The sequence below is a fragment of the Streptomyces sp. NEAU-W12 genome, from assembly GCF_026242095.1.
Lineage (GTDB): Bacteria > Actinomycetota > Actinomycetes > Streptomycetales > Streptomycetaceae > Streptomyces.
In genome coordinates this window covers 43,770-91,243 of record NZ_JAPJDM010000009.1, presented here as the reverse complement: position 1 = coordinate 91,243, position 47,474 = coordinate 43,770, and the positions used below count along the sequence as shown (strand labels likewise).

Genomic DNA, 47,474 nt, shown 5'->3' with positions numbered 1-47,474 from the left:
CGCCCCCCGGGGGGGCCCCCCCCCCCGGGGGGGGGGGCGGGGGGGGCGGGGGGGGGGGGGGGGGGGGGGGGGGGCGCCCCCCCCCAACGCCCCCTGGCAATCACCTGAGGGGTACTCAGGACATCAAGTGGCGGCGATCACATCAGTGGTCGCGGCGGTCTTCGTGCTGCGGACGAGCCCGGACATCGGTCTCCTCATCGGTCGCCGGTGGGGATCGCGCGGGGTGGGGGTCCACACGAGGACCGGGCTGCCGGCCCGGTGCGCCCGGCGGGCGGCACACCACTACGCTACGAGCCGGAGCGCGCTCCCCCAATGAGGGAACCCCCTACGGGAGTTGCACAGGGAAAACCCTCGGTCCCCAGGGTCACTCCGTGCGGCGCCCCGCCGCCAGACGGACGATGTCCACCCTCGACCGGATGCCCAGTTTCCGGTACACCCGGGTGAGCGTCGCCTCGACCGTCTTGACGCTGACGAACAGACGGGCGGCGATCTCCCGGTTGGTGGCGCCCTCCATCACCAGCGAGGCGACCTGCCGTTCCATCGAGGCGAGGCCGTCCAGCGCCGCCGAGGTGGCCGCGGGCACCGCCTCCGGCTCCACCGGGCCGGCGGCCACGGCCGCGTCCACCTGCCGCAGCCAGGGCAGCGCGCGGCAACGCCTGAACAGCCGGGCGGCCTCGTCGTACGGGACACGGCCCGGGGCGGCCCCCGGGCGCCGGGCGCGCAGCCGGGCCAGCACGAACGCGGCCCGCGCCTCCTCCAGCCCGTGCCCCAGCCGCCCCAGCCGATCCTGCGCCGACGCCAACTGCTCCTGCGCGGCCTCGTGTTCCCCGCGGGCCGCCCTCACCAGCGCCTCCGCGCGGTCCAGTACGGCGAGGACGCCCGCGCGGTCCAGCCGCAGCGCGTGCACCCGGGTGAGGTTGATGAGTTCCTGCGCCTCGCCCGGTTCACCGATCCGGACCAGCGCCTCGGCGAGATCGCCGTGCCAGCGGCCCCGCGCGGGGTCGGTGATGCCCATACCCTGCTCCAGCTCCCGCACCCGGCGCAGAGAGCGGACGGCACCCGCCGCGTCCCCGGCGACCAACTGGGCGTAGCCGAAGGCGGCCAGGGCGCGCGAGAGGTACATCTGGTCGCCGTCCACCTCGGCGTGGTCCGCGGCCTCCCGCGCCAGCACCAGCGCCCGCTCCACGTCCCCGCCACAGGCCTCCGCGAGCGAGGCCAGCATCGCCGAGGCACCCTCCCCGATCCCGGAGTCCCGGGCCAGCCGCAGACTCTCCCGGGCCAGGTCCAGGGCACGGCCGCAGTGCCCGGAGCGCAGTTCCGTGTCGGCCAGGAAGCGCAGGAAGTGCACCTCGCTCTCGACCATGCCGCGCCGCCGCGCCTCACGCAGCAGCCCGGTGATGCTCTTGCGGGCCTCGGGCAGCTGGTCGCTCATGAGCAGCCAGCGGAACCTGGCCATGCCCGCGCCGTTGTGGTGGCAGGCCACATACGGGTCCTGGGGTTCCCTCAGGGCCCGCTTGATGGTGGCCGGGGCGTCAGGATGGCCCATCAGCGTCTCGGTGGACGACTGGAAGGACAGCGCCATCAGCTCGGTGCGCCGGTCCTTGCCCCGCGCCGCCAGGTCCGCCGCGTGCGCGGCCTCCCGCCGGGCCTTGTCGAAGTGGCCGTCGACCACCAGTTCCCGCCAGGCCAGCTGGTAGTGGACCAGGGCGAGCAGCCGCGGGTCGTCGCCCGCGTCGGCCAGCACCTGCGGGAAGACCGCGTCGACCTCGCCGAGCGCCTGCCCGGCCGCCTCGATGACCACCATCCACGCACGTACCCGCTCCGCGGGCGCCGTGGCCCGGGTCAGCACCTCGCGCGCGATGTCCCGGGCGAGATCCGCCTCTCCCGCGATGATGGCGTCCTCGGCGGCCTGCAGCCGCCGTTCGTCCGGGCCCGGCGTGCCGTCGGCCGCGTCGGCCGGGGTGCGGCGGGCGGCCAGCAGCCCCAGCGAGGCGGCGATCGAGGGTGCCCCGCGGTCCCGGGCCAGCGTGGCGGCCTCGGCGAGCCGGGCCGCCACCTCCGGGTCGGTGCCGGTCGTGGCGAGCGCCAGATGCCGGGCCCGCTCGATGGGGTCGGACGCCGCCGTGGACAGCGCCGCGTGAGCGGCCCGCCGCTCGTGCGCGGGGGCCTCCGCGTACAGCGCGGCCGAGATCAGCGGATGCGCGAACCGCAGCGCCGGCTCCTCCGGGTCCGTCGCCAGCAGCCCCAGCGCGGCGGCCTGGGCCGTCTCCTCCTCGGCGTGGTCCCGGCCGGCCGCGTGCAGCAGCGCCGCCGTGGGGCGGGCACCGGCGCTGGCCACCAGCAGGGTGCGGCGCGCGTCGTCCGACAGCATCTCCAGCCGGCTGAGGACCAGGGCACGCAGCGAGGTCGGCACCGGCAGCGGCTCGCCGGGGCGCGGCCGGGCCGGGCTCTCGGCCAGGGCACGGCCCAGTTCGAGGGCGAACAGCGGGTTGCCGTCACTGGTGCGGTGGATGTCACGGACCGTGGTGCGGGACAGGCCCGTGTAGCCGCGGTGGTCGAGCAGCGCGGACACCTGGGCACGGGAGAACGGGCCCAGCCGCACCACGTGGGTGTCCGGCGGGCAGGCCCGCAGATGACGGTCGTACTCCTGCCCCTCGGTGCCCTCGGCCCGCACCGCGCACAGCATCTGCACGGGCGCGTCGCCCAGGCGCCGGGCGGCGAAGCCCAGCAGCTCCGTGCTGGCCGGGTCCAGCCACTGCAGATCGTCCGCGACGACCAGGACCGGCCCCTCGGCGGCCAGCGCCCGCAGCGTGGACAGCACTGCCAGGCGCAGCGCGAGCCCGTCCCGCTGGAGCGTGGACTCGCCGCGGCCGGTGAGCGCCGACTCCAGGGCGGTGCGCTGCGCGGCGGGCAGCGCACCGGACACCCTCTCGAGGACCAGACCGAACAGATCCGCCAGCGCCAGGAACGGAAGGTGGGATTCGGACTCCGTGGAGGAGCAGCGCACCACCGTGTGCGCCCCGCCCGCGTTTTCCGCCGCAAGTGCCCGCAGCACGGTCGATTTACCTATTCCGGCGGGCCCGTGCAGCAGCACGCTGCCCCCGCGGGCCAGCTGCTCGCGCGCTTCGGCGAACGGTTCCTCCCTGCCGATGACCAGGTCGGAGCGGCACCTGGCAGGATCCCTGAAGTCCCGGCGCACGGTCACCGCTCCCTCCTGTGTCGTGTCCTGGCCAATATTAGGCAAGGGGCCGGTTAAATCCCGAGGCGCGACGTCGTGAGGGAAATAACAGCGGACGCGCGGATGAAATCCGAAGTCCCGGCGCACCGGCCGAAAACCCCGGCCCGCCGGTATTGCCGATCCCACGAGAACACCGCAAACCTACGGCAACCACCCCGCCCCGCGTGTGGAGACCGCCGCCTCCCCACGCGGCCCCGGTGGCCGGCCCCCGACGGCCGGACCGCCGTATGCGCGGCCGATCCGCCGCGACGTGGAGCAGCCCGTCGGGTCGGCTGTCACCGGTCCGCCCTTCGTCGCGGCTCCCGAGTGAGCCCCCGCCCCCTTTCGGGGTAGTGAGACCTGCGTCACGGATTGGACGATGGGAGAGAGCGGTCCGGCAAGGTCCGGGACCGAGGAGGACGGAGCACCCATGACGACGGCGACGGAAGAGGTCACATGACGACGGCGACGGCAACGGAGGAGTTCCGCAGGGCCCGGGACTTCCTGCTGGAACACCGCGACGACTACACCACGGCCTACGAGGGCTTCCGCTGGCCGCGCCCCGACCGCTTCAACTGGGCACTCGACTGGTTCGACGTGATCGCGGACGGCAACGACCGCACCGCCCTGCACCTCGTCGAGGAGGACGGCGGGCAGACCAGACTCTCCTTCGCCGAGCTGGCCCGACGCTCGGACCAGGCAGCCAACTGGCTGAGGCAGCAGGGCGTACGCGCCCAGGACCGGGTGCTCGTCATGCTCGGCAACCAGGCCGAACTCTGGGAGACCGCGCTCGCAGCGATGAAACTGCGCGCCGTGGTCGTCCCCGCCACCCCACTGCTCGGCCCCGCCGACCTGCGCGACCGCGTCGACCGGGGCCGCGTCCGGCACGTGATCGCACGCGCCGCCGACACCGCGAAGTTCGACGAGGTGCCCGGCGACTACACCCGCGTCGCCGTCGGCGCGGGCGCCGGCGACGCCTGGCTGCCCTACGAGGACGTCCGCGGCGCCGCCGAGCACTACGCGCCCGACGGCCCCACCCTCGCCGACGACCCCCTGATGCTGTACTTCACCTCGGGCACCACCGCGCAGCCCAAGCTCGTCGAGCACACCCACACCTCGTATCCCGTCGGGCATCTGGCGACCATGTACTGGATCGGGCTGAAACCCGGCGACGTGCACCTGAACATCTCCTCACCCGGCTGGGCCAAGCACGCCTGGTCCAACCTGTTCGCCCCGTGGAACGCCGAGGCGACCGTCTTCCTGCCCACCTACACGCGCTTCGACGCCGCCCGGCTGATGACCGAGATGGACCGCGCGGGCGTCACCACCTTCTGCGCCCCGCCGACCGTGTGGCGCATGCTCATCCAGTCCGACCTGACCGGGCTGCGTACCCCGCCGCGCGAGGCGGTCGCCGCCGGTGAACCGCTCAACCCCGAGGTCGTCGAACAGGTCCGGCGCGCGTGGGGTGTCACCGTCCGCGACGGATTCGGCCAGACCGAGACCGCCGTCCAGATCTCCAACAGCCCCGGTCAGCCCCTGCGGAGCGGCTCCATGGGCCGGCCGGGGCCCGGCTACCGCGTCGAACTCCTCGACCCGGTCTCCGGCACGCCCGGCGCCACCGAGGGCGAGATCGCGCTCGACCTGTCGGACCGGCCGGTGGGCCTGATGACCGGCTACCACGGCGACCCCGACCGCACCGCCGAGGCGATGGCCGGCGGCTACTACCGCACCGGTGACATCGGCTCCCGTGACGCCGACGGCTACCTCACCTACGTGGGCCGCGCCGACGACGTGTTCAAGGCCTCCGACTACAAGATCTCCCCCTTCGAGCTGGAGAGCGCCCTGCTGGAGCACGAGGCGGTGGCCGAGGCCGCCGTCGTGCCCGCCCCGGACGAGCTGCGCCTGGCCGTGCCCAAGGCGTACGTCGTGCTCGCTCGGGGCCACCGGCCCGGCCCGGACACCGCGAGGGAGCTCTTCGAACACTCCCGCAAGGTGCTCGCCCCCTACCAGCGGATCCGCCGGCTGGAGTTCGGCGAGCTGCCCAAGACCGTTTCCGGCAAGATCCGCCGCATCGAGCTGCGCGAGGCCACGGCGGCGGGATCCGACACCGAGTACCGCGAGGAGGACTTCCGGTGACTCCCTCACTCCCGAGGACCACGCCGGGCCCGGCTCCGTCTCCTGCGCCGGCCCCGCCGCAGCCTCCGCCGCCCTCCCCGTCGTACAGCCACGGCACGAGCACCACCCCGCTGCTCGGCGACACCGTCGGCGCCGCCCTCGACCGCGCGATCGCCGCGTACCCGGACCGCGAGGCCCTCGTCGACATGCCCTCGGGACGGCGCTGGACCTACGCCGAGTTCGGTGCCGCGGTCGACGAGGTGGCGCGCGGGCTGCTGGCGAAGGGCATCACGACGGGCGACCGCGTCGGCATCTGGGCGGTCAACTGCCCCGAGTGGGTCCTCACGCAGTACGCCACCGCCCGCATCGGCGCGATCATGGTGAACATCAACCCGGCCTACCGCGCCCACGAGCTGGAGTACGTCCTGCGGCAGGCCGGCATCGCCCTGGTGATCGCCTCCCTCGCCCACAAGGGCAGCGACTACCGGGCCCTGGTCGACGAGGTGCGCGGGACGTGCCCCGAACTGCGGGAGGCCGTGTACATCGGCGACCCGTCCTGGGACGCGCTGACCGAGGCCGCCGCCACCGTGCCGCACGAGCGGCTCCTTGCCGTCACCGCCGGACTGAGCTGCGACGACCCGGTCAACATCCAGTACACCTCGGGCACCACCGGCTTCCCCAAGGGGGCCACCCTCTCCCACCACAACATCCTCAACAACGGCTACTGGGTGGGCCGCACCATCGGCTACACCGAGCAGGACCGGGTCTGCCTGCCGGTGCCCTTCTACCACTGCTTCGGCATGGTCATGGGCAACCTGGGAGCCACCTCGCACGGCGCCTGCATCGTCATTCCCGCCCCCTCCTTCGACCCGGAACTCACCCTGGACGCCGTCCAGCAGGAGCGCTGCACCTCCCTCTACGGCGTTCCCACGATGTTCATCGCCGAGCTGAACGTCCCCGGCTTCGCCTCCTACGACCTCCGCTCCCTGCGGACCGGGATCATGGCGGGGTCGCCGTGCCCGGTGGAGGTCATGAAGCGGGTGGTCGCCGAGATGCACATGGAACAGGTCTCCATCTGCTACGGCATGACCGAGACGTCCCCCGTCTCCCTCCAGACCCGCATGGACGACGATGTGGAGCACCGTACCGGCACCGTCGGCCACGTCCTGCCGCACATCGAGGTCAAGGTCGTCGACCCCGCCACCGGCGTGACCCGGCCCCGCGGCACCCCCGGTGAGCTGTGCACCCGCGGCTACAGCGTGATGCTCGGCTACTGGAACGAACCCGAGCGCACCGCCGAGGCCGTCGACGCGGGCCGCTGGATGCACACCGGGGACCTCGCGATGATGCGCGAGGACGGATACGTCGAGATCGTCGGCCGCATCAAGGACATGATCATCAGGGGCGGGGAGAACATCTACCCGCGCGAGGTCGAGGAGTTCCTCCACACCCACCCGAAGATCGCGGACGTCCAGGTCGTCGGCGTCCCGCACGAGCGGTACGGCGAGGAGGTCCTCGCCTGCGTCGTCCCGCGCAACCCCCGCGACCCGGTCACCCTGGAGGACCTGCGCGCCTTCTGCACCGACCGGCTGGCCCACTACAAGATCCCGAGCCGGCTCCAGATCCTGGACTCCTTCCCGATGACGGTCTCGGGAAAGGTGCGCAAGGTGGAACTGCGGGAGTGGTACGCCGGGGAGGGCGGGGACGGCTGAGGGGCCGGGGTTCGGAGGGCCGGGCGGGGAGTCAGGGCGGTCCGACGGGTGCGCGCATGCACACGCGCGGCCACCGGTCGAGCCCGCGGGCGCCCTCCTCGGCGCGGATCCGGCGCAGGCCGGGTGGGAGGTCGGCCTCGGCCAGCGTCCGGAAGCCGAGGCGGGCGTAGTACGGGGCGTTCCACGGGACGTCGGCGAAGGTGGTCAGGGTCAGGGCGGGCAGGTCCTGTGCGCGGGCCTGCCCGGCGGCGTGGGCGATCAGGGAGCGGCCCACGCCCCGACGGGCGGCGCGCGGGTGCACCGAGACCTGCTCGACGTGCAGCGCGTCGTCCACCGGCTCGGCGATCAGATACGCGGCGGGCCGGTCCCGCTCGTCGGCGGCGACCCAGCAGCGGCCCGCCCGCCGGTAGTGGTCCAGTGCGGCGGGGGCGGGCGGCTCGTCGTCGGCGATCTCCGGCATGCCCAGGGTGCGGAAGGGGGCGCCGGCGGCCCGCTCGATCTCCTGGAGGGCGGACAACTCGTCGGGAGCGGCGAGCCGGATGTGCGTACGCATACGCCGAGTATCGGGCGCCGGGGGCGGGGACGTCCCCGGGTTTTCGGGCTTCCCCGGAGCGACCGGCCTCCAGTGCGTCGGCCGGGGCGTTCACCGGCTGCGGGGTGCCGGTGAGGCCGAGCAGGAACAACGGGACCCCCGGGCCGTCGGCGGGGCCCCGGTCACCGGACTTCGGACCGTCCTCTCTCTTCCTCCTCTGCCTCCCCCTCCTGCCACGGGACGTGCGCCGTCAGCCGGAACACGCCTCCGGGGCGCCGTTCCGCGGTCAGCGTGCCCCTCAGTCCCGACAGACGCTCCCGCAGTCCCGACAGGCCGGTGCCCGCACCGCCTTCGGCAGCGGGCGCGCCGTCGTTCTCCATCGTCAGCCGTACCGCGTTCGGGCCCGCCGTGCGGAGCGACACGGTGCAGCGCGACGCGTCCGGTGCGTGGCGGAGCACGTTCGTCGTCCCCTCGCGCACCACCCAGCCGAGTGCGGCCTGGACATCGGCGGGAAGCCGGTGCGCCGGCCCGTCCTCGATGCGGCAGGCGATGTCGGCCGCCTCCAGTACGGAGCGGGCTCCGGCGAGTTCGGTGTGCAGGTCGGCGGTCCGGTAGCCGCGCACCACCGAGCGGATCTCCCGCTGCGACTCCTGCGCGATGCGCTGCACCTCCACCATGTGGTCCACCGCCTCCGGCCGCCCCCGGCGCGCCAGCTGGACCGCGAGCTCGCTCTTCAGCGCCACCACCGCGAGGTTGCGTCCCAGCACGTCGTGCAGGTCGCGGCCGAACCGCAGCCGTTCCTCGGCGACGGCGAGCCGTGCCTGCGTCTGCCGTGCCGCGGCCAGTTCCTCGACCAGGCGCACGCCCCAGCCGGTGGCCCGGACCGCCGCGGCCATGGAGGGCGCCATGATCAGGGTGCCGCCGAGCACGACCGCCAGCCACGTCCCAAAGAGCCCCACGGCCACGCCGCCCGCCGCCATGGACAGGGAGACCGCCGTCACCAGTACCGCTCCCGTCCGACGGGGCAGCGCCAGCGCGGAGGGGCCGGAGTGGAACATCAACAGCCAGAGCAGACAGGTCGCCAGGCCCCGTTCGTCGATGCGACCGGTGGCGTACAGCGCGCATCCCAGGGCGGCCAGGGCGACGGTCGCGGCCGTGTACAGCGCGATCAGCGGAGCGGGCCGGGGAGCGGTGCCGAGATAGTGGCGGAGAGCGGCGCGGGAGAGCAGCGTCTGGAGCACGACGTGGACCGAGGCCAACGCGGCCACGGGCACCACCGTGGACGTGCCGGCACCCGACTGCGCCACCCAGAGTGCCCACAGCCCGATCTCGAAGACGGCGAAGTAGCCGAGACTGAGCAGGGCGTACCGGCGATAACGACCGGGGCCGTCCGGCCCGCCGAGTCGTTCCACCCAGTCGTCCATGGTCATGGTCATCGTCACGGTCCCAGCCCCCGGATCCCTCGTCCCGGGTTCCGTTGTACTCAACCTCGGGGTCCCGTGGCGGCACCGCTGCCGCACCCGGCGTGTACGGCGGTGGATTCCCGGCAGCTCCGCCGCGGACCGGCGTCCTCCATGACGGTGTTCACGCCCTCCACACTCCCTGTGGTCCGAGGGCAGCGGAGGTGCGGTCTGTCACGGCTTCCCATGACGTCTGTCATACGGACCCGTGGCACGCCGCACGGCTCGCCGACGCCGCAGGGGGCTCGAAGTCTCCGGGGCACGGTGCAGAGGTGGGTTTGAGGGTGCCGTAGACCCGTGGGGGTCAGGCCTCGTGGTGCTCCTCGGACAGGCCCGGCCAGTCCTCGGGACCGCCGCCCTGCCACTCGATGAGGTCGGTTCCCTCGACGTCGGTGACATAGAGGTCGGCGAGCCGCAGGATCTCGCTCACGTCGTCGAGGTGCGAGGCGACGCCCAGCGTCTCGTCACCCGAGGTGACCCGGCGCGAGCCGTCCAGCGCAGGGGAGTGGACCACGATGTGCGGATGCTCCGTGGGGCCTGCCGCAGCTGCCGCGCGTGCTGGATCTGCCATGCCTCCAGGCTGCTGCCCGCCGGGCGGATCCGCACCCCGGACGGGGCCACCCCCCCCCGGGCGGGGCCGGAGGACCGGACCCGGGGCCGCGGCGGGTGCGACGGCACAGGGCGCGGCTCCTCTCCGGCCGAAGGAGAAGCGCCGACGGCCTTCCCCCTCCGCACTGGCTCGCACGCCGCCGCGGCGCCCCTGCCGCGCGCGCGGACGAGAGGGGCGTGCGGAGGCACCCGGCGTTTCGCCGTCCGGCCGCACTGCCCGGCCTCCGACGGGCGGCCGAGGAGCGGGCCGGCGTCCGATGAACGTCATATGTGACGTGTTTGACTTCCCCGTTCTGGGAAGGCGAACGCCCATCACTGGTCACGGGAGTGGGGGACACGATGATCAGATCCCGGGCGGTGCCCACGAACGGGCTCTCGCCGGTCTACGACGAGACCGGCGCCGCGTCCGCGAGATTCCTGCTGTGGCTGACGGAGGAGAGCGGCGGCGCGCTCGGGAACCGGGTTGCCAGTTCCGCCTACGCAGCTCATGAGCGCTGCACCCTGGATCTCGTCGAAGCGATCGTGGAACGCCTCGCCGCGCTCGGCTGGATCACCGTGCACAACGACTCCGGCGCCGTGCCCCCGGTGGTCGGCCCGACCGCCGCCGGCCTCGCCGAGGCGCGGGCCTGGGACGAGGCGTACGACGACCGGGACACCCGGCGCCGGTACGCGAAGGCGGCCCTGTTCGCCTGGTGGGACCGGGCCGGACAGCAGCACCACCTGGGCGGGTCCACCGCCGAGGACTTCCTCTGGGCGCCGGAAGCCTTCTACTGCGGCCGTCAACTCGCCTTCGAGGACCTTGAGTACGCCAAGGACCACCTGGAGCTGCCCACCCCGGTGCACATAGGCGTCGGCGACCGGGGCCCCGGGGTGTTCCTGTCCTTCGAGCAGTTGGCCACGCTGGTGCAGGCGGCCCGCCCCGACCTGTCGGAGAGCGACAGCGAGGTGCGGCAGGTGCGCGAACTCGCGAGTGCCCTGACCGATGCCTCGCGCACCGGGGCCGCACCCGACGCGACCACCCTGGAACGCTTCCTGCGGCACAGCCGGGACCTCGTGCAGAGCGGCTCCCGGTCGGTCGGCTCGATGGGCCGGGACCTGGCCTCCGGCATCGTGACGGACATCGTCAACTCGATGCTGAGGCTGGGATGAACGGCTCCAGCGCTCCGCCGGCACCCGCACCGGCGACGGACCCCCCGATCCCCGAGGTGTACGCACGCGAGCCCCTGCTCGGGCAGCTGGTGCCGCGCCTGGTCGGCCTCGACCGCGACCACCACCGCAGACGACCGCATCACGAGTTCGCCGAGGACCTGCCCGTGGTCCTGCTCAGCGGCCGGCACGGCACCGGAAAGAGCGCCCTGCTGGACGACCTCCAGCAGGCCTACGCGCCGGGTACGGGCCCCTGGCCGGGACCACGTGTGCCGTTCGCGCGGATCAACTGCACGGAACTCCAGGAGCGGGCCCGGGTCGGCCCGGAGATCTCCAACAACTCCTACGCGGTGGAGGTCCTGGTCGAACTCGTCACCCAACTGTCGAAGCCCGTCGCCGGGTTCGGCCGCTTGTGCTTCCCCCGCACCACGGCGGGCCTGCTCGCCGTGGTGTCCGCGCGGCGCCCCGGCAACGACGAGGAACTGCGGGTGGCCGACCGGCACGCCGCCACCCTGATGACGGACCCACCGGACACCGACCCGCCGGCGGGGGACCCGCCCCCCACCTGGGACACGCTCTTCCGCGCGGCGCTGCCCGTTTCCCCCGACGGGGGCTCCCCGGACCCCGCGGCCTTTCCCGAGGCGGCCGTGCGCACCTTCCTCACCGGTCAGCGTCGCCGGCGCTCGCGACGGCTCGCCTCCCGTCATCTGGTGCGCTGGTACGAGAGTTACCGCAGCGAGGCCGACAACCGGCTGCGCGGCCTGCCTCCCGGCGCCGCCGCCGTACCGCCGAGGCCGGTGCCGGCCGTGCTGCGCGCACCGACCGTGGCCCGGCTGTGCCAGGAGTTCCACCAGGGCCGCGGCTTCCGGCGCGGGGTCGAACGCATGCTGACGGCAGCCTTCCTCGCGGACGTACGCTACGGGCCCCTGCGCCGTGCGAACCGCGCCCCCCGCCCGCTGGTCCTCCTCGACAACGTGCACACCGACGCCGGCCGGGACTTCCTCGAGCTCCTCCTCGAACAGCGCGCGCGGCCCGGCCGGGGCTCCCGCGACCAGCTCGTCGTGATCGCGACCGAACTGCGCGGCGACGACAGCCCCGCCACCCGGGACGACACCCCCGACGGCGAACACGACCCCTACCCGGCGGCCGTCCGCCGCGCCCTGCACGACGTCGGCACCGACTCCCGGTGGACCCGCGCCGGCACCGGCCCCTCGGCCGGCGTGCTGCTCCTGCCCCTCCCCCCGCTCGAGACCGAGCACCTGGAGCGGATGCTCAGACGCGACGACCGGGCCTCCTTCGACCCGTACATCGCGACCGCCGTGCACGACCTGACGCGGGGGCACCCCATGGGCGTCCGCAGACTGTGCGACGCCGTGGTGCACCGGGCGGGCACCGAGGGGTGGGTGGCGGCCGAGGAACTCCTCGACCTGACCCATCCCGGCGGTGCCGGCGAATCCGTCATCTGGCGGCTGCTCGACACCCTGGTCGGCAGCGAGAACCACGACGAACTGTGCCTGTTCTCGCTGGCCTGGGACCGCGAGGCGGCCGAACAGCTGGCCGAGCGGTGGGTGCCCCGCCGGATCGACGGGCTGCCCGCGGCCGACGGTGCCGCCGTCCAGCTGGAACGGGAACGCTGGTCACGGGGACCGGGCAGCCGCCCGTTCATCACGGACCGGTTCCTGCGGGCGCTGCTGGTGCACCAGATGCGCAGCGGCCGCGGCGGGCGGGGCGTCGACTGGTTCGGCGCGCACGCCCTGCTCGCCGCGCACCACCGGCAGCGGGCCGAGGGCCGCACGGGGCGGGCGGAGCGCGACGAGAGGTCCCGCTCCCTGTGGCACCGGCTCGCCGCGGGCGGGGCGCAGGAGGTCGTCGACCGGCTGCACGCCGAGTTCCTCCGGGCCGACGGCGACGCGTGCGACTGGCTGTACATCCTGCGCACGGTGGCCCACGCGCCGCGTCCGCCGGGCGACGCCTGGTTCGAGCAGTGCCAGGAGGTCGCCCGCGGGCGCCGGGACCGGTTGCAGCTCCGCGCCGACCCCGGCGCGGGACTGGAGAAGCAGGCCGTCAACCGGCTCCTGCACGCCCTGTGGTACGCGGCGGACGAACTGGCGGAGGCGGACAGGGCCCTGGTCGACCGGATCGGCCAGGACCTGTCCTTCCTGTCCGCCCAGCATCTGACCGGGCGCGCGGTGCTGGCCCAGGCCGCCGTCCGCTGGCCGCGCGCGGTGCGGGACGGCGAGGACTGGCCCCTGGACCGTCGCTGGCAGGGCGACCGGCCCCGCAGGGGGCGGACAGGCACGGGAGGGGCGGGATGAGGCTGCGGGACCGGAGGACCTGGGGCTGGCTGCCGGGGCGGCTGCGCTTCCGCGTCCTCGGGGTGGTCGACGCGGTGGCGCTGTGGACGCTGGTCGCCGTCCTGACGGGGGCCGGCGCGTGGTGGGGCCTGGACAGCTACCGGGAGCACCGCGACTTCTGCACCGGGGACCGGGAACTGCGGCGCACGGCCCCCGGAGGGGAGTGCGTCGGCGTCACGGCCGAGGCCTACCCCTTCGCCCCGGACCTCACCGACGTACTGGGCCGGATCGCGGAAGAGAACGAGGCGGCACGGGAGGCTGCCCGCACGTCGGGCAAGCCGTTGGTGAGCGTCGCCGTCGTCATGCCGTACACGTCCAGGACCCCCGGCGCCGCCATGTCGAAGGAACTGATCCGGCACTCCCTCCAGGGCGCCTACGTGGCCCAGCGCAGCCACAACCACGGTCCCGCCACCGGCGACACCGCCGTCCAGTTGCTCTTCGCCAACGTCGGCGAGGACCTGAGCCACTGGCGGACCGTGACCGAGGACCTGACCGCCCGGCGCGGCGGCGAGGCCCCGGTCGTCGCCGCCATCGGCTTCCCCAACAGCGACACGGCCACGCTCGCCGCCGTGCGTGAGGGACTCGGACCGGCCAGGATCCCGTCGGTCAGCGCCGTGCTCAGCTCCCGAGACATGGAGCACCCCTACCTGTTCAAGGCCTCGCCCTCCACCGACCAGTTCGTCGACGCGCTCAAGCGCTACGTGAGCGCGAACAAGGTGGACCGGAAGAACACGTTCATGATCGCCGATGACCGCAACGACAACTACGTCGCCAACCTCCGCCGGGTCTTCCGCCGGGAGTTCGGAGCCGAGTACGGCATCACCACCGACGAGGTCCAGCGGCGCACCGAGACCTACCAGGGCATCAAGGGGCCGGTCCGGGGCACCCCGCAGATCTTCCGGCGGGCGGTGTCCGCGATGTGCGCGGTCGGCGCCAGAACGGTGTTCCTGGCCGGCCGGGACGCGGATCTGCCGCCCTTCCTGGAGACCGTCGACCGCACCAGCTCCTGCGTCCCGGGCCCCGACGACGAGCCGATGCGCGTGCTGCGCGTCAGCACCGGCCGCGACCCGGTCACCGAGACGGCCGGAATGCGCCGGATCGCCGAGCGCAACAACATCGAGATCGTGACCGCCGCCGCCGTGGACGCACCGCGCTGGCGCGCCGCCGCCGACGGCGACGAGCAGGTCCCCAGGGCCTTCGCCCGCTTCGACGAGTCCTACCACCGGTACTTCGGCCAGGAGGAACCCGACGCCCTCAACGACGGCTACGCCGTGATGCACCACGACGCCCTCACCGCAGTGGGCTCCGCCGTGGCCGCGGCCCGCGACAGCGACATCAGCGTCGTGAACCACAACGACGTCCATGACGAACTGCGCCGGGGCAGCCCTCTGGAACACTGCGCCGCCGGGTGCGTACCGGGCGCGAGCGGCGTCTTCACGTTCGCGGACGAGAGCGTGGGGGCGGGCCGGGGGGCGGAACGGGAGAAGGCGGCGTCCGGCCTGTGGCCGGTGTGCAAGCCGGTCCCCGTGGTGACCTTCCCCGGAGAACGCCGGGACCGGTCATCGCTCTACCGCACCTACCAGGACCCGGGAGAATCCACCTGCCCACGGCCCTGACCGACTCACCGGTCCCCGCCCGTTCACCTCCTTCCGGCGCCCGGCGCCCGGGGCGCGGCTCCCGGTCCCCCGGGGGGCACGGGACGCGGGGCTCCCGCCCGCTGCGGGCGAACGACCGGGACGACCGGCTCAGGCGCTGTCCAGCGCCGAGGGTGCGGTCGTCCCGGTGAGGGCAGTGGTGCGCGCCGGGGCAGGCTGCGAACGCCCGGACCGCAAAGCTTGCGAAGCACCGGGAGGCCGCGGCCTGGGTGGTGGCCGTGAAGGCTGCCGCAGGTCAGCCACTGGTCGACTTCGGTACGGGGACGACAGCGGCGTTCCCCAAGCCGATGTCCTTTACGCCTTCTTGCGCACGGTGACGCCACCGTGCGTCCACGAGCTGATCTGCCGGGCGCGGACGGCGTTCCCGTGGTGCGGGGAACGGACCGGCCGGAGTGCCGTCGTGCGGGCGCATTCGGTTGCCGGAGTTCGACGGCGAGGCTGCCGGGGACGGCTTCGTCGACGTACTGTGCGAGGGTGGTTCGGCCACCGTGACCGCGGTGGTTGTCGTAGCCGCGTCCGGCGACCCAGCCGCGGGCGCCGCAGCGCCGGCGAACGAGGCGGCGGCCCCGGACGCCGAGTGCGTGCCTGCTCGCTCCCGGTCACGGCCTCGGTGCGGGTGTACTGGTCGGCCGACGCACCTCGGGACCACTGCGGAGGTGTCGCGCCACCACCCCGACCGGCTGTTCACTCCCCGGTGAGTCGCAGAGTGCGGCACAGACGCCAGCGCCCGCCGTGGGTGAGACGCACCCCGGGCGTGCCGGAGAAGATCGCGTGCCCCTCGTCGTGGTCACCGGCCTCGGCGGCCTCCTGGTGCGCCTCGACGCTGGTCCACTCCGTGTACAGCAGCACACGGCTGCCGTCGGTGCTGTGCAGGAAGTGGGCTGAGATCGCACCGGGGTGTCCGCCCTCCTCCGGTTGGGCGGCGAGTACCGCGTCGGTGAAGGAGCGCTGCCGCTCGGGTCCGTCGACGTCGAAAGCGGCGGTGACCAGGCAGCCCGGGACACGGGCCTCGTCCCGCTCGGCAAGGCTGTGGTACAGCCGGTAGCCGGGCGGGCCGGCCAAGGGTGCGGCGTAGCCACCGTCACGCACGAAGGCGTCATACGTCGCGGTGCTCTCCCACTGCGCGAGCGACAGCACGGTCCCGCCGTCCGTGCTCGCGAACCAGCTCACGGCATCGAGACCGGGTGGTGGGGGAGCGCAGTCCACTGCCTGCACTTCGGCGTCGATGGCCGGCTGCCGGCGATCGGCTCCTTTGACATACCGTGTGCCGATCACGGCGGTGCCGGCGCGGGCGAGGTCCGGGAAGCGGTCGGTCGTCAACGCGGTCTCCTCGAGAGGTGATGAGCGGTCGGTTCCCGACGATGGTGCGGGGGCGGGGGTCCGGGTGAACAACTGCTTTACCGGGCCCGCATGTTGTCCTCACCCCGTCCCTCGGCGCCGGATCGGTCGGGGACGCGCCCCCCGGGGCACCTCCTGGCCGCCTCCGTGCACCTCGTCGGCCCTCTGCCGGCCACCGCCTCGCGCCGGACACCGCCTCGCGCCGGACACCGCTTCGCGCCGGACACCGCTTCGCGCCGGACACCGCTTCGCGCCGGACACCGCTTCGCGCCGGACACCGCTTCGCGCCGGACACCGCTTCGCGCCGGACACCGCTTCGCGCCGGACACCGCTTCGCGCCGGACACCGCTTCGCGCCGGACACCGCTTCGCGCCGGACACCGCTTCGCGCCGGACACCGCTTCGCGCCGGACACCGCCCCGAGCCGGACACCGCCCCGAGCCGGGACGACGTCGAGGGGCGCGGCCCATGGAGGACCGCGCCCCTCGACCCGGACCAGGACCGAAGCGGGTCAGGCGCCCGAGTGGGCATCCGTCTGCAGGCGGCGGCGCAGGGTGGAGGCGAAGTCCTCGGCCATCTCCAGCCGGGCCCGCAGGGTCTCGCAGCGTGCGTCGGCCACCTTGCGGTAGGAGTCCAGCCGCTTCCGCAGGTGCTCGAGCTCTCCGTCCGCGGGCGGGTCGTCGGTGGCGGCGAGCCGGTCGGTGATCTCCAGCAGGTCCCGCATCTCCTCCAGGGAGAAGTCCAGCGGCTTCATCCGGCGGATCACCATCAGCCGCGCCACGTCGGCCTCCGCGTACAGCCGGAAGCCGCCCTTGCTGCGCGCCGAGGGAATGACCAGGCCCACTTCCTCGTAGTGCCGGATGGTGCGCAGCGACAGACCGGTCCGCTCGGCCACCTCGCCGATCTGCATGTGCCGCTCGCTCATCGCCGCACCTTCTCCTTCACATCTCCGCCTGTTTGAGAAATCGTCAAGTTCTTGAGTCTACGTGAGAACAATCACAGGATCTTGGGGGCCGGTTACCTGCTTTTCGCAAGTCGACGAACCGAACTCTCCCCTTACGTCGGGGTACAGTTTCCTCTGTGCTCGTCCCCGCCGTCCAGCGCGTGGCAGGGGCGCAACCGCCGTGGCGAGGCCCCGACCGGGCCCGGACGGCACCCGAAGACTTCCGGGCAATGATGCCCGACCGGCAGCCGTGGGGTTGCCGCCCTGTCCGGCACGGCTCCCGCCGAGGCGGCCGGACCGCCGGAGAGTCCGCACCTTGCGGGATCGGTACGACGCGCGTGTGCGTCCAGCGGTATGGACGTGTGCGCCCGAACAGAAACGGTTGCATGTCCTCACCGCTGTCCGCGGCCCTCAGGCCGCGCATGTCCAAGCCCGACTGGCTCGCCTCCCCGAAGACCCTCCGTACCGAGGTACTGGCCGGGCTGGTCGTGGCCCTGGCCCTGATCCCGGAGGCCATCTCCTTCTCGATCATCGCCGGTGTCGACCCCAGCGTCGGCCTGTTCGCCTCCTTCACCATGGCGGTCGTCATCTCCGTGGTGGGTGGCCGCAAGGCGATGATCTCCGCCGCGACCGGCGCGATCGCCCTGGTCATCGCGCCGCTCAACCAGGAGTACGGCCTCGGCTACATGATCGCCGCCGTCATTCTGGCAGGCGTCTTCCAGGTGGTCCTGGGAGCGCTCGGGGTGGCCAAGCTGATGCGCTTCGTGCCCCGCTCGGTGATGGTCGGCTTCGTCAACGCGCTCGCCGTTCTGATCTTCATGGCCCAGGTGCCGGAGATGCGCGACGTCCCCTGGGCGGTCTACCCGCTCATCGTCGCGGGTCTGGCCCTGATGGTGTTCTTCCCGAAGGTCACCAAGGTGATCCCGGCGCCGCTGGTGTCCATCGTCGTGCTGACCGTCATCACGGTGGCCGCCGGCATCGCGGTCCCCTCGGTCGGCGACAAGGGTGAACTGCCGTCCTCCCTGCCCGTGCCGGGCCTGCCGGACGTCCCCCTCACCATGGACACCCTCACCACCATCGCCCCCTACGCCTTCGCCATGGCGCTGGTGGGCCTGATGGAGTCGCTGATGACGGCCAAGCTGGTCGACGACATCACCGACACCCGCTCGGGCAAGACCCGCGAGTCCGTCGGCCAGGGCGTCGCCAACATCGTCACCGGCTTCTTCGGCGGCATGGGCGGCTGCGCCATGATCGGCCAGACGATGATCAACGTACGGGTCTCCGGCGCCCGCACCCGCCTGTCCACCTTCCTCGCGGGCGCGTTCCTGATGGTGCTGTGCATCGTCTTCGGTCCGGTCGTCTCCGACATCCCCATGGCCGCCCTCGTGGCCGTCATGATCATGGTGTCGGTCGCCACCTTCGACTGGCACTCCATCCAGCCCAGGACACTCAAGCGCATGCCGTTGGGCGAGACCGTCGTCATGGCGACCACGGTGGTCGTCGTGGTCACCACCCACAACCTCGCCATCGGCGTCGTCGTCGGCACCATCGCCGCGATGATCATCTTCGCCAAGCGGGTGGCGCACCTGGCCAACGTCTCCGGGGTGGTCGACCCCGACGGCAAGCAGGTCGTCTACGCGGTCACCGGCGAACTGTTCTTCGCCTCCTCCAACGACCTCGTCTACCAGTTCGACTACAAGAACGACCCGGACGACGTCGTGATCGACCTGTCCGGCACCCACATCTGGGACGCCTCCTCCGTCGCTGCCCTGGACGCCATCGAGACCAAGTACGCCCAGCGCGGCAAGAAGGTCACCATCGTCGGCCTCAACGAACCCAGCGCCGACATGCACCAGCGCCTCGCCGGACAACTCACCGGCGGCCACTGACGGGCAAGGGGGACCGGCCGCCCTGTCCGCCGCTGATCACGGAGTGGCGGGCGAGGGCGGCCTTCGGCGTGCGGACCGGGGCGTCTGCCCACACCGGCCCGACGAGCTCGCGGGCGGCCCGCCGTCTGCGGACGGAAGGGCCGCCCGAGGGGGAAAGCGGCCCGGGCGGCCCGTGGATCCTCTTACCGCGTGCCTCTGTCGCTACGTGCCTGTCACTACATGCCTGTTCTCGTGCCGGCCACGTAGACGGTGTTGGCCGACGTACCACCCTGCAGGGGGTTGGTGAACTCGACGACGTGGGCCGCCGGCTCCGCGAAGACCTCGGTGAGCGCGGAGACGAACTGCTCGTCGGGCGGATCGTTCGACCACAGGGCGAACACGCCGCCGGGACGGAGGTGTCCGGCGAGAGCGCGGAGCCCGGGCGGCCGGTAGAGCGCGGCGTGGCGCGGGTGGAGCACCTCGCGCGGCGAGTGGTCCACGTCCAGCAGGATGGCGTGGAACCGGAGGCCCGGTTCCGCCGGGTCCAGTCCGCCGGCCCCGGCGGCCATCGCGAAGAAGTCGCCGTGGACCAGGCGGCAGCGGGAATCCGACGCCAGCCCGGCCCCCAGGGGGACCAGGCCCCGCTGGTGCCAGCCGATGACTTCCGCGAGCGCGTCGATCACCGTGAGCCTGCGCACACGGGGGTCGTCCAATGCCGCCCGGGCGGTGTACCCGAGCCCCAGTCCGCCGACGGCGACGTCCAGTGCGGTGTCCGGCAGCCCGGCCAGACCCAGCTCCGCCAGCGCGATCTCGCCGGCGGTGAAGAGGCTGGACATCAAGAACTCGTCGCCGAGCTTGACCTCGTACACGTCCTCGCCCGAGGCCGGATGGCGGCGCCGGCGCAGACTGATCTCACCGATCGGTGTCTCCCGCCAGTCGAGTTCCTCGAAGCGCGGACTCATCCGTCCACCTTTCCGATGTCCGTCGGGCACAGGGGCAGTGCTGCCGAGATGGCGCCTGGTGGCCCCCGCCGGTCGCGAGGCGGGGGCGTGCCTTTCGGTCAGGCGTCGATGATGACGGGGATGATCAGCGGCCTGCGGCGGTGGGTGCGGAAGGCCCAGTTGGCCACGGCGCGGGCGACGAGCTGTTCGAGCTGGTGGGCGTCGCCGACGCCTTCCTGGGCGGCGGTGGCCAGCGTCTTCTCGATGACGGGGATCACGGGTTCGAACGTGGTGTCGTCGTGGACGAAGCCGCGGGCCAGGAAGTCGGGCGCCTCGGCCAGCGCGCCGGTGTCGGCGTCGACGATGGCCACGACGGTGACGACGCCCTCCTCGGCCAGGGTGAGGCGGTCCTTGAGGGATGCCTCGGTGGCGCCGCCGACCTCCATGCCGTCCACGTAGACGTTGCCCGCGGGCACCTTGCCGGTGATGGAGGCGCGTCCGTCGACGAGGTCGACGACGACGCCGTCCTCGGCGATGACGACCCGGTCGGGGGCGACCCCGGTGCGGATGGCGAGGTCGGCGTTGGCCCGCAGGTGGCGGAACTCGCCGTGCACGGGCATGACGTTGCGGGGTTTGACGATGTTGTAGCAGTAGACGAGTTCGCCGGCGCTGGCGTGTCCGGAGACGTGCACCTTGGCGTTGCCCTTGTGGACGACGTGGGCGCCCCACCGGGTGAGTCCGTTGATCACCCGGTAGATGGCGTTCTCGTTGCCGGGGATCAGGGAGCTGGCGAGCAGGACGGTGTCGCCCTCGCCGACGCGGATCTGGTGGTCGCGGTTGGCCATCCGCGACAGTGCGGCCATCGGTTCGCCCTGCGATCCCGTGCACACCAGGGTGATCTTGTGGTCGGGGAGCTTCTCCAGTTCCTTGGTGCTCACGACCAGGCCGGAGGGGACCTTCAGGTAGCCCAGCTCGCGGGCGATGCCCATGTTGCGGACCATGGAGCGGCCCACGAAGGCGACCTTGCGGCCGTGCTGGTGGGCGGCGTCCAGGACCTGCTGGATGCGGTGCACGTGGCTGGCGAAGCTGGAGACGATGACCCGCCGGGGCGCGGTACGCATCACCTGCTCGATCGCGGGGTTCAGCTCCCGCTCGGAGGTGGTGAAGCCGGGCACTTCGGCGTTGGTGGAGTCGGTGAGGAACAGGTCCACGCCCTCCTCGCCCAGGCGGGCGAAGGCGCGCAGGTCGGTGATGCGGTCGTCGAGGGGGAACTGGTCCATCTTGAAGTCGCCGGTGTGCAGCACCATGCCGGCTCCGGTGCGGATCGCCACGGCGAGCCCGTCCGGGATGGAGTGGTTGACCGCGACGAACTCGCAGTCGAAGGGGCCGAAGCCGCGCCGGTCGCCCTCCTTGACCCGTACCGTGCGCGGCCGGATGCCGTGCTCCTTGAGTTTGGCCTCGATGAAGGCGAGGGTGAGCTTCGAGCCGACGACCGGGATGTCCCTCCGTTCGCGCAGCAGATAGGGCACGCCGCCGATGTGGTCCTCGTGGCCGTGGGTCAGCACGACGGCCACGATGTCGTCGAGGCGGTCCCTGATCGAGGTGAAGTCGGGAAGGATCACGTCCACCCCGGGCTGGTTCTCCTCCGGGAACAACACACCGCAGTCCACGATCAGCAGCTTGCCGGCGTGCTCGAATACGGTCATGTTGCGGCCGATTTCGCCCAGGCCGCCCAGGGCGGTGACCCGCAGCCCTCCCTGGGGCAGGGGAGGGGCGGCTTTGAGTTCGGGGTGCGGATGGCTCATATTCTGACGTTAGCCGAGCGTCTGCCGAGGCGGTTCCCCGCCTGCCCCGTGGAGCGCGAAACCAGGCGCGCGGAACACGCCCGGGGAGGGCGATGACCGGGGGTGTCGTCTGCGCCTGGTCCGAAGTGTACGGCGTCGCCCCTCGGGGCTGCCCTCGTGCAGCGATTAGTGATCTAACCTAACGTTAGAGTAGGTTACTGGTTCAGTGAGAGAGTGGGTACGCGAGGCGCGGCGGTGCGGCGTATGCGGCCGCCGGGCTTCTGCCTGGAGGACGTACGGACTGTTCTGGAACTGCCGGAGGGTTTCCCGCCGGCGGTTCGCCCTTGCCGGGCAGTGACAGCGAAGCACACGAGGAACTGGTGACACGGTTGCGCACGTACTGGGTCGAAGCCGATGCGCGGTGTGAGGACCCGCGTCGGCAGTCGGGGCAGGCGGAGGATTCCGCCCCCTTCCCGCACGGGTCCCCGGACCGGCCTGCGGAGGCCGCGGCGGACGCGGAGGCGGTGCGATGAGTTCCCCCCAGGGCTCGGCGGCCTCCGAGGCGGCCCGGCGGCGGACGTTCGCGGTGATCAGCCACCCGGACGCGGGCAAGTCCACGCTGACCGAGGCCCTCGCCCTGCACGCGCAGGCCATCACCGAGGCGGGCGCGGTGCACGGCAAGGCCGGGCGGCGCGGGGTCGCCTCGGACTGGATGGAGATCGAGAAGGCCCGCGGGATCTCGGTGACCTCGGCGGTGCTGCAGTTCGCGCACCGCGGGTGTGTGCTGAACCTGCTGGACACCCCCGGTCACGCGGACTTCTCCGAGGACACCTACCGGGTGCTGGCGGCGGTGGACTGCGCGGTGATGCTCGTGGACGCGGCCAAGGGCCTGGAGGAGCAGACCCGCAAGCTCTTCGACGTCTGCCGGCACCGTGGCATTCCGGTGATCACGTTCATCAACAAGTGGGACCGCCCCGGACGCGACGCCCTGGAGCTTCTCGACGAGATCGAGCGGGAGTTCCGCCTCAGGCCCACCCCCGTCACCTGGCCGGTCGGGGAGGCCGGACACCTGCGCGGGCTGGTCGACGTACGCGAGCCGGGGCGGATGCTGCGCTACACCCGTACGCCCGGCGGCGCGCACGAGGCGACCGAGGAAGCCGTCCCGGCCCGTCAGGCCGCGCTGGAAGAGGGCGCGGACTGGGGAGGGGCGCTCGAGGAACTGGACCTGCTGCAGGCCGACGGTGCCGTCCACGACCAGGAGGAGTTCCTGGCGGGCCGGACCACGCCGGTGTTCTTCGGCGCGGCGGTCTCCAACATCGGGGTGCGGCTGCTGCTGGATGCCGTCGTCGACCTCGCCCCGCCGCCCGGCCCGCGCGAGCTGGAGGGCGGGGGGATCCGGCCGGTGGACGCGCCGTTCTCGGGGCTGGTGTTCAAGGTGCAGGCCAACATGGACCCCGCCCACCGCGACCGGACCGCGTTCATGCGGGTCTGCTCGGGCATCTTCGAGCGGGGCATGACCGTCACTCGCGCAGCCTCCGGCAAGCCGTTCGCCACCAAGTACGCGCACAGCGTCTTCGGCCAGGACCGCTCCATGGTCGACGTCGCCTACCCCGGCGACGTGGTCGGCCTGGGCAACGCCGCCGTCCTGCGCGTCGGCGACACCCTCCACACCGGCCGGCCGGCCGTGTTCCCGCCGATGCCGACCTTCGCGCCCGAGCACTTCGCGGTGGTCCGGCCGGTCGACCTGTCCCGCTCCAAGCAGTTCCGGCGCGGCATCGCCCAGCTGGACGAGGAGGGTGTGGTCCAGGTCCTGGCCTCCGACCTGCGCGGAGACCAGGCGCCCGTGCTCGCGGCCGTGGGGCCCATGCAGTTCGACGTCGTCACCACACGCATGGCCGGCGAGTTCTCCGCCGCCGTGAGACTGGAGATGCTGCCGTACCACCTGGCCCGGGCCACCGACGCCGCCGGCGCCGAGGCGCTCAACCGCTCCCGCATCGTCAAGGGCGAAGCCCTCACCCGCGTCCGGGACAAGGCCCAGCTCGCCCTCTTCCCCGACCGCTGGCAGGCCAACTCCTTCCAGCGGGAGTTCCCCGACGCACGGCTGGAGCACCTCGTGGCAGCCCACGACTGACCGGCGGGTCGCGGCGGCGTCCACGCCGTCACGAGCGCCGCCGGCGCCCCGGTCCGCTCACCGTCTCCCCCGGCCACGACCTGACCGGGCCCTGCCGCCCGGCCTCCGTCGTTCCCGTCGCCCTGCCCCGGTTGCCGCCGTGCTCGCTGCCTCGTTGCCTCGAGGCGGGCATGCAGCCGGATCCGGCCTTCGAGGGCGGGCAGCGCGGCGAGCGGGCAGCGCGGCGAGCGGGCAGCGCGGCGAGCGGGCCGGGCAGGCGGGTCGCACGTTCGGCTCCGGCGGGGCAGCCGGGCCGGGAACGTTCACGCGGCGGAAGGGTCTCCAGGCAGGTGGTCCACCAGCCGGTCCCGACGGTCTCGGCGAAGATCCCGGGGAGCCCGGCCGCACGCGTCGAGGCAGCCTGCGCCCGCCAGCCGTCCGCGAGCGTGACCAGCAGGAGGATTCCGCCGTTCGTGAGGTGTTTCGGGGAAGGCCGCCGGTGACGTCCGGCCGCGGGTGACCGCCGTCGCGCCGCCGTGGCCGGCGCTCGGCGGCCACCCGCTGAGTGACCGGCACGCTTCAGGCGGCACTCCCCGCGACGGGGCGGCGCGCGTGCTCGCCCGGAATCATCCCTGGTCCTCCGACGAGGGATAGATCCGCCACAGCTGGGAAAGGTTCGGCCCGCCCCACATGCGGGTCAGGCCTACCAGCCGGTCGTTGCCCTGGAGGTGGTCCGCGATGGCCAGGGCGTAGCGCGGGTGCACGACCGAGACCATGTAGAAGTCATTGCCCCGCTCCGCGTGGGAGACCAGCCGCCAGTGCTGGCTGAGGCTGTCCGTGCGTTCTCGGAGGGTCACGGTGTCGGGCGGGTTGGCCCCCGCGGTGAGGCAGCGGTGGTTGGCGTACGACTCGATGCGCACGGTGCCGTCGGCGTTCTGCCGCAGGAACCACCGGTGCGAGGTGTTGTCCTTGGCGAACGGGTCCTGTGCCCAGGTCTGGGTGTGGTTGCCGACACCGTCGTGCCAGTCGTTGCACATGAAGTAGGTGCCGGTGACGTGGTGCGTCATCGTCACCGATCCGCCCGCGAGCAGTACGAGATCCGTCAAGTCGGTGCTCCTCAGCCTCGAGAGTTCCTCACAGGAGCTGGCGCCCCTGGAACTCAGCGTAGGCAGCCGGCAGCTGCTCCACAGCGTGGCGAACCGGTCGTTCGGCCAGGTCAGGGCCTGTCTGGAAGGTCTCGAACGGGTGGACGGCGCTGCTCGAACCAGCGGACCGCGCGTCACCCACATGCCGCACACGCGGCGCAACGGTGCGGCAGCGCGCTGCTGGATTCGAACGGTCGGGGTGAACGCCACACGGCAGGCGGGAGCGGCAAGAACGGGAAACCGGCAGCCGTCCCGACGAGGCAGCTGTCTCATTACTGTTGTTCACGGGGGAGGGTCGGCGCCGCCCGCCGCCCGCCGCCCGCCGCCCGCCGCCCGCCGCCGGCCCGTAGCCGGCGCTTCTGTCCTCGGCCACCGGGACACCGGCGGCGACGCAGACGGCGGAGCGCTTCCCCGGCGGCTCGGTATACCCCGCCGCCGAAGCGCCCTCCGAAGCGTGGGGACGCCGCTCCTCGACACGTACGGAGCGACTGGGGGCACCGTGGAGCTCGTCACGCGATTCTGTTGAAGTGCCCTGGTCCGGCGTGGTCATGGGACGATCCGGCCGTTCGGGAGGGTGCGAGCACTCGGCCAGCGACACGGGCCGGCACCTCCTGCCCCCGGAACTGAGGTGCGGCTCCGGACGGACCTGCCGGTGACGCCTCGAGGAAGCCGCCGATGATCCTGCTGCGGGTTCCGAGGGCCGGGGGGAGGGGGCCTGGGGACGTCCTGAACCGGCTGCCGACGGCGTCCCCCGCCGGGTGCCGTGTCCGGTCCGGGGTCCCGCTCGTGCCGAGGAGCAGGCGCTCCGACTCCCACCGGTCACGCGAGGGTCCTTCCGGCGGGCGGAATGCCCGGCTCGGGGCGCTCGGAGCCGGCGGGCCGGTGCGCTCGGCGGGGCGGCCGGAGGCGAGGCGACCGGCTGTGGGGCCATGGCGCCGCGCGGGTGGTCCGGCCACGTGCGGGGCGGAGGGGTGCGTTGGTCGGTTAGGGTCGCGTCGTGGCGGACGAAGCGGCTCCGTCCCGGGGAAAACGATCGGCCCGGGGTGCCTCCCGGCTGTGAAGCAGTCGACTGGTACGTCCCCGGTGTGCCCTCGCGAGGGGCGATCCGGGTGAAAATGCAGGTCAGTGGCGTGTTCTGGGGGGCGCGATGCGAGTGAGAGTGGAGTTCACGACCGAGCCCTTCGACCTGGAGGAGACGCCCGCGCATGCGGTGGTGGCCCGGGAGGTCGTGGAGGGGGCCGCGCTGGACTCGGTGGACGTCGGGCCGTTCGGGAACACCGCGGAAGGCGGCGTCGACGTGGTCCTCGCCGCTGTGGACGCGCTGCTGCGCCGCAGCCTGGAGGCCGGCGCGACCCGGGTCTCGCTCCAGGTCAACGTGATCGCGGAGGGCGAGGGATGAGCGGCGTGGCGGACGAGCCGTTCGTCGCCGCCGTCAAGCCGCTCGTCGACGCCATGGGCGGGCGGCTGCTCCCGCCCGACGAGGCCGGTCCCGACGACGTCGTCCTCGCCTGGGAGGGCGCCGATGCCGTCGCCGTGCGCCTGCCCCAGCTGGCCGACTCCCTCGATCACCTCCTCGCCGCGCTGGAACGCCGGCACGGCCGGCCCCTCGCCGGCCTGGACCGCAGGACCAAACAGGAGATCGTCCGGAGCCTGGAGGCGCGCGGCGCCTTCGCCGTCCGGCACGGTGTCGAGACGGTGGCGGGCGCGCTCGGCGTCAGCCGCTTCACCGTCTACAACTACCTCAACCGGGAGAAGGGCTCCCGAGGGTCTCCTGAAGGCCCCTGAAGGACTTCGGCCGGTTCCCGGGGAGGGGCCGGCTGTCGCGTTCTTCAACAAACCGTTGACGTAGGGGCCCGGAGCGGCGTTAGCTGTTCGCAGGCCCGTTCCACCGGATGGCCGTTCCCGGCCGGGGGAGGCTTCCGTGACGTCCACTTCCACGCCGCAGGGCCTGGCCCGCTTCAACGCCCTGGAGGAGAGTGCGGCCCTTGCCGCACTCCACGAGGTGTGCGCCTCCGCGGCGTGGGCCCGCAGACTGCTCGCCGCCCGCCCCTACGCGACCGCCGACGACCTGTACGCCACCGCCGACGCCGCCATGAGCGGGCTGACGGCGGCGGACCTCGACGAGGCGATGGCCGGACACCCGCCGATCGGCACACCCCGGCCCGGCGACCCGGCCTCCGCGCGGGAGCAGCGCGGCATGACCTCCGCGCCGGACCGGCTCAAGGCGGAGATGCTCGAGCTGAACCTCGCCCACCAGGAGAAGTTCGGCCATGTGTTCCTCATCTGCGCCACCGGCCGGACCGGCGAGCAGATGCGCGACGCGGCCAGGGAGCGTCTCGGCAACACGCCGGAGCGGGAACGCGAGACCGTCCGCGCCGAGCTGGGGAGGATCAACCGCGTCCGCCTGGCCCGGCTCGTCGAAGCGGACCGACAGCCCTGACGTCTCTGCATCCCCAGGAGCAGCGCCCGCATGAGTACCGAGACCACCGCTTCCGTGTCCACGCACATCCTGGACACCAGCGTCGGCCGCCCCGCCCGGGGCGTCGCCGTCCAGCTCTCCGCCCGCCCGGGCCGGACGGCGCACTGGCAGACCCTCGGCGGCTCCGCAACCGACGCGGACGGGCGGTGCGAGGACCTCCCCGCGCTGCCGGAGGGCACCACCCACGTACGGCTGCACTTCGACGTCGAACCGTACTTCGAGCGGAAGCCCGGCCCCCACCTCGCCGACGGGCGGGCCGAGGCGCGGCAGGACGCCCCCGCGCACCGGGACGGCGGCACCGGAGCGTTCTTCCCGGAGGTGGCGATCACGTTCGCCGTCGTGCCGGGCGAGCACTACCACGTACCGCTGCTGCTCAACCCGTTCGGCTACTCCGTATACCGAGGGAGCTAGCAGACATGCCCACGATTCTCGGCCACAACCAGTACGGCAAAGCGGAGAACCGCGTCGTCAGGGTCACGCGGGACGGCGCCACCCACCACATCAAGGACCTCAACGTCTCCGTCGCCCTGTCCGGTGACATGGAGGAGGCCCACTCCTCCGGCTCCAACGCCAACGTCCTGCCGACGGACACCACCAAGAACACCGTGTTCGCCTTCGCCCGGAAGCACGGCATCGAGTCCGCCGAGCAGTTCGGCATCCACCTCGCCCGGCACTTCGTCACCTCCCGGGAACCCGTCCACCGGGCCCGCATCCGCGTCGAGGAGTACGCCTGGGAGCGGATCGCGACCTCCGAGGCCCACGCCGGCGAGCGCGGGGAGCACTCCTTCGTCCGCAAGGGCCAGGAGACCCGGCTGACGCAGGTCACCTACGACGGCGAGCGCTGGGAGATCGTCTCGGGCCTGAAGGACCTGACGGTGCTGAACTCCACCGACTCCGAGTTCCACGGCTTCGTCAAGGACCGGTACACGACGCTGCAGGAGACCCGGGACCGCGTCCTCGCCACCTCGGTCGCCGCCCGCTGGCGGTTCAACTGGACCGACGACGAGCGGCCGGTGCCCGACTGGGAGACGTCGTACGAGCGGACGAGGCAGCACCTGCTCCAGGCCTTCGCGGAGACGTACTCCCTGTCCCTGCAGCAGACGGTGTACCAGATGGGCACCCGGGTCATCGAGCAGCGCGACGAGGTGGACGAGGTGCGCCTCTCCCTGCCCAACCACCACCACTTCCAGGTGGACCTGGAACCCTTCGGACTCGACAACGACACCGCGGGCGGCGCCGTGTACTTCGCCGCCGACCGTCCCTACGGCCTGATCGAGGCCACGATCCTGCGCGAGGGCTGCGAGGCGCTCATACCCCCGGACCTCACCAACCTCTGAGAACGAGAACGACGCAGGGACCCGAGAACAAGAACCGGAACACGTCGGAGGGACGCACCCATGGAAGCAGTCCGGCGCACCGTCATCGAGAACTGCGCGATCGCGACCGTCGACGCGAAGGACACCGAGTACGCCTCCGGGCACCTCGTCCTCGCAGGCCACCGCATCGAGTCGCTCGGCGCGGGCCGGGCCCCCGAGGACCTGGAGAACGTCGTCCGCCGCATCGACGCCACCGGGCATCTGGCGACGCCCGGTCTGGTCAACACCCACCACCACTTCTACCAGTGGATCACCCGGGGCCTGGCCACCGACCACAACCTGTTCGACTGGCTCGTCGCCCTCTACCCCACCTGGGCGCGCATCGACGAGCCGATGGTGCACGCCGCCGCCCAGGGCTCCCTCGCGATGATGGCCCGCGGCGGTGTCACCACCGCCATGGACCACCACTACGTGTTCCCCCGCGGCTCCGGCGACCTCTCCGGCGCCGTCATCCGGGCCGCCCGCGACATGGGCGTGCGCTTCACGCTCGCCCGCGGTTCGATGGACCGCGGAGAGAAGGACGGCGGACTGCCCCCGGACTTCGCCGTCGAGACGCTCGACGACGCCCTCGCCGCGACCGAGGAGACCGTCCGGGAGCACCACGACACCTCCCGCGACGCCATGACCCGGATCGCCGTGGCCCCCTGCTCCCCGTTCTCCGTCTCCACCGAACTGATGCGGCAGGGTGCGGAGCTGGCGCGCGGTCTCGGCATACGGCTGCACACGCACGGGTCGGAGACGCTGGAGGAGGAGACGTTCTGCCACCAGCTGTTCGGCATGGGACCGACCGACTACTTCGAGTCCACCGGCTGGCTCGGCGAGGACGTGTGGATGGCGCACTGCGTCCACATGAACGACTCCGACATCGCCGCCTTCGCCCGTACGGGCACGGGTGTCGCCCACTGTCCCTCCTCCAACGCCCGGCTCGCCGCCGGGATCGCCCGCGTCCCCGACCTGCTGGCGGCCGGAGTCCCGGTCGGCCTCGGCGTGGACGGCACCGCCTCCAACGAGTCCGGCGAACTGCACACCGAACTGCGCAACGCCCTCCTCGTGAACCGCCTCGGCCCGCACCGCGAAGCCGCCCTGACGGCACGCCAGGCACTGCGCCTGGGCACCCACGGGGGCGCCCGGGTCCTGGGCCGGGCGGCGGAGATCGGCTCGCTGGAGCCGGGCAAGCTCGCCGACCTGGTGCTGTGGCGGATGGACACCCTCGCCCACGCCTCCATCGCCGACCCGGTGGCCGCGCTGGTCCTGGGCGCGGCGGCGCCGGTCACCGCGTCGTTCGTGAACGGCCGCCAGATCGTGGAGGAGGGACGGCTGCGCACGGCAGACGAGGACGGGATCGCCCGCGCCACCCGCGCACAGGCCCGGCGGCTGGCCGCCCTCGCGGCGCAGGGCTGAGCGAGCGCCCGGTGGGGCCGGCCAGGTGGCACCGGCTGGGCGCATACCGCGCCGAGGGCTCCGAGTGCCGTGGCGGTCCGGACGGCCCGGGGCGTTGCCGTTCCGGCGGCGGAACGTCCACCGGCTGAAAGCGGAAGCGGAGCGACCCTTGCCCCGAGCCGTCCACCGGTCTCCCTGCCGGTCTTCCCCTCCGCCGCCGCGGCCGGTCCTACAGGCCGAACACACCCGGGTTCTCGGCCAGCTCCCGGAAGACGTCCTGCGGGCTCGGCAGCAGCTTGCGCAGCCCCAGGTCCAGCACCCCGCCGACCGCCGTGATCTCGGCCGAGACCGTGCCGTCCGCCCTGGTGACGACCTGCTCGATACGGAACGTCTTGCCGGTGCTCCAGACGAAGACGCAGCTCACGTCGACCTCGTCGCCGGCGAGCAGCTCACGCCGGTAGCGGATGGTCGTCTCCAGGGCGACCGGTCCCACGCCCCGCGCCGCGAGCACGGACTGCGTGATCCCCGCTTCGTGGAGCAGCGCCCAGCGCGCGTGCTCCGCGTAGTTGAGGTACACGGCCTGGTTGAGGTGGCCCTGCACGTCGGTCTCGTATCCGCGCACGGTCACCCGGACGGAAAACGGCTCGCTCACTGCGTCCCCTTCGCACCTGCTCGACTCGCTGTACTCGCCACCGATCCTGGCACGCGCCCTCATACGCGGCGCGGGGAGGCCAGCAGGTACCGGGTCCGCGTCCTCGGTTCCGTGTACGCGCCGACCTGCCAGCCGGCCCCCTCCAGGGCGGCCGCGCAGGCCCGCAGCGCCTCGCCGTCCGCCTCGTACACGGCGACTGCCTCCGGCTGCGGCGTCTCCCGCACCCGGTAACCGCCCGCGGTGTCCTGCCCGGCCGGGGGACGCCCGGCGGCCTCCAGCGCGAGTGCGGCAGCCTGCACGAGATGCGAGCGCTCCCAGCCGCAGGGCCGGTCCGTGGCGCCGTCGGGGTTGGTCATCCGACGCAGCTCCAGCATGCCCTGCCAGGCACTGTGCACCTCCCGCCGCCGGGCGGGACCGGGCTGGTGCGCCGCGCCCTCGCCACCGACGCGAGCCGCGAACACCCCGGTCGTGGCCGATGCCTCCGCCTTCACCGGCTCCGCCTCCACCGGCGCCGGTACCGCCTCCCCCTCCCGGATCCGGTGCCCCGCAGGCGTCAGGAAGTGATCGTGCGGCGCACGGGGGTGCCGGAACGCCAGTCCTCGCTTCACCAGCCCCGCAAGCTGGGCCTCCGTCCCCTTGACCCGCCCACTGACCGGATCGGCCGCCTCCACCACCCGACGCAGGCCCGCGCCCAACGCTCTCGCCACCCCACCCACCCCCGATCCCCGGCCGGCCCGGTGCTGGCCTTTCCGGCGGCTTCGAAGCCTACGGCCGAGCACTGACATTCCGTGGAAGCGGGCCGGCCGGAGGAAAACCGCCGTGCAGAACCCGGCTCGTGCACCGCGGCCCTCGCTCGGGCAGCGCAGCCCTCGGCGGAACCGCGGAGCGCGGGCGTCAGGCCCGCGCGGGGTCCGGAGACCGTGGAGAACGCCCCCCCCACCCGGCCGCCCCTCCTGCTCCGGGAGCAGGGGCACCTGCGGTGGAGCGAGGCCATCGACGAACCGGGTGTGTCCGGTCCGCGGCCCACCGCCTGCCTTCCACTCCGTGCGGCCGCGGCTTCGCGGTCCGGGGGAGGGCCGGCAAGGCGTGCCGGCCGGGCCCCGCCCCACCCGACGGCTGCTCCCGGCCCGGTCCCGGGCCGACCGGTGCGGCTACCCCATGAACTCCGGCCGCTGATACGGCGTCCACCAGCTCAGCAGAGCCCAGATGCCGACCGAGAGCGCGCCCGCCGCGATCACGGCCGCGAGCCATGGGCGGCGCAACGTGCGCAGGGTGAGCAGCCAGGTGAGGAGCGGGACGAGCGCCCCGCCGGCGGCGATGAGGGGGAGGTCGACATAGAGGACGCTCAGGTCCCGGTGCATGCCCTCGAAACCGCCGTCGATGCTGACCCGCGCCTTCGGCGACCAGGCGAGCACCGCTGCGACGGCGCCGACGGCCGCCAGGAGGATGCCCGCACAGCCCTGTTTCTCCTGTCCCTCTTCGCTCATACCCTGATCCGACGCGGTCGTCCCGTCGGTGGTTCCCGGTGCCCTACTGCCGGTAGCCGCTCAGGAAGCGGCCGATGCGGCCGATCGCGGCCTCCAGGTCGTCGGCGTGGGGGAGGGTCAGGATGCGGAAGTGGTCGGGGGCGGGCCAGTTGAAGCCGGTGCCCTGGACCACCTGGATCTTCTCCCGCAGGAGCAGGTCGAGGACGAACTTCTCGTCGTCGTGGATCTTGTGCACCGCCGGGTCGACGCGCGGGAAGGCGTACAGGGCGCCCTGGGGCTTGACGCAGCTCACGCCGGGGATGTCGTTGAGCATGCGCCAGGCCACGTCCCGCTGTTCGTGCAGGCGGCCCCCCGGGGAGGTCAGCCCGCTGATGGACTGGCGGCCGCCGAGCGCGGCCTGGATGGCGTACTGGGCGGGCGTGTTGGCGCACAGGCGCATGGAGGCCAGCATCGTCAGGCCCTCCAGGTAGTTCCTCGCGTGCTGCTTCGGGCCGGTGACCACCAGCCAGCCGGAGCGGAAGCCCGCCACGCGGTACGTCTTCGACAGCCCGCAGAAGGTCAGGACGACCAGGTCGGGGGCGAGGGCGGCGGCCGAGTGGTGCACGGCGTCGTCGTAGAGGATCTGGTCGTAGATCTCGTCGGCGAGCACCATCAGGCCGTGCCGGCGGGCCAGGTCGAGGATGCCCTCGACGATCTCCTTCGGATAGACCGCGCCCGTCGGGTTGTTGGGGTTGATGATGACCACGGCCTTCGTACGGTCCGTGATCTTCGACGCCATGTCGTCCAGGTCCGGGTACCAGTCGGCCTGTTCGTCGCACAGGTAGTGGACGGCCTTGCCGCCCGCGAGGGTGGTCACCGCCGTCCAGAGGGGGAAGTCGGGTGCGGGGATGAGGACCTCGTCGCCGTCCTCCAGCAGCGCCGTGACGGCCATCGACACCAGCTCGGAGACGCCGTTGCCGAGGAAGACGTCGTCGACGTCGACCTCCACGCCCAGGGTCTGGTAGCGCTGGGCCACCGCGCGGCGGGCGGAGAGGACGCCCCGCGAGTCGGTGTAGCCGTGCGCCTGCGGCAGCATCCTGATCATGTCCTGGATGATCTCCTCCGGCGCCTCGAAGCCGAACAGGGCCGGATTCCCGGTGTTCAGGCGCAGCACGCTGTGCCCCGCCTCCTCCAGCGCGTTCGCGTGTTCGATGACCGGGCCGCGGATCTCGTAACAGACCTCGCTGAGCTTGCTCGACTGCCGGAACTCCATGCGCCGCTTCCCCTCGGTATCCCGTGCTTCCTGCTTGGTTTTACCAAGTGGCTGCTTGGAAAGTCCAACGACTTGTCTACACTGCGTCGCATGTCACCTCGCCGAAGCTACGACCAGTACTGTTCCGCCGCCCGCGCGCTCGACGCCGTCGGCGACCGCTGGACCCTGCTGATCGTCCGCGAGCTCCTCGCCGGCCCGCGGCGCTACACCGACCTGCACGCGGACCTTCCCGGCGTCAGCACGGACGTACTGGCCTCGCGGTTGAAGGACATGGAGCGCGACGGGCTGACCACCCGGCGGCGGCTGCCCCCGCCCGGCGCGGCCTACGTGTACGAACTCACCAGCCGTGGAAGCGAGTTGCTGCCCGTGCTGCAAGCGCTCGGCGCGTGGGGGCAGGCGGCGCTGGGGGAGCGGCGGCCCACCGACGCGGTACGGGCGCACTGGTTCGCGCTGCCCCTGCTGCGTGCCCTGGAAGGAGTGGGCGCCGGTGAGGGCGCGGGTGAGGGGGAGGGCGGTCTGGTCGAAGTCCGCCTGGAGGAAGGGCGGTTCCACCTGCGGGTCGGCGCCGGGAACGAGGCGGTTCACGGGAGCGGATCGGTACACGGGAGCGGGCCGGTCCACGGGAGCGGGCCGGTCCACGGGGACGGGTCGGTCCACGGGAGCGGGCCGGTCCACGGGAGCGGGCCGGTCCACGGGGACGGGTCGGTCCACGGGAGCGGGTCGGTCTACGGCGACGGACCCGCTCCCGGCGTGCCGGACGTCACCCTGGTCCTCGACACCGGCACCTGTACGGCGATCAGCCGCGGCGAGTCGACCGTCGCCGAGGCCGTACGGGACGGGCGGGTGGCGGTGAGCGGCGACGGCACGCTGGCCAAGGCGCTCAGGCAGGCGTGACGGGAGGCGTGACGGGAAGCGGGACGGCGGGAACGGCCGTCGAAGGGGAGGAGGCCCGCACGGGGCGGGCCTCCTGAGGGCACATCACCCACGTGGTTTCACACGCCCGGCGGCACCCGGGACGGCCGTCCCGTACCCCGGGTCAGCCGGTAGCCGGCGACTCCGGCCAGGGCGGCCAGCGCACCGCCCACCGCGGTCCACACCCACCGGTCGGACCACCAGCCGGAGGTCCAGCCGTCCTCGGGCTCGAGGTCGGCCAGCACGGCGGCCGGCGAGTCGTCCCCGTCGCCCTCCTCGCCGTCGTCGGTCTCGTTCCGCAGTGCGACACCCGGCACCAGCGGTTCCGCGAGCGAGCCGTCGACCGCCGCCGCACCGCCCATCTCCTTGGAGCCGGCACGGACTTCGACGTCCACCGGCTGACCCAGGTCGGACGCCGCGAGGTTCACCGCCGTGAGCCGGACGTAGTACGTGCCCGGCAGCGGGTCGTCGGCCCACGGCTCCGCCCAGGCGCGGACCGTGCGCAGCACGCACTTCAGCTCCACGGAGGCCGCGTCGGCCGCCGCGGTGCGGGTCTGGGCGCCGTACTGGCAGGCCTGCCGGCGGCGCAGGCCGTCGTACACGTCGACCCGCCAGGTCCCGGCGGCGTGCGTCCCGGGCAGCTTCACCGTCGCGTCGACGGTGGGACGTTGCCCCGCGTCCGCCGGGAACGACCAGTACAGGTAGTCGCCGACGGAGGCACGCGCCGTGGCGGTCTGCCCCTGCTCGAACTTTGTCGCGGTACGGAACGAGGTGCCCGCACGGGTCGGCCCGGCGGCGTCCTCGGACGCGCTGGGGGAGGGGGTGGAGTCGGCTGCCGCGGGGACCACGGCAGCGGCGGCGAGCCCGGACGCCAGCAGAGCGGCGCCCAGCAAGCGGGTGAAGCGGGTGATGCGCATCAGCTGGTCCTCCAGACCGCGAGCCGCCAGCGTGACAGCCAGCCCCAGACGAGACCGGCGAGGAAGCCCGTGAGGACCAGTGCGCCGAGCAGCCACCAGCCCCGGCCCAGGCCGAAGGAGGCCACGTCGCTCGACCCGCTCGGGCCGTCGACGACGTCGATGGTCAGTTCCAGCGGCAGGCCGGGCGTGGTCTTCACGCCGGAGCCCGGCGAGAACGAGTGGGTCACCGCCAGGCACACCGTCTCGGCGGCCGGTTTGCCGTCGTCACCGTCGTCGTCCCGTTCGGGTTCCGGGTAGCGCAGGCCGGTGGACAGGACGTCCGTGCGGCCGTTGCCGGTGGCCTCGCCGCGGACGATCTCCCGGCTGTGCACCGTGACGGCCCGCAGCAGCACGCCGTAGTCGGGGTTCACCGCCCGGTCGGCCGCCACGCTCACCGAGGCGCGCAGTTCCTGGCCCGGCAGTACGTCCACGCGGTACCAGCGCTGCTGCCCGAACTCCTCACGGTCCGTGAACAGCCCGGACTCCAGGGTCGGCGCCTTCGCGCACGAGGCGCCGCCCTCGGTCGCGACCGGTGTCACCACCGGCTCGGCCGCGCGGTCCACCAGCTCGTTCACACGGTCGGTGAGTTCGTCCTGGTGCTCGACCGAGGCGTAGGTGCCGCCGGTCGCCTCGGCGATGCAGCTGAGCTGCCGGCTCAGCTTGGCGTTCGGCACCAGGCCCAGCGTGTCGATGGTCAGGCCGATCCCCTTGGCCGCGATCTCCCGGGCGACCTCGCACGGGTCGAGCGGGGCGCAGGTGTCCTCACCGTCGCTGATCAGCACGATGCGCCGGGAACCGTTGCCGCCCTTGAAGTCGCCGGCCGCCTCCAGCAGGGCGGGGCCGATCGGGGTCCAGCCGGTCGGGCTCAGCGTGGCCACCGCCGTCTTGGCCTCGGTGCGGTCCAGCGGGCCGACCGGATAGAGCTGCGCGGTGTCCTTGCAGCCCTCCTTCCTGTCGTCGCCGGGGTAGTCGGCACCGAGGGTGCGGATCCCCAGCTCGACCTCCTCCGGCGTCGCGTCCAGCACCTCGTTGAACGCCTGCTTCGCCGCGGCCATCCGGGACTGCCCGTCGATGTCCCGGGTCCGCATCGAGCCGCTCACGTCGAGGACGAGGTCGACCTGGGGGGCGTCCCGGCCCGTGGGTTCACCGGCGGTCGCCGCGGACGGGAAGGCGAGCCCCGCCGACAGAGCGGCGAGCAGGACACCGATGCCTGCGGCCGGCCATTTTCTTCTGATCATCGGCGGATCCTATTGATCAGGGACGCCGTGTTTCAAAGCGGGGCTCCGGTGCCGGCCCTGCACGGCCCCGCCCTGAGGGGGATCGAGCAGTGGACTGGGCAGTTGTGCCCAGTCGTCCCCGGTCGTCCCCGGCGAAAGCCGCATCAGCGTCAGCGCCTTGGCGGGCAGCGGTTCGCCGCACAGTGCCGCGAGGTCCGGGGTGCGCGGCAGATCCCGTACGGCACTCTCCAACGCTGCGCGCAACGCCGGGCCGGAGCCGGTCGTGCCGGCCAGCGCGCCCGCCACCAGCGAACCGAACAGCTTGCGCCGCAGAGCCCGTTCGTCGTCCGTCACCATACGGGCGGGCAACCCGGGCGCGCGGACGCCGTGGCGGGCGAGTCGCGCGGGGCTGATCCGCAGATCGGCCAGATCGCGGTAGACCAGCCGCACCGGCTCCCCGTCCGACGCCAGCACCACCAGCAGGTTCTGGCCGTGGGCCTCCAGCGCCACGCCCACATCGAGGAGTTGCAGCCCGACCGTCAGGGCGAGCCGCGCGAACCGGGCCGTCCAGCCCGGGGAGCGGGGCAGCCCGGTCGCCGCCAGGGCCGCCACCGGCACCACCCGCTCCCCGGCCGCCGCGTACTCCTGCGGCGACTCGCGCACCACGGCCGCCAGATCGGGGGAACCGGCCGCCGCGGCACCCAGGGTGCGGGTGATGTGCAACAGCCCCCCGGTCCGCGCCGCCACCGACTCCCCGAACTCCGACAGCACCGCGGACGCGGCGACCGAACCGAGCGAGATGTCCCGCACCGAGGACGTCAGCCGCGCGCTCAACGCCGTCTTCACATGCGGCCCGTCGGGCAGTGCGAGCGTGCGCAGCGCCATCAGCGGACGCGCCGCCATCCGCTCCGCGGGCTCCCGCCTGAGCACGTGCGCCGCCTGCCAGGGATGCACCGGGATCACCACCCGCCCCCCGTCCCGCAGCCACCGGGGCCAGCTCCCCGTCACCAGACAGTCCCCGGCCGGCACCGCGACCAGCCCCAACTCCACCAGGGGCCGGTGCTCGGGTCCGTACGCCAGCTGCTCGGCCACCGAAAAACCCGGACGGGAGCGGCAGCTGGGATGAAACGGATGCCCGTCGACCACCCGCTGCTCCCACTCCCAGTCGGACCTCCCGTCCCAGGCACCCGCGCCCTCCCCGCCCCCCTCCGAAGTCCCCGCCCGGGACAGCGCCAACGAGGCGACACTGTGAGCGAGTTCGGCGGCGAAGGCGGCCGAACGCGGCACGGCGAGTTCCCCCGTCAACCGTGCGGGATCGTCGTACGCCACCCCGTCCAGCCGTACGACGGTGACGTACGCGGCGGTCGCATACGGGTCCGGGCGCGGGCCGCGCAGCCGACGGCCGTCCGCCAGCCGCAGCGTGAGCCCGTCACCGTCCGGCTCCCGGCGCACGACCCACGGCAGCGGGTCGTGCGCGAGGCCGCGCCACAACCGGGTCAGCACGGCCGCGCGGGCCCCTGGCAGCGCCGCCGCGTACCGGGGCACCAGCGCGGGCCGTACGACGGCCAACTCGTCGGCGGTTTCGGTCTCGACGGCGAAGGGACGGTGCACAGGCGGGCTCCTCGGGTACGAAAGGCGTTGCGGAACGAACAGGCCGGTCCGTGACGGACGTGCGGAGATACTGATCGCCTCCGTTTGGACCGACCGTAGGGAAACAGTGGAACGCGTGGACCTCATGCCCCCACCCGCAGACGACGACGCGGCACCCCGCGCCCACGAAACCGGCCGGCCGGCCGCCCGCGCCGACGCGTACGCCGCCGCCCCGCTCCTGAACTGCCTCCTGCGCGAGGTCGCACAACCGGTGCCGGACGGCGAGGCCGAGGACAGGGACGAGGACACGGACCGGGACCGGGAACGAGAGCCGGGCGCCCCCCGGACGTACCGCCTGCCGGGCACCCACCGCCTGCTGCGCGTCCACGGCACCCGCCGCAGCCCCACCGCACCCGAGGTCCGCGCGCAGGACGGCACCTGGCACCGCCTCGGCCATCCGGAACTGGTCGAACTGGTCGCCGAGGAGCTGCGCCGGCACACCGGCGTGCCCAACCGGGAACTGGCGGCCGAGATGACCGACAGCCGCGACACGGTGGCCGCGCTGCTCACCGCACGGGCAGGCGCCGTCCCGCCCGCCGACCCCTACCTGCGCTCCGAGCAGTCCCTGCTCACCGGCCACACCCACCACCCCGCCCCCAAGGCCCGCGGCGCTGGCCCCGCGGCGAGCTGGCTGCCGTACGCGCCGGAGGCGTACGCGCGTTTCCCGCTGACGCTGCTCGGCGTGCGCGAGGACACGGTCGTGGAGGAGGGCGACACGACGTCCCTGGACCACCTGGGCACCGCCCCGCCCGGCTACCGCCTCCTGCCCGCCCACCCCTGGCAGCTGGAGCTGGCGGCCAGGAGCCTGGCCCCCGCGTTCGCCGACGGCCGCCTGATCCGGCTGGGCACGACCGCGTTCCCGGTATGGCCCACCGCCGCGATCCGCACCGTGTACACGCCCGCGCGGGACCTGTTCCTGAAGTTCAGCCTGGACGTGCGCATCACCAACGACGTCCGCCGTCTGTGGCGCCACGACCTGCTGAGGCTGAGCAGGACCGATCGGGCCACGAGCGAGGCCTTCGCCGCCTCGGCCACGGCCGACGCCCCCGCGGCCTGGCTCAGCGACCGCGGTTACCGCACCGCGGACTTCGCCTTCGAGGAACTGGCCGTACTGGTCCGCGACGGCCTGCACGCCCACCTGCTCCCCGGCACGACCCCGCACCTGGCCGCAGCCCTGCCGGAGGACTACGAGGGCAACCCGCTGGCCACCACCCCCACCCCCGCCGCCTGGTGGAAGGCCTACCTGGCCCAGGTCGTCCCCCCGGTGCTGCGGGCCTTCGCCCGGCACGGCGTCGTGGTCGAGGCCCACCTGCAGAACACCCTGATCGCCGTCGGCACCGACGGCATGCCCGTACAGGCCCTGTACCGGGACGCGGAAGGCGTGAAACTGCTCCCGGAGGTGACGAGGGAAGCGGGCTGGGAGCGCCTCGTCTACTGCCTGATCGTCAACCACCTGACGGACATCGGGTCCGCCCTGACCGAACACCACCCGGGCTTCACCCCGTGGCCCGCGGCCCGCCGGGAGCTCTCCCGCCACCTCCTCCCGGAGACCCGGGCCCTCCTCACCGCCCCCACCCTCCCCGCCAAAACCAACCTCCTGCTCCGCTGGACCCACGCCGACGGAGCCTCGGCCCGCTACGTGCCGGTCCCCAACCCCCTGGCGGAGCCGTAGGCGCCGGCGGTTCGTACGCCGGCGCCCTCAGGGATCCTTTCCCTGGGCCCGCCCGGGTCGCACGGTCCGGCACCGCGCCCCGCCGCGGTGCCGGAGAGCCCTGGTGGCTCCGCTGCGAGGGCTCTCCGGTGCCTTGCGACGCACGGCACCGGACCACGCGACCCGACCGGACGCTCGGAGCGAAAGGACCCCTTGCTCCGGCGGCGTACCACGTGCGGGCGCAGTGGGCCGTCGGGTGCGGTGGGGTCGTCGAAGTCCCCGGCCGGGTTCCGGGCCATGCCGATGCGGCGCGTCACCGCCCGCGGACGGAGGGCGCCGGCCGTGGTGACAGCATCACTGCGGGACCCCGGTAGTGCTGGTGCCACTCGGTCATCGGGTTGCTGGACCAGGCACCGGACCTGCGGCTGTCGGAGGCGCACGCGGTGCCGGCGCCCCACCCCGTCCCGTGCCGGGCGGCGAAGGCCGCGTTCACCTGCTTCCGCAGGGCAGCGCGCAGGGTGGCGCGGTCGACGGACAGGTGCCGCACCCGGCGCAGCGTCGCCCCGCTTCCTCCGCGCTCCGCAGCGACCGGCATGGGCACCCTCCCCCGTTCGTCCCGGGGCCCGATGCGCCGGGAAACGCAGAAACCGGTACGCCCCCCGCCGCGGCGCCGTTCATCCGCCCGGGCCGGTCCGTCAGCGGCGCTGAGCTGCTCGGTCTCCTCCGGACAGCAGCACAGCGGCGCACGGGTACGTCCCTCCGCCCCGCCCGGTGGGTACTGAAAAGGCCTGAGCGGGACACACGTAGAGGCGGAACACACGTAGAGGCGGGACAGACGGCAGGCAGCGGTGCGTACGACACGGGGCGCCGCGTGGCGAGAGGGACGAGGTGGGCGATGCGCGCACTGACCGTGCGACCCGGAGAGAAGGATTCCCTGGAGGTACGGGAGCTGCCCGACCCCGCCCCGGCTGCCGGCGAACTGCTGGTGCGGGGCCTGGCGGTGGGAGTGTGCGGAACGGACAGGGAGATCGTCCGAGGCGAGTACGGCTGGGCCCCCGCGGGCCGGGAGCGGCTGGTCCTGGGGCATGAGTCCCTCGGGCGGGTGCGGCAGGCGCCGCCCGGCAGCGGGTTCTCGGCCGGTGACCTTGTCGCCGGGGTGGTGCGCCGACCGGACCCCGAACCGTGCGGGGCCTGCGCCCGCGGGGAGTTCGACATGTGCCGCAACGGCCGCTACACCGAACGCGGTATCAAGGAGACCGACGGCTATGGCGCCCAGGTGTGGTGCGTGGAAGCCGGCTACGCGGTGAGGCTGGAGCCGCGTCTGGAGCGCGCCGGTGTGCTGATGGAACCGGCCACCGTGGTGGCGAAGGCGTGGGAGCAGGTCGAGCGGGTCGGTGGCCGTTCGTGGTTCGAGCCGCGTCGCGTCCTGGTGACGGGAGCGGGGCCCATCGGGCTGCTGGCCGCCCTGCTGGGGGCACAGCGCGGCCTGGAGGTGCATGTCCTCGACCGGGTGACCGAGGGACTCAAGCCCGCGCTGGTACGGGAGTTGGGCGCGACCTACCACGCGCAGGACGCCGAGCAGGTCGTCTCCGCCGTGTGCCCGGACGTCGTCATCGAAGCCACGGGTGCGAACGAGCCCGTCCTCGCCTCGCTGACGGGTACCGCGTCCTACGGGGTGGTGTGCCTGACCGGTGTGTCGCCCGCCGGCCGCAGGACGACCGTGGACGCGGGCGCCGTCAACCGGGAGATCGTGCTGCAGAACGACGCGGTGGTGGGCTCGGTCAACGCCAACCTGCGTCACTACCGCCAGGCTGCCGACGCCCTGGCGCAGGCCGACCTGTCATGGCTCGAGCGCCTGATCACCCGGCGGGTGCCGCTGGAGCGCGCAGAGGAGGCTTTCACGCCGCAACCGGACGACGTCAAGGTGGTCGTCGAGCTGTAGGCGGCACTGTCCGAAGGAGAGCTCCGGATGTCTCACCACACTGCTCCACTGGTCGTCGTCATGGGCGTGTCGGGTTCGGGAAAGACCACCGTGGGCCAACTGCTGGCACGGCACCTCGGTGTCCCTTACGCCGAGGGGGACGACTTCCACCCCGCACCCAACGTGGCGAAGATGCGAGCGGGGCACCCGCTCGATGACGAGGACCGCCGCCCCTGGCTGCACGAGATCACACGATGGCTGGTCGGCCATGCCGACAGCGGCGGAGTGGTGACGTGCTCGGCGCTCAAGCGGGGCTACCGCGACCAGCTGGCCTCTGCCGTGCCGCACGTCTTCTTCCTCCACCTCGATGGCTCGCCCGAGCTGATCGCGGCACGGATCAACGCGCGGCAGGGTCACTTCATGTCGCCCGCTCTGCTCCGTACGCAGTTCGCCGACCTCGAACCGCTGGGCGACGGTGAAGCGGGCGCGGCCGTCCCGATCGACGGAACGCCGCAGGAGACCGCTGCCCTCGCTCATGCCGCCGTCACCTCTTCCTGAGCCGTGCCCGGCCCTCTGCGTGCCGCACGCACTGCGGGCGCCGAACCCTGTACGGGCCGTCCCTCGTCGGCGGGACGACCGAGGAGCCAGGTCGTCCGGTGGGCCGTCCTCGGCGCCGAGCCGCCCTGCCCCGTGGCCGAACGGCCCTGCAGCGGCACGCCCGCAGGCGTGGCTCGAACGCGCGTCCGTCGCACCTCCCCGGTTGTTCCGGGCCGGGAACATCCGGATTCGGCACCGAAAAAACGGAACCATACGCATCCAACCGGCTGGTTGGGGTCGAAAAACGGACATGAAGCTGCAAGACGAACTTCCGGTCGACCACCACCTGGCGACCGTCTACCGCTACGGTGCCGCCTTCTGCGGCCTCGTCCTGCTCGCCTTCGCCGGCCTCGGCTTCGCCGACGCGCTCAGTCCCTTCAGCACGTCGGGAAACACGATCGCCGGCATGACCACCAACGTCGCGCTCAGCGTCATCTCCACCGTGGTGGGGCTGGCGCTGCTCGTCGGCGCCGCCATCGGCGGCAACTTCGCCTCCACCCTCAACATGACGGTGGGCGGGCTGTTCGTGCTGAGCGGCTTCGCCCACACCTTCGTGCTGGGTCGCCCCGCCAACATCCTGGACTTCGGCATGAGCAACGTGATCTTCAGCTACGTCATGGGACTGCTCATCGCGACGTTCGGCATGTACGGCCGGGTCTCCAGCAAGCTGTCCCACGACAACCCCTACTGGCAGCGCAGGCACTCCGACCGGGCGGCCCGGGAAGCGCAGGCTGCCTCACCGCGGGACGCGGGGCAGCAGTCACTGCCCCGGGCCGGGAGCCGGGACTCCCGGGGCGGACGCACCTCGCTCCGGTGACGCCGTGGACGAGCCGGCGCGGGGCGCGTGCCTCGCCGAGGGGGTGCCGTCGCCCCTGTGGGGGCAGGCGGCACCACGGCGGTCCGGGGCCGGCTACCTGGCCCCGTCGAGGGCGGCGAGCGCCTGCGCCCAGCGGACGTACTTCAGCTCGGCGAGGTCCGCCACGGTCCTGACCCCGAACGCCTCCTGGAGCAGCTCGCCGTCACGGTCGGAGACCCCCTTCAGCGCGGCTACCGGGGCGGTCATGATCTCGGGCAGGCTCTTGTCCGCCCATGCCTTGTCCAGCACCTTGTCCAGGTCGATCGAAGCCATGTGTGACATCCTCCAGAGCGTCGGATCCGCTGCGTGCGCGGAACTTCTACAAACATGTAGAACCATAGGGCGGGTCTGTGCGGGAAAGGACCTGCTCCGGGCGGGCGTGCCAAGAAAGGCCGAAACCGGCCTCTTGGGCTGGCCGACTTCGTGCCCCGGCCGCCTGCTGTCGTCCCTCGGCGCCGCTCGGTGTCCCGCCCGCGGGCCGGGGAAGGCGCCGGGCGGCCTTTTTGCGCCTCCTTTACAGTGGAGGGAGAGGCGGGCAAGCCTGCTTCCGGCCACCGTCGTCACAGGTGGCCCGCGCGTTGTGAGAAGGAGCGGCGTTCCCCTGATGGGTGAGCCTCCCGGCACCGCCCGTGCCCTGCCCCGTCCGCCGTCCGTGAGCGCGGGACCGGGGGAGGCACGATGACCGAGGTCCTGCTGCTTCTGCTGGCCCTCCTGCTGACCCTGGCCTGTGCGATGTTCGTCGCCGCCGAGTTCTCCCTGACCACAGTCGAGCGGAGCGATCTGGAACGCGCCTGTGAGGCCGGCGAGCGCGGCGCGGAGGGCGCGCTGAAGGCCGCCCGCCGCCTGACCCTCCAGCTGTCGGGCGCCCAGCTCGGCATCACCGTGACCTCCCTGGTGATCGGCATGCTCGCCGAGCCTTCGCTCGCGGCGCTGCTGCGCGGTCCGCTCCGGGAGATCGGTCTGGGCGCCGCCGCCTCGCCGGTGGCGACCGTGCTGGGCGTGGGGGTGTCCACCGTCGTGCTGATGGTCGTCGGCGAGCTGGTGCCCAAGAACTGGGCGATCTCCCGGCCGCTGGCGGTCGCCAAGGTGGTGGCCGGACCGCAGCGCGGCTTCACCGCCGCTTTCGGTCCGTTCATCCGGCACCTGAACGGCACCGCGAACCGTGTCGTACGCCGCATCGGGATGGAGCCCACCGAGGAGCTGGCCTCCGCCCGCAGCTCCGAGGAGCTGGTCGCGCTCGCCCGGCATTCGGCCGCCGAGGGGGCGCTGGAGGAGGACGCGGCCGAGCTGTTCGTCCGTACGCTCCACCTGAACGAACTGACCGCGGAGAACGTGATGACACCGCGCGTCGACGTCAAGGCGCTGGAGGTGCACGCGACGGCCGCGGACGCCGCCAACCTCACCCACGCCACCGGCCTCTCCCGCTTCCCCGTCTACCGCGACAGCCTGGACGAGGTCGTCGGCACCGTCCACATCCGCGACGTCCTCGCCCTGGAACCGGAGCGGCGCGCCGTCACGCCGGTCACCGAGCTGGCCACCGAGCCCCTGCTGGTGCCCGACAGCCTCACGGCCGACCGGCTGCTGGAACGGCTTCGGGTGACCCGCACCATGGCCGTGGTCATCGACGAGTACGGCGGTACGGCGGGCGTGGCGACGGTCGAGGACATCGTCGAGGAGGTCGTGGGCGAGGTACGCGACGAGCACGACCCCTTCGAGACACCCGACCTGGTGCCCGCGCCCGCCACCGGGGACGGCCGTGCGGTGTGGGAGGCGGACGGCAGCGTACGCATCGACCAGCTGGCCGGCATAGGGCTCACCCCGCCCGAGGGTCCGTACGAGACCGTGGCCGGGCTGGTCGCCACCCGCCTGGCCCGTATCCCCGCCGAGGGCGACGCCCTCGACCTCGACGGCTGGCGGCTGGACGTCCTGGAACTGGAGCACCACCGCGCCGACCGGGTCCGCATCACCCAACCGGTCCGCGTCCCGGCGCAGCCGCGGGAGGAGTCCCGATGACCGCCCTCCAGCTCGCCCTCGGCGTCCTGATGGTGCTGGTCAACGCCTTCTTCGTCGGCGCCGAGTTCGCCCTGATCTCGGTGCGCCGCAGTCAGATCGAGCCCCGCGCCCACGCGGGCAACAAACGGGCGCGGATGACCCTGTGGGGTCTGGAACACCTGTCCCCGATGATGGCCACCGCCCAGCTCGGCATCACCGCGTCCTCGCTGGTACTGGGCGCGGTCGCCGAACCGGCCATCGCGCACCTGCTCGAGCCCGGCTTCGAGGCGGCCCGCATACCGGACGGCCTGGTGCACCCGATCGCGTTCGTCATCGCGCTCGGCCTGGCGACGTACCTGCACATGCTGATCGGCGAGATGGTCCCGAAGAACATCGCGCTGGCCGCCCCGGCCGCCACCGCGCTGCTGCTGGGGCCGCCGCTGGTGGCCGTCACCCGGGCGCTCAAGCCGGTCGTCTTCGGCATCAACGCCTTCGCCAACGTCCTGCTGAAACTGCTGCGCGTCGAACCGAAGGACGAGGTCGCGTCCGTCTTCACCGACGACCAGCTGGTCCGCATGGTCGTCGACTCCAGCGAGGCCGGCCTGCTCTCACCCGCCGACGGCGAACGGCTGCGCGACGCGCTGGAACTGGGCACCCGGCCGGTGGGCGAGATCCTCGTCCCGGCCCGGCGGATGCACACCGTCGAGGACACCGTCACCCCGGCGCGGCTGGAACGGGTGGCGGCGGAGGCGGGCTACTCCCGGTTCCCGGTCACGGGCCAGGACGGCGGTCTCCTGGGGTACCTGCACATCAAGGACACCCTCGGCCCCACCGACCGCGACCAGCCCTTCCCGCGCGGTGCGCTCCACCCGGTCACCCGGGTCCGCATCGACACACCGCTGGACGACACCCTCACCGCCCTGCGCACCGACGGCAGTCACCTCGCCGCCGTCCTCGGCGAGGGCGACAAGGTGATCGGCGTCGTCACGATGGAGGACGTCCTGTCGGAACTGGTCGGACCGGCGGCTCCGGCCGCCCCGTGACCCCGCCCCGCCCCGGCCCGGTCGCCGGACGTCACGCTCGGTTACTATGCTCACTTCCTACCGAAGGCACCAGGACCGATGCTGGCCGAGCGCCGGGAGTTCTCCATGGATCATGAGGCTGTCGAGTCGAGCGGCCCGGGAACACGATGAGAAAGGTGACCGCGACCCGCTACATCGCACCCCTGCACTCCGGCGGCTCCGTCCCCGGCATCGTCGAGGCCGACGACAGCGGGACGTACGTCGTGAAGTTCACGGGGTCCGCGCAGGGGCGCAAGGCGCTGGTGGCCGAGGTGATCGTCGGGGAGCTGGCGCGTGCGCTGGGACTGCGGTTCCCGGAGCTGGTGCTGGTGGACTTCGATCCGGTGATCGCCGGCAGCGAGCCGCACCAGGAGGTGCGGGAGCTGCACGAGGCCAGCGCCGGGACCAACCTCGGCATGGACCACCTGCCGGGGGCGCGGGACTTCACCCCCGAGGTCGCCGAGGCGTTTCCCGTCGACCCGGTGGAGGCAGGGCGGATCGTCTGGCTCGACGCCCTCACGGTGAACGTGGACCGGACCGTGCACTCCTCCAACCTGATGGTCTGGCCGACGCTCGGCGTGGCGGAGCCCCGGTTGTGGCTCATCGACCACGGGGCCGCGCTCGTCTTCCATCACCGCTGGGACGCCTCCGACCCGGCGAAGGCGTACGACTTCCGCCACCATGCCCTCGGTGGCCACGGGCCCGACGTCCGCGCCGCCGACACCGAGCTCGCACCCCGGGTGACCGAGGAACTGCTGCGTTCCCTCACGGCCGAGGTCCCCGACGCCTGGCTCGCCGGTGACCCCGACTTCGCGACGCCCGGCGCGGCCCGCGAGGCGTACGTGAGGTATCTGGGGGCGCGGGTACGGGCCTCGGCGGCCTGGCTGCCGACCGACTTTCCCGGCGCGGAGGAACTGGCCGCGGAGAACGCCCGCCGCGCCGCCCGCTCCCGGCAGGGGCGCCCGGCCTGGCTCAAGAACGTTCCCGATCTGCACGGCAGACCCGCGGCGGAGCAGGACTGGTCGGCGCACCTGGGGTGACCGGCGGCCCGGGGCGCGCCCCCCCCCGGGGGCGGGCGGCCCCGGGCACCGCGGCCCCCCCGCGGGG

At 73.0% G+C, this 47,474-nt stretch carries 39 protein-coding genes; 21 read left to right on the top strand and 18 right to left on the bottom strand.

Annotation, left to right across the window (positions count from 1 at the left end):
- Window positions 1-364: 364 nt before the first annotated feature.
- Window positions 365-3,205: a helix-turn-helix transcriptional regulator gene (locus ORI94_RS13245; protein ID WP_266074769.1), complete on the bottom strand. Its 2,841-nt coding sequence runs from the start codon at window positions 3,203-3,205 to the stop codon at window positions 365-367.
- A 468-nt stretch (window positions 3,206-3,673) separates the two neighbouring features.
- Here ORI94_RS13245 and ORI94_RS13240 point away from each other — a divergent pair, with 468 nt between their 5' ends.
- Together ORI94_RS13240 and ORI94_RS13235 are read left to right on the top strand one after the other, a co-directional pair.
- Entirely contained in the window at window positions 3,674-5,353 is a 1,680-nt protein-coding gene (locus tag ORI94_RS13240) for an AMP-binding protein (RefSeq protein ID WP_266074767.1), read from the top strand.
- 110 nt (window positions 5,354-5,463) lie between these two features.
- Entirely contained in the window at window positions 5,464-7,044 is a 1,581-nt protein-coding gene (locus tag ORI94_RS13235; RefSeq protein WP_266075051.1) for an AMP-binding protein, read from the top strand.
- 31 nt (window positions 7,045-7,075) lie between these two features.
- Here ORI94_RS13235 and ORI94_RS13230 read toward each other — a convergent pair whose 3' ends face one another.
- The 3 genes from ORI94_RS13230 to ORI94_RS13220 all read right to left on the bottom strand — a co-directional run bounded on the left by ORI94_RS13230 (window position 7,076) and on the right by ORI94_RS13220 (window position 9,607).
- Window positions 7,076-7,597: a GNAT family N-acetyltransferase gene (locus ORI94_RS13230; RefSeq protein WP_266074765.1), complete on the bottom strand. Its 522-nt coding sequence runs from the start codon at window positions 7,595-7,597 to the stop codon at window positions 7,076-7,078.
- A gap of 161 nt (window positions 7,598-7,758) precedes the next feature.
- The gene (locus ORI94_RS13225) at window positions 7,759-9,012 is read right to left on the bottom strand and encodes a sensor histidine kinase (RefSeq protein ID WP_266074762.1); all 1,254 of its coding nucleotides are present in this window, start codon (window positions 9,010-9,012) and stop codon (window positions 7,759-7,761) included.
- 328 nt (window positions 9,013-9,340) lie between these two features.
- A complete protein-coding gene (locus tag ORI94_RS13220; protein WP_266074760.1) occupies window positions 9,341-9,607 on the bottom strand; it encodes a hypothetical protein in 267 nt (88 codons plus the stop codon).
- Window positions 9,608-9,984: 377 nt separating this feature from the next.
- Here ORI94_RS13220 and ORI94_RS13215 point away from each other — a divergent pair, with 377 nt between their 5' ends.
- From ORI94_RS13215 to ORI94_RS13205, 3 genes are read left to right on the top strand one after another with little or no spacing between them, the layout of a single operon-like run.
- On the top strand, window positions 9,985-10,794 hold the full coding sequence (locus ORI94_RS13215; protein ID WP_266074759.1) for a hypothetical protein: 810 nt from the start codon (window positions 9,985-9,987) through the stop codon (window positions 10,792-10,794).
- A complete protein-coding gene (locus ORI94_RS13210; RefSeq protein ID WP_266074757.1) occupies window positions 10,791-13,106 on the top strand; it encodes a hypothetical protein in 2,316 nt (771 codons plus the stop codon). The genes ORI94_RS13215 and ORI94_RS13210 overlap by 4 nt, the downstream gene beginning before the upstream one ends.
- Entirely contained in the window at window positions 13,103-14,761 is a 1,659-nt protein-coding gene (locus tag ORI94_RS13205) for a hypothetical protein (protein ID WP_266074754.1), read from the top strand. The genes ORI94_RS13210 and ORI94_RS13205 overlap by 4 nt, the downstream gene beginning before the upstream one ends.
- A 723-nt stretch (window positions 14,762-15,484) precedes the next feature.
- On the opposite strand, the gene ORI94_RS13200 is transcribed toward ORI94_RS13205, so the two are convergent.
- Both ORI94_RS13200 and ORI94_RS13195 read right to left on the bottom strand, forming a co-directional pair.
- Window positions 15,485-16,120 carry an antibiotic biosynthesis monooxygenase family protein gene (locus tag ORI94_RS13200; protein ID WP_266074752.1) on the bottom strand — a complete coding sequence of 212 codons (636 nt, stop codon included), beginning with the start codon at window positions 16,118-16,120 and terminating at the stop codon, window positions 15,485-15,487.
- Between the two features lie 528 nt (window positions 16,121-16,648).
- Window positions 16,649-17,062, bottom strand: a complete 414-nt coding sequence (locus tag ORI94_RS13195) for a MerR family transcriptional regulator (RefSeq protein ID WP_266074750.1) — start codon at window positions 17,060-17,062, stop codon at window positions 16,649-16,651.
- Between the two features lie 404 nt (window positions 17,063-17,466).
- Here ORI94_RS13195 and ORI94_RS13190 point away from each other — a divergent pair, with 404 nt between their 5' ends.
- Window positions 17,467-18,969, top strand: coding sequence for a SulP family inorganic anion transporter (locus ORI94_RS13190; RefSeq protein WP_266074748.1), 1,503 nt, complete (start codon window positions 17,467-17,469; stop codon window positions 18,967-18,969).
- A 215-nt stretch (window positions 18,970-19,184) separates the two neighbouring features.
- Here the strand turns inward: ORI94_RS13190 and ORI94_RS13185 are convergent, their stop codons facing one another.
- Window positions 19,185-19,910, bottom strand: coding sequence for a spermidine synthase (locus tag ORI94_RS13185; RefSeq protein ID WP_266074746.1), 726 nt, complete (start codon window positions 19,908-19,910; stop codon window positions 19,185-19,187).
- 98 nt (window positions 19,911-20,008) lie between these two features.
- On the bottom strand, window positions 20,009-21,694 hold the full coding sequence (locus ORI94_RS13180) for a ribonuclease J (protein ID WP_266074744.1): 1,686 nt from the start codon (window positions 21,692-21,694) through the stop codon (window positions 20,009-20,011).
- A 508-nt stretch (window positions 21,695-22,202) separates the two neighbouring features.
- Between ORI94_RS13180 and ORI94_RS13175 the strand changes: the two genes are divergently transcribed.
- Entirely contained in the window at window positions 22,203-23,804 is a 1,602-nt protein-coding gene (locus ORI94_RS13175; protein WP_266074742.1) for a peptide chain release factor 3, read from the top strand.
- Between the two features lie 605 nt (window positions 23,805-24,409).
- Here the strand turns inward: ORI94_RS13175 and ORI94_RS13170 are convergent.
- Complete coding sequence (locus ORI94_RS13170; RefSeq protein WP_266074740.1) at window positions 24,410-24,889, bottom strand: RICIN domain-containing protein; 480 nt, start codon at window positions 24,887-24,889, stop codon at window positions 24,410-24,412.
- Window positions 24,890-26,075: 1,186 nt separating this feature from the next.
- Here ORI94_RS13170 and ORI94_RS13165 point away from each other — a divergent pair.
- From ORI94_RS13165 to ORI94_RS13140, 6 genes are all read left to right on the top strand, one after another.
- Complete coding sequence (locus ORI94_RS13165; RefSeq protein ID WP_266074738.1) at window positions 26,076-26,327, top strand: hypothetical protein; 252 nt, start codon at window positions 26,076-26,078, stop codon at window positions 26,325-26,327.
- On the top strand, window positions 26,324-26,713 hold the full coding sequence (locus ORI94_RS13160) for a helix-turn-helix domain-containing protein (RefSeq protein WP_266074736.1): 390 nt from the start codon (window positions 26,324-26,326) through the stop codon (window positions 26,711-26,713). The genes ORI94_RS13165 and ORI94_RS13160 overlap by 4 nt, the downstream gene beginning before the upstream one ends.
- A 136-nt stretch (window positions 26,714-26,849) precedes the next feature.
- Window positions 26,850-27,368: a 2-oxo-4-hydroxy-4-carboxy-5-ureidoimidazoline decarboxylase gene (gene uraD, locus ORI94_RS13155; protein WP_266074734.1), complete on the top strand. Its 519-nt coding sequence runs from the start codon at window positions 26,850-26,852 to the stop codon at window positions 27,366-27,368.
- A 30-nt stretch (window positions 27,369-27,398) separates the two neighbouring features.
- Entirely contained in the window at window positions 27,399-27,818 is a 420-nt protein-coding gene (uraH, locus tag ORI94_RS13150) for a hydroxyisourate hydrolase (RefSeq protein WP_266074732.1), read from the top strand.
- Between the two features lie 5 nt (window positions 27,819-27,823).
- Window positions 27,824-28,744 carry a factor-independent urate hydroxylase gene (gene pucL / locus ORI94_RS13145; protein WP_266074730.1) on the top strand — a complete coding sequence of 307 codons (921 nt, stop codon included), beginning with the start codon at window positions 27,824-27,826 and terminating at the stop codon, window positions 28,742-28,744.
- Window positions 28,745-28,804: 60 nt separating this feature from the next.
- Complete coding sequence (locus ORI94_RS13140) at window positions 28,805-30,184, top strand: 8-oxoguanine deaminase (RefSeq protein ID WP_266074728.1); 1,380 nt, start codon at window positions 28,805-28,807, stop codon at window positions 30,182-30,184.
- Window positions 30,185-30,392: 208 nt separating this feature from the next.
- Here the strand turns inward: ORI94_RS13140 and ORI94_RS13135 are convergent, their stop codons facing one another.
- The 4 genes from ORI94_RS13135 to ORI94_RS13120 form a co-directional block, all read right to left on the bottom strand.
- Window positions 30,393-30,815, bottom strand: a complete 423-nt coding sequence (locus ORI94_RS13135) for an acyl-CoA thioesterase (protein WP_266074726.1) — start codon at window positions 30,813-30,815, stop codon at window positions 30,393-30,395.
- A gap of 59 nt (window positions 30,816-30,874) precedes the next feature.
- Complete coding sequence (locus ORI94_RS13130) at window positions 30,875-31,522, bottom strand: hypothetical protein (protein ID WP_266074724.1); 648 nt, start codon at window positions 31,520-31,522, stop codon at window positions 30,875-30,877.
- A gap of 444 nt (window positions 31,523-31,966) precedes the next feature.
- Window positions 31,967-32,302: a hypothetical protein gene (locus ORI94_RS13125; RefSeq protein ID WP_266074722.1), complete on the bottom strand. Its 336-nt coding sequence runs from the start codon at window positions 32,300-32,302 to the stop codon at window positions 31,967-31,969.
- A gap of 43 nt (window positions 32,303-32,345) precedes the next feature.
- Window positions 32,346-33,554: a pyridoxal phosphate-dependent aminotransferase gene (locus ORI94_RS13120; RefSeq protein WP_266074720.1), complete on the bottom strand. Its 1,209-nt coding sequence runs from the start codon at window positions 33,552-33,554 to the stop codon at window positions 32,346-32,348.
- Window positions 33,555-33,644: 90 nt separating this feature from the next.
- Between ORI94_RS13120 and ORI94_RS13115 the strand changes: the two genes are divergently transcribed.
- Window positions 33,645-34,448, top strand: a complete 804-nt coding sequence (locus ORI94_RS13115; RefSeq protein WP_266074718.1) for a winged helix-turn-helix transcriptional regulator — start codon at window positions 33,645-33,647, stop codon at window positions 34,446-34,448.
- A 98-nt stretch (window positions 34,449-34,546) separates the two neighbouring features.
- On the opposite strand, the gene ORI94_RS13110 is transcribed toward ORI94_RS13115, so the two are convergent.
- Genes ORI94_RS13110 through ORI94_RS13100 form a run of 3 tightly spaced genes read right to left on the bottom strand, consistent with a single transcriptional unit; the run spans window position 34,547 to window position 38,250 of the window.
- Window positions 34,547-35,383 (bottom strand): hypothetical protein, encoded by an 837-nt coding sequence (locus tag ORI94_RS13110; protein ID WP_266074716.1) that lies wholly within the window; start codon window positions 35,381-35,383, stop codon window positions 34,547-34,549.
- Complete coding sequence (locus ORI94_RS13105; protein ID WP_266074715.1) at window positions 35,383-36,660, bottom strand: VWA domain-containing protein; 1,278 nt, start codon at window positions 36,658-36,660, stop codon at window positions 35,383-35,385. Before ORI94_RS13105 ends, ORI94_RS13110 begins: the two co-directional genes overlap by 1 nt.
- A gap of 9 nt (window positions 36,661-36,669) precedes the next feature.
- The gene (locus tag ORI94_RS13100; protein ID WP_266074713.1) at window positions 36,670-38,250 is read right to left on the bottom strand and encodes an IucA/IucC family protein; all 1,581 of its coding nucleotides are present in this window, start codon (window positions 38,248-38,250) and stop codon (window positions 36,670-36,672) included.
- Between the two features lie 106 nt (window positions 38,251-38,356).
- On the opposite strand from ORI94_RS13100, the gene ORI94_RS13095 reads away from it, so the two are divergent.
- A complete protein-coding gene (locus ORI94_RS13095) occupies window positions 38,357-39,961 on the top strand; it encodes an IucA/IucC family protein (protein WP_416237814.1) in 1,605 nt (534 codons plus the stop codon).
- A gap of 292 nt (window positions 39,962-40,253) precedes the next feature.
- On the opposite strand, the gene ORI94_RS35510 is transcribed toward ORI94_RS13095, so the two are convergent.
- Window positions 40,254-40,535: a Tn3 family transposase gene (locus ORI94_RS35510; protein WP_416237813.1), complete on the bottom strand. Its 282-nt coding sequence runs from the start codon at window positions 40,533-40,535 to the stop codon at window positions 40,254-40,256.
- Window positions 40,536-40,835: 300 nt separating this feature from the next.
- Here ORI94_RS35510 and ORI94_RS13080 point away from each other — a divergent pair, with 300 nt between their 5' ends.
- The 3 genes from ORI94_RS13080 to ORI94_RS13070 all read left to right on the top strand — a co-directional run bounded on the left by ORI94_RS13080 (window position 40,836) and on the right by ORI94_RS13070 (window position 43,275).
- Complete coding sequence (locus tag ORI94_RS13080; RefSeq protein WP_266074709.1) at window positions 40,836-41,882, top strand: glucose 1-dehydrogenase; 1,047 nt, start codon at window positions 40,836-40,838, stop codon at window positions 41,880-41,882.
- Between the two features lie 27 nt (window positions 41,883-41,909).
- Window positions 41,910-42,419 (top strand): gluconokinase, encoded by a 510-nt coding sequence (locus ORI94_RS13075; protein WP_266074708.1) that lies wholly within the window; start codon window positions 41,910-41,912, stop codon window positions 42,417-42,419.
- A gap of 289 nt (window positions 42,420-42,708) precedes the next feature.
- A complete protein-coding gene (locus ORI94_RS13070) occupies window positions 42,709-43,275 on the top strand; it encodes a DUF4383 domain-containing protein (protein ID WP_266074707.1) in 567 nt (188 codons plus the stop codon).
- 93 nt (window positions 43,276-43,368) lie between these two features.
- On the opposite strand, the gene ORI94_RS13065 is transcribed toward ORI94_RS13070, so the two are convergent.
- The gene (locus ORI94_RS13065; protein ID WP_266074706.1) at window positions 43,369-43,587 is read right to left on the bottom strand and encodes a hypothetical protein; all 219 of its coding nucleotides are present in this window, start codon (window positions 43,585-43,587) and stop codon (window positions 43,369-43,371) included.
- A gap of 405 nt (window positions 43,588-43,992) precedes the next feature.
- Here ORI94_RS13065 and ORI94_RS13060 point away from each other — a divergent pair, with 405 nt between their 5' ends.
- The 3 genes from ORI94_RS13060 to ORI94_RS13050 all read left to right on the top strand — a co-directional run bounded on the left by ORI94_RS13060 (window position 43,993) and on the right by ORI94_RS13050 (window position 47,407).
- On the top strand, window positions 43,993-45,327 hold the full coding sequence (locus ORI94_RS13060) for a hemolysin family protein (protein ID WP_266074705.1): 1,335 nt from the start codon (window positions 43,993-43,995) through the stop codon (window positions 45,325-45,327).
- Complete coding sequence (locus ORI94_RS13055; protein ID WP_266074704.1) at window positions 45,324-46,349, top strand: hemolysin family protein; 1,026 nt, start codon at window positions 45,324-45,326, stop codon at window positions 46,347-46,349. The genes ORI94_RS13060 and ORI94_RS13055 overlap by 4 nt, the downstream gene beginning before the upstream one ends.
- Before the next feature lie 146 nt (window positions 46,350-46,495).
- Window positions 46,496-47,407 carry a HipA family kinase gene (locus tag ORI94_RS13050; RefSeq protein ID WP_266074703.1) on the top strand — a complete coding sequence of 304 codons (912 nt, stop codon included), beginning with the start codon at window positions 46,496-46,498 and terminating at the stop codon, window positions 47,405-47,407.
- Window positions 47,408-47,474: the final 67 nt, after the last annotated feature.

What these genes read in the sequence shown, in the direction of transcription:
- ORI94_RS13240 (WP_266074767.1), top strand. Translation starts at nt 3,674, where the DNA reads ATGACGACGGCGACGGCAACGGAGGAGTTCCGCAGGGCCCGGGACTTC.
- ORI94_RS13230 (WP_266074765.1), bottom strand. Translation starts at nt 7,597, where the DNA reads ATGCGTACGCACATCCGGCTCGCCGCTCCCGACGAGTTGTCCGCCCTC.
- ORI94_RS13225 (WP_266074762.1), bottom strand. Translation starts at nt 9,012, where the DNA reads ATGACCATGACCATGGACGACTGGGTGGAACGACTCGGCGGGCCGGAC.
- ORI94_RS13220 (WP_266074760.1), bottom strand. Translation starts at nt 9,607, where the DNA reads ATGGCAGATCCAGCACGCGCGGCAGCTGCGGCAGGCCCCACGGAGCAT.
- ORI94_RS13215 (WP_266074759.1), top strand. Translation starts at nt 9,985, where the DNA reads ATGATCAGATCCCGGGCGGTGCCCACGAACGGGCTCTCGCCGGTCTAC.
- ORI94_RS13210 (WP_266074757.1), top strand. Translation starts at nt 10,791, where the DNA reads ATGAACGGCTCCAGCGCTCCGCCGGCACCCGCACCGGCGACGGACCCC.
- ORI94_RS13205 (WP_266074754.1), top strand. Translation starts at nt 13,103, where the DNA reads ATGAGGCTGCGGGACCGGAGGACCTGGGGCTGGCTGCCGGGGCGGCTG.
- ORI94_RS13195 (WP_266074750.1), bottom strand. Translation starts at nt 17,062, where the DNA reads ATGAGCGAGCGGCACATGCAGATCGGCGAGGTGGCCGAGCGGACCGGT.
- ORI94_RS13190 (WP_266074748.1), top strand. Translation starts at nt 17,467, where the DNA reads ATGTCCTCACCGCTGTCCGCGGCCCTCAGGCCGCGCATGTCCAAGCCC.
- ORI94_RS13185 (WP_266074746.1), bottom strand. Translation starts at nt 19,910, where the DNA reads ATGAGTCCGCGCTTCGAGGAACTCGACTGGCGGGAGACACCGATCGGT.
- ORI94_RS13180 (WP_266074744.1), bottom strand. Translation starts at nt 21,694, where the DNA reads ATGAGCCATCCGCACCCCGAACTCAAAGCCGCCCCTCCCCTGCCCCAG.
- ORI94_RS13175 (WP_266074742.1), top strand. Translation starts at nt 22,203, where the DNA reads ATGAGTTCCCCCCAGGGCTCGGCGGCCTCCGAGGCGGCCCGGCGGCGG.
- ORI94_RS13165 (WP_266074738.1), top strand. Translation starts at nt 26,076, where the DNA reads ATGCGAGTGAGAGTGGAGTTCACGACCGAGCCCTTCGACCTGGAGGAG.
- ORI94_RS13160 (WP_266074736.1), top strand. Translation starts at nt 26,324, where the DNA reads ATGAGCGGCGTGGCGGACGAGCCGTTCGTCGCCGCCGTCAAGCCGCTC.
- uraH (WP_266074732.1), top strand. Translation starts at nt 27,399, where the DNA reads ATGAGTACCGAGACCACCGCTTCCGTGTCCACGCACATCCTGGACACC.
- pucL (WP_266074730.1), top strand. Translation starts at nt 27,824, where the DNA reads ATGCCCACGATTCTCGGCCACAACCAGTACGGCAAAGCGGAGAACCGC.
- ORI94_RS13140 (WP_266074728.1), top strand. Translation starts at nt 28,805, where the DNA reads ATGGAAGCAGTCCGGCGCACCGTCATCGAGAACTGCGCGATCGCGACC.
- ORI94_RS13125 (WP_266074722.1), bottom strand. Translation starts at nt 32,302, where the DNA reads ATGAGCGAAGAGGGACAGGAGAAACAGGGCTGTGCGGGCATCCTCCTG.
- ORI94_RS13120 (WP_266074720.1), bottom strand. Translation starts at nt 33,554, where the DNA reads ATGGAGTTCCGGCAGTCGAGCAAGCTCAGCGAGGTCTGTTACGAGATC.
- ORI94_RS13115 (WP_266074718.1), top strand. Translation starts at nt 33,645, where the DNA reads ATGTCACCTCGCCGAAGCTACGACCAGTACTGTTCCGCCGCCCGCGCG.
- ORI94_RS13110 (WP_266074716.1), bottom strand. Translation starts at nt 35,383, where the DNA reads ATGCGCATCACCCGCTTCACCCGCTTGCTGGGCGCCGCTCTGCTGGCG.
- ORI94_RS13105 (WP_266074715.1), bottom strand. Translation starts at nt 36,660, where the DNA reads ATGATCAGAAGAAAATGGCCGGCCGCAGGCATCGGTGTCCTGCTCGCC.
- ORI94_RS35510 (WP_416237813.1), bottom strand. Translation starts at nt 40,535, where the DNA reads ATGCCGGTCGCTGCGGAGCGCGGAGGAAGCGGGGCGACGCTGCGCCGG.
- ORI94_RS13080 (WP_266074709.1), top strand. Translation starts at nt 40,836, where the DNA reads ATGCGCGCACTGACCGTGCGACCCGGAGAGAAGGATTCCCTGGAGGTA.
- ORI94_RS13075 (WP_266074708.1), top strand. Translation starts at nt 41,910, where the DNA reads ATGTCTCACCACACTGCTCCACTGGTCGTCGTCATGGGCGTGTCGGGT.
- ORI94_RS13070 (WP_266074707.1), top strand. Translation starts at nt 42,709, where the DNA reads ATGAAGCTGCAAGACGAACTTCCGGTCGACCACCACCTGGCGACCGTC.
- ORI94_RS13065 (WP_266074706.1), bottom strand. Translation starts at nt 43,587, where the DNA reads ATGGCTTCGATCGACCTGGACAAGGTGCTGGACAAGGCATGGGCGGAC.
- ORI94_RS13060 (WP_266074705.1), top strand. Translation starts at nt 43,993, where the DNA reads ATGACCGAGGTCCTGCTGCTTCTGCTGGCCCTCCTGCTGACCCTGGCC.
- ORI94_RS13055 (WP_266074704.1), top strand. Translation starts at nt 45,324, where the DNA reads ATGACCGCCCTCCAGCTCGCCCTCGGCGTCCTGATGGTGCTGGTCAAC.
- ORI94_RS13050 (WP_266074703.1), top strand. Translation starts at nt 46,496, where the DNA reads ATGAGAAAGGTGACCGCGACCCGCTACATCGCACCCCTGCACTCCGGC.